The 57,671-nt window shown below is 70.1% G+C and carries 49 protein-coding genes (2 of these 49 only partly in view); 29 read left to right on the top strand and 20 right to left on the bottom strand.

The window, feature by feature from the left end; translation table 11 throughout:
* The 5 genes from AB0M01_RS16425 to AB0M01_RS16405 all read left to right on the top strand — a co-directional run.
* Positions 1-1,383: the 3' portion of a phage tail tip lysozyme gene (locus tag AB0M01_RS16425; protein ID WP_363670038.1), read on the top strand. 225 nt of this gene lie to the left of the window's left edge; the window shows 1,383 of its 1,608 coding nt (coding positions 226-1,608); its start codon lies off the left edge, out of view; the stop codon is at positions 1,381-1,383.
* A 24-nt stretch (positions 1,384-1,407) separates the two neighbouring features.
* Positions 1,408-2,007, top strand: a complete 600-nt coding sequence (locus tag AB0M01_RS16420; RefSeq protein WP_363670036.1) for a PEGA domain-containing protein — start codon at positions 1,408-1,410, stop codon at positions 2,005-2,007.
* A 398-nt stretch (positions 2,008-2,405) separates the two neighbouring features.
* The gene (locus AB0M01_RS16415; RefSeq protein WP_363670034.1) at positions 2,406-3,278 is read left to right on the top strand and encodes an arginine deiminase-related protein; all 873 of its coding nucleotides are present in this window, start codon (positions 2,406-2,408) and stop codon (positions 3,276-3,278) included.
* Between the two features lie 77 nt (positions 3,279-3,355).
* Positions 3,356-4,435, top strand: coding sequence for a histidinol-phosphate transaminase (hisC, locus tag AB0M01_RS16410; protein ID WP_363670032.1), 1,080 nt, complete (start codon positions 3,356-3,358; stop codon positions 4,433-4,435).
* Positions 4,436-4,453: 18 nt separating this feature from the next.
* A complete protein-coding gene (locus AB0M01_RS16405) occupies positions 4,454-5,164 on the top strand; it encodes an SDR family NAD(P)-dependent oxidoreductase (RefSeq protein WP_363670030.1) in 711 nt (236 codons plus the stop codon).
* A 126-nt stretch (positions 5,165-5,290) separates the two neighbouring features.
* On the opposite strand, the gene AB0M01_RS16400 is transcribed toward AB0M01_RS16405, so the two are convergent.
* Positions 5,291-5,887 carry a hypothetical protein gene (locus tag AB0M01_RS16400; protein ID WP_363670028.1) on the bottom strand — a complete coding sequence of 199 codons (597 nt, stop codon included), beginning with the start codon at positions 5,885-5,887 and terminating at the stop codon, positions 5,291-5,293.
* A 543-nt stretch (positions 5,888-6,430) separates the two neighbouring features.
* On the bottom strand, positions 6,431-7,417 hold the full coding sequence (locus AB0M01_RS16395; RefSeq protein ID WP_363670026.1) for an EamA family transporter: 987 nt from the start codon (positions 7,415-7,417) through the stop codon (positions 6,431-6,433).
* Between the two features lie 175 nt (positions 7,418-7,592).
* Between AB0M01_RS16395 and AB0M01_RS16390 the strand changes: the two genes are divergently transcribed.
* The 4 genes from AB0M01_RS16390 to AB0M01_RS16375 all read left to right on the top strand — a co-directional run bounded on the left by AB0M01_RS16390 (position 7,593) and on the right by AB0M01_RS16375 (position 12,809).
* Positions 7,593-8,849, top strand: coding sequence for a phytase (locus tag AB0M01_RS16390; protein ID WP_363670024.1), 1,257 nt, complete (start codon positions 7,593-7,595; stop codon positions 8,847-8,849).
* A gap of 452 nt (positions 8,850-9,301) precedes the next feature.
* Entirely contained in the window at positions 9,302-10,369 is a 1,068-nt protein-coding gene (gene pdhA, locus AB0M01_RS16385) for a pyruvate dehydrogenase (acetyl-transferring) E1 component subunit alpha (protein ID WP_363670574.1), read from the top strand.
* On the top strand, positions 10,369-11,346 hold the full coding sequence (locus tag AB0M01_RS16380) for an alpha-ketoacid dehydrogenase subunit beta (RefSeq protein ID WP_363670022.1): 978 nt from the start codon (positions 10,369-10,371) through the stop codon (positions 11,344-11,346). The genes pdhA and AB0M01_RS16380 overlap by 1 nt, the downstream gene beginning before the upstream one ends.
* Positions 11,346-12,809 (top strand): dihydrolipoamide acetyltransferase family protein, encoded by a 1,464-nt coding sequence (locus AB0M01_RS16375; RefSeq protein ID WP_363670021.1) that lies wholly within the window; start codon positions 11,346-11,348, stop codon positions 12,807-12,809. The genes AB0M01_RS16380 and AB0M01_RS16375 overlap by 1 nt, the downstream gene beginning before the upstream one ends.
* Positions 12,810-12,876: 67 nt before the next feature.
* Here the strand turns inward: AB0M01_RS16375 and AB0M01_RS16370 are convergent, their stop codons facing one another.
* Positions 12,877-14,334, bottom strand: coding sequence for a S8 family serine peptidase (locus AB0M01_RS16370; RefSeq protein WP_363670019.1), 1,458 nt, complete (start codon positions 14,332-14,334; stop codon positions 12,877-12,879).
* 213 nt (positions 14,335-14,547) lie between these two features.
* On the opposite strand from AB0M01_RS16370, the gene AB0M01_RS16365 reads away from it, so the two are divergent.
* The 5 genes from AB0M01_RS16365 to AB0M01_RS16345 all read left to right on the top strand — a co-directional run bounded on the left by AB0M01_RS16365 (position 14,548) and on the right by AB0M01_RS16345 (position 19,282).
* Entirely contained in the window at positions 14,548-15,267 is a 720-nt protein-coding gene (locus AB0M01_RS16365) for a GntR family transcriptional regulator (protein ID WP_363670017.1), read from the top strand.
* Complete coding sequence (locus tag AB0M01_RS16360) at positions 15,264-16,580, top strand: MFS transporter (RefSeq protein WP_363670015.1); 1,317 nt, start codon at positions 15,264-15,266, stop codon at positions 16,578-16,580. The genes AB0M01_RS16365 and AB0M01_RS16360 overlap by 4 nt, the downstream gene beginning before the upstream one ends.
* A gap of 101 nt (positions 16,581-16,681) precedes the next feature.
* A complete protein-coding gene (locus AB0M01_RS16355; RefSeq protein ID WP_363670013.1) occupies positions 16,682-17,668 on the top strand; it encodes an ATP-binding cassette domain-containing protein in 987 nt (328 codons plus the stop codon).
* Positions 17,665-18,495, top strand: a complete 831-nt coding sequence (locus AB0M01_RS16350) for an ABC transporter permease (protein WP_363670011.1) — start codon at positions 17,665-17,667, stop codon at positions 18,493-18,495. Before AB0M01_RS16355 ends, AB0M01_RS16350 begins: the two co-directional genes overlap by 4 nt.
* A 130-nt stretch (positions 18,496-18,625) precedes the next feature.
* Positions 18,626-19,282 carry a TetR/AcrR family transcriptional regulator gene (locus tag AB0M01_RS16345; protein WP_363670008.1) on the top strand — a complete coding sequence of 219 codons (657 nt, stop codon included), beginning with the start codon at positions 18,626-18,628 and terminating at the stop codon, positions 19,280-19,282.
* Here the strand turns inward: AB0M01_RS16345 and AB0M01_RS16340 are convergent.
* Positions 19,233-22,523 carry a BTAD domain-containing putative transcriptional regulator gene (locus AB0M01_RS16340; protein WP_363670006.1) on the bottom strand — a complete coding sequence of 1,097 codons (3,291 nt, stop codon included), beginning with the start codon at positions 22,521-22,523 and terminating at the stop codon, positions 19,233-19,235. The genes AB0M01_RS16345 and AB0M01_RS16340 overlap by 50 nt on opposite strands.
* A 73-nt stretch (positions 22,524-22,596) precedes the next feature.
* On the opposite strand from AB0M01_RS16340, the gene AB0M01_RS16335 reads away from it, so the two are divergent.
* The gene (locus AB0M01_RS16335; protein WP_363670004.1) at positions 22,597-23,943 is read left to right on the top strand and encodes a serine hydrolase domain-containing protein; all 1,347 of its coding nucleotides are present in this window, start codon (positions 22,597-22,599) and stop codon (positions 23,941-23,943) included.
* A 7-nt stretch (positions 23,944-23,950) separates the two neighbouring features.
* On the opposite strand, the gene AB0M01_RS16330 is transcribed toward AB0M01_RS16335, so the two are convergent.
* From AB0M01_RS16330 to AB0M01_RS16305, 6 genes are all read right to left on the bottom strand, one after another.
* A complete protein-coding gene (locus AB0M01_RS16330) occupies positions 23,951-24,388 on the bottom strand; it encodes a DUF5615 family PIN-like protein (RefSeq protein WP_363670002.1) in 438 nt (145 codons plus the stop codon).
* Positions 24,388-25,026 (bottom strand): DUF433 domain-containing protein, encoded by a 639-nt coding sequence (locus tag AB0M01_RS16325; RefSeq protein ID WP_363670000.1) that lies wholly within the window; start codon positions 25,024-25,026, stop codon positions 24,388-24,390. Before AB0M01_RS16325 ends, AB0M01_RS16330 begins: the two co-directional genes overlap by 1 nt.
* A gap of 114 nt (positions 25,027-25,140) precedes the next feature.
* Positions 25,141-25,668 carry a DinB family protein gene (locus tag AB0M01_RS16320; protein WP_363669998.1) on the bottom strand — a complete coding sequence of 176 codons (528 nt, stop codon included), beginning with the start codon at positions 25,666-25,668 and terminating at the stop codon, positions 25,141-25,143.
* Between the two features lie 116 nt (positions 25,669-25,784).
* On the bottom strand, positions 25,785-27,332 hold the full coding sequence (locus tag AB0M01_RS16315; RefSeq protein ID WP_363669996.1) for a long-chain fatty acid--CoA ligase: 1,548 nt from the start codon (positions 27,330-27,332) through the stop codon (positions 25,785-25,787).
* Between the two features lie 73 nt (positions 27,333-27,405).
* Positions 27,406-28,521, bottom strand: a complete 1,116-nt coding sequence (locus AB0M01_RS16310) for a DUF5938 domain-containing protein (RefSeq protein WP_363669994.1) — start codon at positions 28,519-28,521, stop codon at positions 27,406-27,408.
* A gap of 1 nt (position 28,522) precedes the next feature.
* Positions 28,523-29,320, bottom strand: a complete 798-nt coding sequence (locus tag AB0M01_RS16305; protein WP_363669992.1) for an SDR family oxidoreductase — start codon at positions 29,318-29,320, stop codon at positions 28,523-28,525.
* 169 nt (positions 29,321-29,489) lie between these two features.
* On the opposite strand from AB0M01_RS16305, the gene AB0M01_RS16300 reads away from it, so the two are divergent.
* Positions 29,490-30,110 (top strand): TetR/AcrR family transcriptional regulator, encoded by a 621-nt coding sequence (locus AB0M01_RS16300; protein ID WP_363669990.1) that lies wholly within the window; start codon positions 29,490-29,492, stop codon positions 30,108-30,110.
* Positions 30,111-30,164: 54 nt separating this feature from the next.
* Here AB0M01_RS16300 and paaK read toward each other — a convergent pair whose 3' ends face one another.
* The 3 genes from paaK to paaI are packed head-to-tail and all read right to left on the bottom strand — an operon-like array spanning position 30,165 to position 33,132.
* A complete protein-coding gene (gene paaK, locus AB0M01_RS16295) occupies positions 30,165-31,478 on the bottom strand; it encodes a phenylacetate--CoA ligase PaaK (protein ID WP_363669988.1) in 1,314 nt (437 codons plus the stop codon).
* A gap of 14 nt (positions 31,479-31,492) precedes the next feature.
* A complete protein-coding gene (gene pcaF, locus AB0M01_RS16290) occupies positions 31,493-32,698 on the bottom strand; it encodes a 3-oxoadipyl-CoA thiolase (RefSeq protein WP_363669986.1) in 1,206 nt (401 codons plus the stop codon).
* Complete coding sequence (paaI, locus tag AB0M01_RS16285; RefSeq protein ID WP_363669984.1) at positions 32,695-33,132, bottom strand: hydroxyphenylacetyl-CoA thioesterase PaaI; 438 nt, start codon at positions 33,130-33,132, stop codon at positions 32,695-32,697. The genes pcaF and paaI overlap by 4 nt, the downstream gene beginning before the upstream one ends.
* A gap of 78 nt (positions 33,133-33,210) precedes the next feature.
* On the opposite strand from paaI, the gene paaN reads away from it, so the two are divergent.
* From paaN to AB0M01_RS16230, 11 genes are all read left to right on the top strand, one after another.
* Positions 33,211-34,884, top strand: coding sequence for a phenylacetic acid degradation protein PaaN (paaN, locus tag AB0M01_RS16280; RefSeq protein ID WP_363669982.1), 1,674 nt, complete (start codon positions 33,211-33,213; stop codon positions 34,882-34,884).
* On the top strand, positions 34,877-36,262 hold the full coding sequence (locus AB0M01_RS16275; RefSeq protein WP_363669980.1) for a serine hydrolase domain-containing protein: 1,386 nt from the start codon (positions 34,877-34,879) through the stop codon (positions 36,260-36,262). Before paaN ends, AB0M01_RS16275 begins: the two co-directional genes overlap by 8 nt.
* 159 nt (positions 36,263-36,421) lie before the next feature.
* On the top strand, positions 36,422-36,940 hold the full coding sequence (locus tag AB0M01_RS16270) for a flavin reductase family protein (RefSeq protein ID WP_363669978.1): 519 nt from the start codon (positions 36,422-36,424) through the stop codon (positions 36,938-36,940).
* A 30-nt stretch (positions 36,941-36,970) separates the two neighbouring features.
* Positions 36,971-38,002 (top strand): zinc-dependent alcohol dehydrogenase family protein, encoded by a 1,032-nt coding sequence (locus tag AB0M01_RS16265; RefSeq protein ID WP_363669976.1) that lies wholly within the window; start codon positions 36,971-36,973, stop codon positions 38,000-38,002.
* Between the two features lie 169 nt (positions 38,003-38,171).
* Positions 38,172-39,407, top strand: coding sequence for an ABC transporter substrate-binding protein (locus AB0M01_RS16260; protein ID WP_363669974.1), 1,236 nt, complete (start codon positions 38,172-38,174; stop codon positions 39,405-39,407).
* A gap of 47 nt (positions 39,408-39,454) precedes the next feature.
* Positions 39,455-40,354: a sugar ABC transporter permease gene (locus tag AB0M01_RS16255; RefSeq protein ID WP_363669972.1), complete on the top strand. Its 900-nt coding sequence runs from the start codon at positions 39,455-39,457 to the stop codon at positions 40,352-40,354.
* Positions 40,351-41,256 carry a carbohydrate ABC transporter permease gene (locus AB0M01_RS16250; protein ID WP_363669970.1) on the top strand — a complete coding sequence of 302 codons (906 nt, stop codon included), beginning with the start codon at positions 40,351-40,353 and terminating at the stop codon, positions 41,254-41,256. The genes AB0M01_RS16255 and AB0M01_RS16250 overlap by 4 nt, the downstream gene beginning before the upstream one ends.
* Positions 41,257-41,363: 107 nt before the next feature.
* Positions 41,364-42,989, top strand: coding sequence for a hypothetical protein (locus AB0M01_RS16245; protein WP_363669968.1), 1,626 nt, complete (start codon positions 41,364-41,366; stop codon positions 42,987-42,989).
* Between the two features lie 40 nt (positions 42,990-43,029).
* Positions 43,030-43,437 carry a hypothetical protein gene (locus AB0M01_RS16240; protein WP_363669966.1) on the top strand — a complete coding sequence of 136 codons (408 nt, stop codon included), beginning with the start codon at positions 43,030-43,032 and terminating at the stop codon, positions 43,435-43,437.
* A 189-nt stretch (positions 43,438-43,626) separates the two neighbouring features.
* Entirely contained in the window at positions 43,627-44,526 is a 900-nt protein-coding gene (locus tag AB0M01_RS16235) for a TIGR03619 family F420-dependent LLM class oxidoreductase (protein WP_363669964.1), read from the top strand.
* 885 nt (positions 44,527-45,411) lie between these two features.
* Positions 45,412-47,193, top strand: a complete 1,782-nt coding sequence (locus tag AB0M01_RS16230) for an NHL domain-containing thioredoxin family protein (protein WP_363669962.1) — start codon at positions 45,412-45,414, stop codon at positions 47,191-47,193.
* 65 nt (positions 47,194-47,258) lie between these two features.
* On the opposite strand, the gene AB0M01_RS16225 is transcribed toward AB0M01_RS16230, so the two are convergent.
* From AB0M01_RS16225 to AB0M01_RS16195, 7 genes are all read right to left on the bottom strand, one after another.
* Complete coding sequence (locus tag AB0M01_RS16225) at positions 47,259-47,507, bottom strand: DUF6458 family protein (protein WP_363669960.1); 249 nt, start codon at positions 47,505-47,507, stop codon at positions 47,259-47,261.
* 165 nt (positions 47,508-47,672) lie between these two features.
* A complete protein-coding gene (locus tag AB0M01_RS16220) occupies positions 47,673-48,449 on the bottom strand; it encodes a DUF4097 family beta strand repeat-containing protein (protein ID WP_363669958.1) in 777 nt (258 codons plus the stop codon).
* 121 nt (positions 48,450-48,570) lie between these two features.
* Positions 48,571-49,824: a hypothetical protein gene (locus tag AB0M01_RS16215; protein WP_363669956.1), complete on the bottom strand. Its 1,254-nt coding sequence runs from the start codon at positions 49,822-49,824 to the stop codon at positions 48,571-48,573.
* Entirely contained in the window at positions 49,821-50,486 is a 666-nt protein-coding gene (locus tag AB0M01_RS16210; protein ID WP_363669954.1) for a hypothetical protein, read from the bottom strand. Before AB0M01_RS16210 ends, AB0M01_RS16215 begins: the two co-directional genes overlap by 4 nt.
* A complete protein-coding gene (locus AB0M01_RS16205) occupies positions 50,483-51,766 on the bottom strand; it encodes a hypothetical protein (RefSeq protein ID WP_363669952.1) in 1,284 nt (427 codons plus the stop codon). The genes AB0M01_RS16210 and AB0M01_RS16205 overlap by 4 nt, the downstream gene beginning before the upstream one ends.
* A gap of 356 nt (positions 51,767-52,122) precedes the next feature.
* Positions 52,123-53,982, bottom strand: a complete 1,860-nt coding sequence (locus AB0M01_RS16200; protein ID WP_363669950.1) for an acyl-CoA dehydrogenase — start codon at positions 53,980-53,982, stop codon at positions 52,123-52,125.
* 128 nt (positions 53,983-54,110) lie between these two features.
* Entirely contained in the window at positions 54,111-55,016 is a 906-nt protein-coding gene (locus tag AB0M01_RS16195; protein ID WP_363669948.1) for an endo-beta-N-acetylglucosaminidase H, read from the bottom strand.
* Positions 55,017-55,217: 201 nt separating this feature from the next.
* Here AB0M01_RS16195 and AB0M01_RS16190 point away from each other — a divergent pair, with 201 nt between their 5' ends.
* Positions 55,218-56,519: an MFS transporter gene (locus AB0M01_RS16190; RefSeq protein WP_363669946.1), complete on the top strand. Its 1,302-nt coding sequence runs from the start codon at positions 55,218-55,220 to the stop codon at positions 56,517-56,519.
* Between the two features lies 1 nt (position 56,520).
* Positions 56,521-57,671 carry the 5' portion of an anhydro-N-acetylmuramic acid kinase gene (locus AB0M01_RS16185; protein ID WP_363669944.1) on the top strand. It continues 13 nt past the right edge of the window, so 1,151 of the gene's 1,164 nt are visible here — the first part of the coding sequence; its start codon is at positions 56,521-56,523; its stop codon lies beyond the right edge, outside the window.

Below are 57,671 nucleotides of genomic sequence, written 5' to 3'. Positions count from 1 at the left end.
TTCGACGTCGACAAGGGCAGCAAGGTGATGGCCGCCGAGGACGGTGAGGTGGTCGACACCTCCGGCGACTGGATCAAGATCAAGCACAGCGACGACGCGGTGCAGACCTGGTACCAGTTCTTCGAGTCCAAGGCGGTCCGGGTCGGTGACAAGGTCACCCGCGGCCAGGAGATCGGCAAGTCCGGCGAGGGCGACGAGGACGACCCGGGCGAGGACGGCGAGCACCTGCACTTCGAGCTGCGGATCCGCGGCGGGGAGAACGGCGGCGGCGACCTGCAGCCGCAGGACCCGACCGACCAGCTCGGCGAGGACAGCACGTCGTCCGGAGGCTGCGGGTGCGGCGGTCCGCTGGTCGGGACGAACAACCAGCAGAAGGCCTTCAACTACTTCACCGCGAACGGGTACAGCAAGGAGCAGGCCGCCGGCATCGTCGGCAACATGATCCACGAGTCCAGCGTGGAGCCGGCCCGGCTGCAGAACACGCCGTCCGGTCAGGTCACCCACGCCAAGGCCGCGGTCGACAGCAGCCTCGGCTGGGGCATCGTGCAGTGGACCCCGGCCGGCAAGATGATCCGGCCGTCGCTGGCCGCCACCAACGGCGACGAGGCCAAGGTCGAGTCGCTGGAGTGGCAGCTGGAGTTCCTGAAGAAGCAGCTCGACGGCGACCCGCCGCTGGCCGAGGGCGAGGCCGGCCGGCAGCTGAAGGAGACCAAGTCGGTCGCCGACGCCGCGGTCGCCTTCGGCCGGTACTTCGAGCGCTTCGCCGGCTCCGACGACCTGAGCAACCCGCGCTACGCGCAGCGCAAGACCGCCGCCCAGCAGGTGTTCGACCACTTCAGCAACGCGCCCGGTGCCGCCGGCGGGACGGACGGTGCCAGCGGCGGCTGCGGCGCGGGGAACGGCAACATCGTGCAGACCGCGATGCTGCTGGCCTGGCCCGACCGCGACGAGTCCCGGGGTCCGAACAAGGAGGACGCCAAGCCGGAGTACCAGGACGCGATGCCGAAGTACAACGGCGCCACCGACTACTACCCGTACACCGACTGCGGCGTCTTCGTCGCGACCGTGATGCGGATGAGCGGGGTGGACCCGGACTACTTCAAGCGCGGGACCGGCAGCCAGCGCGACTACGTGAAGGGGTCGTCGAAGTTCCAGACGTTCGACGACTTCACCGACCTCGGCCAGCTGAAACCCGGGGACATCCTGGTCAACGACGGCCACACCTTCATCTACACCGGTCCGTTCAAGGACCCGGACGGCAAGACCTGGACCGCGATGTCCGCCTCGCTCGAGACCGGGTCCGGCGCCGGGCGGGTTCCGCAGCCGTCGCAGACCGTGCTGTCCGACAGCAACGGCAAGTACACGGTCGCCCGGATCAAGTAACTCGAGTAGGGAGTCGAAGCGCCGATGGAAGAGAAACCCCGGAGCCTGGTGGTGGGCGGCGCGGTGGTGCTGATCGTGCTCGTACTGATCGGAGGATTCCTCTTGTTCCGTGGTGCGCCCGAGCACACCGTCACCGTGCGCTCGGTCCCGAACGACCTGACCCTGACCGTCGACGGCTCGCCGGTCGCCGCGAACGGCGAGGTGAAACTGAAGGAAGGCAAGCACACCCTGGTCGGCGAGCGCAGCGGCTTCAAGTCCTACAGCCAGACCATCGACGTCCGCGACGACACCTCGGTCCGGGTCTACCTGTTCTCGAACAGCGCCGAGGGCCGGGCCTGGGAGAAGGACCACCCCGACCAGGCCCGCGAGGCCGAGGGCGACTCAGGCCGCCGCTACCAGGAGCTCACCGACCGCCTCGAAGCCAAGTACCCGCTGCTCCGGGAGCTCCCGTACGTCGGCCCCGGCTTCGACGTCAACCAGGGCATCTCGAAGCGCGAGCCCGACAACCCCGAGGTCCTCGCGTTCTACGTGAAACTGTCGGACGCCGAGGGCAAGACGAAGTTCCTCCAGTGGATCAAGGGCCTGGGCCTGGACATCAACACGCTGGAGATCGTCTACCGCTAGAACAAGGCGCTCACCACCGACGAACAACGCACTCCCCACCGCCGAACAACGCCTTCCGCGGCGACGAACAACGCACTCCCCACCGCCGAACAACGCCTTCCGCGGCGCCGAACAACGCACTCCCCACCGCCGAGCCAACAAGTGGTGCGCGAAATCCCCAGCACCTCACCCCCAGCACTCCCCACCCGACGAGCCTAAAACCCAAGACCCACCGCACTGAGCCGCCAACCTCACCCCCGCGGCGGCGCCCGCACAACCCTCCCCCCACCCACCAGGATCAACGCACCCACCCCAACCCCCACCACGAACCGGGATTGACGCGGCACCACTCGATCTGCACACTGACTGATTGTCGGACAATCAGAGGATCCGTCGATCGAGTGCGAAGAGGTGCGTCAATGGGTCAGCCGCTGGGGTGGGGTCGCCGGAACCTGATGGTCCGCCCGGACCACTACCGGATCGACTACGTGATCAACCCGTACATGTCGACCCAGGACCAGCCCGACCCGGAGCTGGCGAGCAAGCAGTGGGAGTCGCTGCGCCAGGCCGTCGTCGACGCGGGCGGCACCGTCGAGGTGCTCGAGCAGCGGCCGGACTCGCCGGACATGGTGTACGCGATGAACGTCGGGCTGGCCACCGCCGACGGCCGGGCGATGCTGTCCCACATGCGGTTCGAGCCGCGCCGCAAGGAGTCGCTGTCGGCCGCCGAGTGGTTCACCGGCAACGGGTTCGACCTCGGCCGGACCGGTGCCGACGGTGTCGGCCCGCACTTCGAGTCCGGTGACGCGTTCGTCTTCGGCGACGCTCTCGTCGTCGGCTACGGGCACCGCTCCGAGCCGCTCGCGCTCAAGCACCTGGCGACGGAGTGGAACGTCCGGGTCCGCGGCCTGCGGATCGCGCACGAGGGCATGTACCACCTCGACCTGCCGTTCTGCCCGGTCGACAGCACCCACGCGATGGTCTACCCGCCGGCCTTCGACGAGCCCAGCCGGGTCGCGCTGGCGGCGATCGTGCCGGACCCGATCGTGCTCACCGACGAGGAGGCGTTCGCGTTCAGCGGCAACTCCGTCGTGGTCGGCGAGACGATCCTGATGCCGGACTGCTCGCCGCGGCTGCGGGAGATCCTGACCGGTCTCGGGCTGCGCGTGGTGGTGCTCGACCTGTCCGAGTTCCACAAGGGCGGCGGCTCGGCGCGGTGCATGACGAACCCGCTCGATTTCGACCTTTCTGGTATTACGGTCGCCGGTGGAGAGGTCATCCTGCCGGAGTAGTCCTCGATCGCTGGACAGTTTGTACAGTCGGCAAATGAACTCTTCTACGCCGGAGAAGTTGGCTTTAACCTGCCGACATGACCGCACAGGATGAGGTCCGCTTCCGCCCCTGCCTGGACGACGTCGCGGCTTACAAGCCGGGCCGTCCGCCGGAGCGCACCGACGGCCGCCCGACGTACAAGCTGTCCAGCAACGAGAACCCGTACCCGCCGCTGCCGGGCGTGCTCGCCGCGGCGACGGCCGCGGCCGGCGACATGAACCGGTACCCGGACATGGGTGCGGTCGACCTGCTCGAGGCGCTGTCGGAGCGGTTCGGCGTACCGGTCGGTGATCTCGCGGTCGGGACCGGGTCGGTGGCGGTGCTCTACCACCTGCTGCAGGCGGCCTGCGCGGCCGGCGACGAGGTGATCTACGCGTGGCGGTCCTTCGAGGCGTACCCGATCGCGGTCCAGCTGACCGGCGCGACGTCGGTCCGGGTGCCGCTGACCGAGGACGCCCGGCACGACTTCAAGGCGATGGAAGCCGCCATCACCGACCGGACCCGGGTCGTCCTGGTCTGTACGCCGAACAACCCGACCGGTCCCGTCGTACGCCGTGACGAGCTGCTCGCGTTCCTGGACGTGGTGCCGCCGAACGTGCTGGTGGTGATCGACGAGGCGTACCGCGAGTTCGTCCGCGATCCCGAGGTCGTCGACGGCGCCGAGCTGTACCGCGAGCGCCCGAACGTGGTCGTCCTGCGCACGTTCTCCAAGGCGTACGGCTTGGCCGGCTTCCGCGTCGGCTACGCGATCGGCCACCCGCCGGTGGTCGCCGCGATCCGCAAGTGCGCGCTGCCCTTCGGCGTCAGCCAGGTCGCGCAGTCGGCCGCGATCGCCTCCCTGCGCGCCGAGCAGGAGCTCCTCGACCGCGTCGAGACCCTGTGCCACGAACGCCGCCGCGTCGTCGGCGAGCTCCAGTCGGCCGGCTGGGACGTCCCCGAGACCCACGCCAACTTCGTCTGGATGCCGCTCGGCGAGGACACCGTCCCCTTCGCCGAGGCCGTCCAGGCCGAAGGCGTCTCCGTCCGCCCCTTCCCCGGCGAAGGCGCCCGGGTCACCATCGGCGAACCCGAGGCCAACGACCTGTTCCTCCAGGTGGCCCGCGCCTGGAAGAAGTGAGGTCGGTACGTTGACGGCGTGAGCCGACAAACGCTGGTCTGGATCTCAGGAGCCTCCGCGGGGATCGGGGCTGCCCTCGCGGCGACCGTGCCGTGGGCTGGTGCGCGGGTGATCGATCTGTCGCGGCGGGGTGGGTCTGCCGAGCACTTCGCGGTGGATCTGGCGGAGCCGGGGGAGTGGGCGCGGGTCGAGCGGCACTTCGCCGAGGTGCTGGAGGGGTTCGACGGGGAGCGCGTGGTGTTCGTGCACAACGCGGGGACGGTGGTGCCGATCGGGACCGCTGGGGTGGTCGACGCGGAGGCGTACGCGCGGGCCGTCTTGTTGGACTCGGCGGCGCCTCAGGTGCTGGGGCAGGGGTTTCTGCGGGCTGTGGCGGGGCTCGAGTGCGAGAAGCACCTGGTGATGCTGACCTCGGGCGCGGCGACGAAGGCGTACGCCGGGTGGTCGGCGTACGGCGCTGGGAAGGCTGCGGTCGACCACTGGGTGCGGACCGTGGGGCTGGAGCCGAACGGGTGCCGGGTGGTGGCGGTGGCGCCGGGGGTGGTGGACACGGCGATGCAGGGGGAGATCCGGAAGGTGGACCAGGGCGCGTTCCCGGCGGTGGAGCGGTTCCGGGAGCTGGACCGGACCGGCGGGCTGGTCACGCCGGAGGATGCCGCGAAGGGGATCTGGGGGCTGTTCGACCGCGAGTTGCCGAGCGGGGCCGTGGTGGATCTGCGGACGCTCTGAGGACAACGAAGAACGGCCCTGAGAAGGAGTGAGGCTTTCTTCTCAGGGCCGTTCGTTGTGTTGCTACCGAGTCAGTCGCCCCACCGAGGCGACGGGTTCGGGTCCTGCATCACTGACCAGGGAGGGTCAGTTGTTCTGGCCGACTTCCTGCTCGCAGGTCTTCAGCGACTCGACGGCGTCCGCGTCGTTGCCGAGACCCAGCACACCGGCGAGGTCCGAAACCGGGACCTGAACGCCGACAGCGTTGACCGGGACGTCGTTGTGGCAGACCTGGAACGGGCCGACCTTGTTGTCGGAGACCGAGATCAGGCCGTCGTCGCCGGCGCGGTACCACTTGCCGTGGTGGTCGTTCTGGCCGACCTCCTGCTCGCAGGTCTTCACCGCGGTGGCCGAGCTGCCGTCGTTGCCGAGGCCGACGATGCCGACGATGTCCTTGACCGGAACCTGGACGCCCACGGCGTTGACCGGGACGAAGTTGTCGCAGGCCTGGAACGGGCCGACCTTGTTGTCGTCGATGGCGATCAGGCCGCCGTCGCGGTCAACGCCGTACCACTTGTGGGCACCCTTGGCGCCGTAGCCCTTGGAGGCCGCGGAGACGGTGTCAGCAAGGCCGCTGTTGGCCTTGGTGTCGTCGATCATGTTCGCGCTGACGACGGTGGCCAGGCCCAGCGTGGCGACGGTCGCCACGGCCGCAGCAGCGGCGATCTTGCGTGTTACCTGCATTATGCGAGGTTTCCTTTCGGGTTTGACGGATTCGTCTTAGTGGGTAACGACGCCTGGGTACGCCAGTTACAAACTTTTTCGTCGAGATTTGTTTCGGATGGATGACAGCCGGAACTTTCCAGGCGGCAGACCAGTAGATCCCTGACGCCGCAACAACCGGCCTCTGACCTGCGAACTTGCCGGTAACTGAGGCCGCAGCGGGTTTGCCTGCCGGGGCGGGAAAGTCGTTCCCGCGAGTTCCGGGCGATCGCGTAACCGATCCCCGATTTCCTCGTTGTGTCATCGCGGGAGACGGATCGCCCGGTGATTCATGGAGATTTCGGTGGGCTCGGTGGCCGTCGAATCGGCAATACCATGATGAATCGGTATGTCGTCGCACTATTACCGGAGTTCGCGCCGTGTTTTTTCGGGGCACAGCGCGCGGCCGGTGACTCTGGACCCGCTGCCGCGCGCATCGGCAGCGGTGGGAGACCCGGGCACCCCATGGGAGCCCGGGTCTTTCCTATTTCTCCCCCGCGCGCGTCCCCGCGCGCGCGAAGTGGTCTACTCCGCCGGGGGAGCCCCGGCGCCGCTCGCCGGCGCCTTCGCCGCGACCGAGGCCGTCGCCGGCCGCCGCTCGGCGGTCACCACCAGCGCGACCCCGAGCACCACCACCGCGCCGCCGATCAGGATCGTCGTGGTCACGTGCTCGCTCAGGATCAGCCAGCCGAGGAACACCGCCACCGCCGGGTTCACGTACGCGTAGGTGCCGATCAGCGAGATCGGCGCGTTGGCCAGCAGGTACGAGTACGCCGTGTACGCGAGCAGCGAGCCGAACACGACCAGGTACGCGAGCGCGAGCCACCCCTCGGTGTCGACCGCCCCGAGGTGCAGCCGGCCGGGCTCGCCGCGGAGGATCCCGATCAGGATCATCGCCGTACCGCCGATGGCCATCTCGTACGTCGTCGCGACCAGCGGGTCGCGCGGCAGCCCGAGCCGCGGGGAGAAGCGGGAGCCGACCGCCCAGCTGATCGTGCCGAGCACGAGGATCGCCACGGACAGCGGCTTCGCCGACGTGTCACCGCCGGACACCGACAGCAGCGCGGCGCCGCCGAAGCCGATCAGTACGCCGATCCAGGTCAGCAGTCGCGGCCGCTCCCCGCCGCCGACGCGCAGCAGCATCAGCCACAGCGGTACGGCGGCCACGAGCAGCGCCGCGAGCCCGGACGGGACGGTCTGCTCGGCGACGGCGACCGCGCCGTTGCCGAACGCGAGCAGCAACAGTCCGACGACGCCGGAGCCGAGCAGCTCGCGCCCGGTGACCTTCAGCCGGCGCGCGCCGGAGCGCAGCGTGAGGAAGGTGGCGAGCAGCAGCGCGGCGGCGAGGAAGCGGGAGGCCATCCCGAGCATCGGCGGGATCTCGGCCTCGACCACGATCCGGATCGCCAGGTACGTCGAGCCCCAGACCACGTACACGACGGCGAGCGCCGACCAGATCATCGCGGTGGACGCGGTGCGCGCGCCCGCGGGCGCGGTGACGGTGGCGGTCATCGGACTCCTTGTAACCAGTCAAACTGCAAGACAGTGCTGACGCTATGCCGCGTGGGCGCCGGCGGCAAGTGGTTTGACTGCCACCCGGCAGCGGTTTCCTGCCGGGTTCACGCACCGGACAACCGGCGGTCACCGGCTGCCGCGATCGTGACCGCCAACCGTGAGGAGACCGAACATGCGCTGCACCCGAGTACTGATGGCCGGGGTGGTGGCCGCCGCGGCAGTGACCGTGCCCGCGACCGCCGTACAGAACAACGGACTGACCGAGGTCCGCGCCGTCGCCGAGACCGCGCCGAACTGGGACGACGAGGCCGGTGGCGACGCCAACGCCGACGACCCCGCGATCTGGGTCAGCCCGACCCGGCCGGACAAGTCCGTCGTGCTCGGGACGCTCAAGAACGGCGGGCTGACCGCGGTCGACCTCACCGGGAAGCAACTCCAGCACATCGCGACGCCGTCGGCGCCGGTCGAGGGCCAGGAGCCCGGGCGCTTCAACAACGTCGACCTGGTCCAGAACGCCGTACTGGGCGGCCGCCTCCGCGACCTGGCCGTCGTCACCGACCGCGGCCGGGACCAGCTGCGGATCTACTCCGTGGACCGCCGCGGCGCCGACGCCAAGGACAAGCTGCTCACCGATGTGACCAGCGCCAAGGCGCCGCTCGTCTTCAGCAAGGACACCACCGAGGTCCAGGACCAGCGCACGGCGTACGGCGTCGCCGTGCTCGCGGACCCGCTCGGGCCGCTCGTCGCCGTCACCCGGCGCAGCGAGGCCCGCGTCGGGCTGTTCCGCCTGGTCGCGGACGGCGCGAAGGTCACCTACAAGCCGATCACGCACTGGGACTTCCCGACCAGCTTCAAGCTCCGCAACGGCAGCACCTGGTCGCCGTGCGAGGACCCGGGCGACCGCCCGCAGTTCGAGGGCATGGTCTTCGACCAGTCCACCCGCACCCTGTACGCCGCCCAGGAGGACGTCGGCATCTGGCGCGTCCCGCTGCACGGCAAGCCCGCGCTCCTGGAGAAGGTCCGCGAGTTCGGCCGGCCGGCGGCGTACGACGAGACGACGGAGGAGTGCGCCCCGACCGGACCGGTCACCGCTGACGATGGCAAGCACTTGAGCGCCGACGCCGAGGGCCTGACGATCGCCTACGAGCACGGCCGCAAGACGCTGTACGCGTCGAGCCAGGGCGACTCCACCTTCGCCGTCTACCGGCTCGACGCCCGGGGGATCACCTACCGGGCCGGTTTCCAGGTCGTCGACGGCAAGGCGAGCGACGGCGTCCAGCACAGCGACGGCGCGGCCGTGACGACCAAGTCGCTGGGCGCCCGCTTCCCGCACGGGCTGCTCGCGGTGCACGACGGCGAGAACACCCCCGGTGACGGCGACCGGGAGGGGACCAATTTCAAACTGGTCCGGCGCGAGCAGTTGCCCTGATCGGTACGAACCTGTGACACAAAACACTCGGGGTGGGCAACTGGCGTCACATCGCCCGCCCCGAGCGTGCGCAGGGCCCCGGACCTGACCACCTGATGGACTGGTGTCTCAACGCGGCACGCGTTTCGGTACCGGCGTACGAGTTGGCGTCCAGACAGTTAGCGGATCAACGATCCGCTGGGTACGGTGTCCGGCAAGATGGGCAGTGGTACCAGTGAGGAGGTTCACTGCCGGACGGTGCATCAACCCCTGGATCCACGTGGTCCGCCTGCGAGGCCTCACCCGGCTGGTCAGGCCGGGCAGCGTGCAAGTTGCGGTCGCGGCGATCCCGCGCTCGAACCCGAGGAGTGCATGTGAGTGAGTCGGTGCCGGGCCTTGCCCCGGAAGTGTTCGCGCCCGTCGAGGCGCCGGTCAGTCCCCCACAGGCCTCCGAGGAGGTCGAGTTCGTCCAGCTGCTGACGCCCGAAGGTGAGCGCGTCGAGCACCCGGACTACTCGTTCGACCTCGACGACGAGGCGATCAAGGGCTTCTACCGGGACATGACCCTGGTCCGCCGGATCGACACCGAGGCGACCGCGCTGCAGCGGCAGGGTGAGCTGGGCCTGTGGGCCTCGCTGCTCGGCCAGGAGGCGGCGCAGATCGGTTCCGGCCGCGCGCTGAACTCCAAGGACATGGTCTTCCCGACCTACCGGGAGCACGGCGTCGCGTTCTGCCAGGGTGTGAACCCGCTGAACCTGCTCGGCCTGTTCCGCGGTGTCGACCAGGGTGCCTGGGACCCGCGCGACAACAACTTCCACCTCTACACGATCGTGATCGGCGCCCAGACGCTGCACGCGACCGGGTACGCGATGGGCCAGCAGCGCGACCACGCGGTCGGCGACGCCGAGAACGGCGAGGCCACGATCGCGTACTTCGGCGACGGCGCCAGCAGCCAGGGCGACGTCAACGAGGCGTTCATCTACGCCTCGGTGTTCAACGCGCCGGTGGTCTTCTTCTGCCAGAACAACCAGTGGGCGATCTCGGAGCCGATCGACCGGCAGACCCGGATCCCGCTGTACCAGCGCGCGGCCGGTTTCGGCTTCCCCGGCGTCCGCGTCGACGGCAACGACGTGCTCGCGACGTACGCGGTCACCCAGCAGGCCCTGAAGCGGGCCCGCGAGGGCAGCGGCCCGACGCTCGTCGAGGCCTACACCTACCGGATGGGCGCGCACACCACCTCCGACGACCCGACCAAGTACCGCCTGTCGGAGGACCTGGAGTACTGGAAGCTCAAGGACCCGATCGAGCGCGTCAAGGCCTACCTGGCCCGCCAGGCCGGCGTCGAGCACGACTTCTTCGACCAGGTCGACGCCGAGGCCGACCAGGTCGCGGCCGAGCTGCGCCGCGGCTGCCTGGCGATGCCGGACCCGGAGCTGACCGAGTTCTTCCAGCACGTGTACGTCGAGATGCCGGACGAGCTGGCCGAGCAGCGTGACCAGTTCGCCGCGTACGCCGCTTCCTTCGAAGGCGAGGCCCGGTGATGACGAAGATCAGTCTCGGCAAGGGCATCAACGCGGGCCTGCGGGCCGCGATGGAGAACGACCCCAAGGTCGTCATCCTGGGTGAGGACATCGGCAAGCTCGGCGGGGTCTTCCGGGTCACCGAGGGCCTGCAGAAGGACTTCGGCGAGGACCGGGTGATCGACACCCCGCTGGCCGAGTCCGGGATCATCGGGACCGCGGTCGGCCTGGCGCTGCGCGGCTACCGGCCGGTCTGCGAGATCCAGTTCGACGGGTTCGTCTTCCCGGCGTACGACCAGATCATCAACCAGGTGGCCAAGATCCACTACCGGTCGATGGGCAAGCTGCGGATGCCGATCGTGATCCGGATCCCGTTCGGCGGCGGCATCGGCGCGGTCGAGCACCACTCGGAGTCGCCGGAGACGCTGTTCGCGCACATCGCCGGCCTCAAGGTCGTCGCCTGCGGCGACCCGGTGGACGCGTACTGGATGATCCAGCAGGCGATCACCTCCGACGACCCGGTCGTCTTCCTGGAGCCCAAGCGGCGCTACCACGAGAAGGCCGAGCTCGACGAGAGCGTGCCGCCGGCGCTGCCGCTGCACAAGGCGAAGGTGGTCCGCGAGGGCACCGACGCGACGCTGTTCTGCTACGGCCCGATGGTCAAGACCTGCCTGCAGGCCGCCGAGGCCGCGCTCGAGGACGGGCGCAACCTGGAGGTCGTCGACCTGCGGACGATCTCGCCGCTGGACCTGCGGACGATCTTCGACTCGGTGAAGAAGACCCGGCGCGCGGTGATCGTGCACGAGGCGCCGTTCTCGCTCGGCCCCGGGGCCGAGGTCGCGGCGCGGATCACCGAGGAGTGCTTCTACCACCTGGAGGCGCCGGTGCTCCGGGTCGCCGGGTACGACACTCCCTACCCGCCGTCGCGGATGGAGGAGGAGTACCTGCCCGACCTGGACCGGGTGCTCGATGGTGTCGACCGGGTGATGGGGTACTGATGGGCATCCAGCAGTTCCGCCTCCCCGACGTCGGCGAAGGTCTGGTCGAGGCCGAGATCGTCAGCTGGAAGGTCAAGCCCGGCGACACGGTCAAGCTCAACGACACCGTCGTCGAGATCGAGACCGCCAAGTCGCTGGTCGAGCTCCCGGTGCCGTACGCCGGTACCGTCACCGAGCTGCTCGTGCCGGAGGGCGAGACGGTCCCGGTCGGTACGCCGATCATCGCCGTCGAGACCGCCGACGCGACGCCGGGCGACCTGACGCCGCCGGTCGGTGGCGGTACGCCCAAGGAAGACCTGGTCCCCGACCTGGACAACGCGGGCACGGGCCGCACGGCGGTGCTCGTCGGCTACGGACCGCGCACGACGGAAGCCAAGCGCCGCCCGCGCAAGGGCGGAGCGCCCGCGGCCGCAGCGGCACCCGTAGCGGCGCCGGCATCCGTAGCCGCAGCGGCACCCGTAGCCGCGCCGGTGCCCGCACCCGCGCCGGTCGTCGCCGCCCCAGCTCAAGTACCGGCCCCCGCTCCGGCTCACGCAGCCGCAGCAGTTGCCTCCAGCAACCTTCATGTGCTGGCCAAGCCCCCGGTCCGCAAGCTCGCCAAGGACCTCGGCATCGACCTCGGCTCGGTCGTCCCGACCGGCCCGGGCGGGATCATCACCCGCGCGGACGTGGAGAACCACACCGTCGGCGCCGGGGTCGAAGAGGCGCCGGCCGCCGGGAGCGCCGGCTTCGCCGCGCCGGAGCACGTCGCCGTACGACCGGCAGCCGGCGACGTCCGGATCCCCGTCAAGGGTGTCGTCAAGGTGATGGCCCAAGCCATGGTGAACAGCGCGTTCACCGCCCCGCACGTCACCGAGTGGATCACCGTCGACGTCAGCGCCACCATGGAGCTCGTCGAGCGGCTGAAGACCGACAAGGCCTTCAAGGACCTCCGCGTCTCCCCGCTCCTGATCGTCGCCAAGGCGGTCACGCTGGCGGCCCGCCGTACGCCGATCGTCAACGCGGCGTGGGACGAAGCCAACCAGGAGATCGTCCTCAAGGGCGCCGTCAACCTCGGCATCGCCGCGGCCACTCCGCGCGGCCTGATCGTCCCGAACATCAAGGGCGCCGAGTCGCTCACGCTGCCCGAGCTGTGCGGCGCGCTGAACGGCCTGGTCGCGACCGCCCGCGAGGGCAAGACCTCCCCGGCCGACCAGGCCGGTGGGTCGTTCACGATCACCAACGTCGGCGTCTTCGGCGTCGACGCCGGGACGCCGATCATCAATCCCGGTGAAGCGGCGATCCTCGCCTTCGGCGCGGTCCGCAAGCAGCCGTGGGTGGTGGACGACGAGATCGTCCCGCGCTGGATCACCACGCTGGCGCTGTCGTTCGACCACCGCCTGATCGACGGCGAGAAGGGCTCGACCTTCCTCGCCGACGTCGCGAGCATCCTGGAAGACCCGGCCCGCGCGCTGATGTTCTGACAACAGAGACAAAAGGAAAGAGGGGGTCCCGGGCGGGGGACCCCCTCTTTCAGCTTTCAGCGGTGGTTCACCAGAAGCGCTTGACCGCGTCCAGCGCGTCCGCGATGCCCTCGCCGTAGAACGCGTTGCGAGCCGTCGTACCGGTGCAGCGCGCGTCCGGCGTGGTCGTCGGGCAGGCGGTGTCGTCGGCCTGACGCTGCAGCGCCTTCTCCAGGTCGCGCGGGCCCCACCACGGGTGCGTCGACTTCATCAGCGCGGCGACGCCGGCGACGTGCGGGGACGCCATCGACGTACCGCTCATCGTTCCGTAGCCACCACCGGGCAGCGTCGACAGGATGCTGCTGCCCGGAGCGGCGACGTCGATCGAGCGGAGCCCGAAGTTCGAGAAGCTGCTCTTGACGCCGGCCTGGGTGGTGCTGGCGACGGTGATGACGCCGGGCAGCTCGGTCGGGATGTCCAGGCAGTCGTTGTTGATGTCCCGGGTCACCGCCGTGCTGTCGTTCGGGCTGGACGTGTCGGTGGTCTTGTTCGACAGGTCGTAGTTCGAGTTGCCCGCCGCGGCGACCGACAGGACGCCCTTCTTGGTCTGGTAGTTCATCGCCCGCCGGACGGCTTCCTGGACCGCGCCCTGGTCACCGTCGTCGTCGCACCAGAACTGCCACGGGTCGATGAAGTAGCTGTGGTTGGTGACGTCCATGTGGTGCTCGGCGGCCCAGACGAAGCCGCAGATCGCGTACTCGGGGTAGATGTAGCCGTCGTCGTTGACGACCTTGACCGAGGCGATCTTGACGCCCGGTGCGACGCCGACGATGCCGACGCCGTTGCGGGCGGCGGCGATGGTGCCGGCCACGTGGGTGCCGTGCGCGCTGGTGGTCGGGCGCCAGCCGCCCGGCGTACGGTCCGGTACGCCGTTACCGGTGCAGTTGACCGAGTTCTTGGCGTCGAAGTTCGGCGCCAGGTCCGGGTGGGTGTCGTCGACGCCGCTGTCGGTGACGCCGACCAGCACGCGCTTGGAGCCGTCGGTGAGCTGGTGGGCCTGGTCCGCCTTGATCTGGACCATGTCCCACTGCTTGGTCTCGTCCGGGTCCGGTACGACGGTCGCCTCGCCGGCGTTCAGCCCCTTGGCGGCGGCCTTCTTCGCGGCGCCGACAGGTCCTTCGGACACGGCGGCGGTCCGGGTCGCGCCGACCGACTGGACCTCACGGCCGTCGCGGCCCTTGCGGACGTCGGTCCGGAAGTCCGGGTTGGTCGACTGCGCGATCACCACGCCGAGCTGGTCGTACGACGTGACGACCGTGCCGCCGGCCGCCTTGACCGCCTTCTCGGCCTTCTTGACGTGCCCCTTCGAGGCCTTGGTGTTGACCACGTAGTTCATCAGCACGCCGGGCTCTGCCGCGGCGGCGGTGCTGCTCGAGGGTGCGAACGGGGTCGCCTGGGCGGCGGTCGCGGCACCGGCGGTGGTGAAGGCCAGGGCCGCCACCGCCAGGCCGGCGCTCAGCCGGCGGGTACGGGAGCTTCGGGGCACACTCTCTCCTCAGGACACAGAGCGAAACGGGACGGCAACGCTCCGGTGAGCCTAGATCGGATTGCCCGCCACGGACACCGACCCGGCCAGGACAGGGGAATACCCGCACCTTGTCCACAGCTTTATCCACAGAATGTGGATCAAACGGTCGACTGGTAAGATAGATACAACAGAGATACCAGTCGTATGTTTCCGAGGAAGAGGAGTGTTGTGGTGAGCGGGGTGCCCGGCGAGCTGCCGGTGCTGGGGGACGAGACGGCCGAGATCGCCCGGGTGGTGGTCGAGCAGGCGCCGGGGGTGGAGAAGATCCCGGCCGCGGAGCGGGTCTACGCGTACGTGAAGGCAGCGATCCTGGACCGGGTCTACCCGGGCGGCGAGCTGCTCACCGAGGGGGAGCTGGCAACTGCCGTCGGCGTCTCCCGTACGCCGGTCCGCGAGGCGCTGCTGCGGCTCGAGGAGTCCGGCCTGGTCAAGCTGTACCCGAAGAAGGGCGCGCTGGTCCTGCCGGTGCTGCCGCAGGAGATCAACGACGTGCTCGAGGCCCGCGAGCTGATCGAGACGCACGCGGCGGCGAAGGTCTGGCCGCGCCGCAAGCAGCTGATCGAGACGCTGACCGCGAAGGTCGACGAGATGCGCGCGCACCGGCGTACCGGGGACGCGAAGAGCTTCCTGGAGGCCGACCGGGCCTTCCACGAGGCGATCGTCGGCGCCGCCGGGAACGAGATCCTGGCCAAGCTCTACAACAGCCTGCGCGACCGCCAGGTCCGGATGGGCGTGCCCGGGATCGAGGTCCAGCCGGCCCGGATGGACAAGTCGATCGCCGCCCACGCCGAGATGATCGAGGCGCTCGGCGGGAACAGCGTGAAGCGGTTCCGCGAGCTGGTCGTGTCCCACATCGAGGTCGCCGCGGCGGATCTGCGAGGGGTGCGGTGACCGAGCTCCTCTTCCCCCTGGGCGGCCGGCGCGCCTGGGCGGTCTGGACGGCTGCCGTCGTCACGTACATGGTCACCGTCCTGCACCGCGGCTCGATGAGCGTCGCCGGTCTGCAGGCGGCCGAACGCTTCCACATCTCCGCCTCGGCGCTGGCCAGCTTCACCGTCGTCCAGCTCACCGTGTACGCCGCGATGCAGGTCCCGGTCGGCGTCCTGCTCGACCGGTACGGCTCGAAGCGGCTGCTGATCGCCGCCTCCGGTCTGCTCTTCGTCGCCCAGTCGGCGTTCAGCCTGGTCGACTCGTACCCGGCGGCGCTCGCCGCGCGAGCGGTCCTCGGCGTCGGCGACGCGCTGGTCTTCATCAGCGTGCTCCGCGTGGTGATGTCCTGGTTCCCCGCGCTCCGCCAGCCGGTGATGTCGCAGGCGACCGGCATGCTCGGCGGCATCGGCGCGATCGTCTCGACGGTCCCGATGGCCGCCGCCTTCCACGCCTTCGGCTGGACCGGCACGTTCGCCGGCGCCAGCGTGCTCAGCCTGGTCACCGGCGTCGCCGTCCTGTTCCTGATCAAGGACACCCCGTACGACGAACCGCTGCACCGCACCAAGCAGTCGCTCACCGAGGTCCGCCACAACCTGCGCCGCGCCTGGCGCGAGCCCGGCACCCGCCTCGGCCTGTGGACGCACTTCACGACCAGCTTCTCCGGCTCGACCTTCGGCCTGCTCTGGGGTTACCCGTTCCTCGTCCGCGGTCAGGGGCTCGCCCCGACGACGGCCGCGGCGCTGCTGATCCTGCCGGTCCTGGCCGGCCTGTTCTACGGCCCGCTGGTCGGCCGGTACGCCGCGCGCTTCCCGTTCTACCGGTCCTGGATCGTGCTGGCCGTGATCAGCGGTTCGGTGCTGATGTGGACGGTCGTGCTGCTCTGGCCGGGGCAGGCGCCGATGCCGGTGCTGCTGCTTCTGATCGTCGTACAGGCTGCTGGTGGTCCCGGGTCGATGCTCGGCCTGGACTACGCCCGGACGTTCAACCCGTCGACGCGCTTCGGCGCGGCGAACGGGATGGTGAACACCGGCGGCTTCATCGCGACGCTGATCTGCATCGGGATGGTCGGGATCCTGCTCGACGTCTCCTCCGGTGGTGCTCCGCAGGAGATCGGCGACTTCAAGTTCGCGCTGGCCTTCCAGTACGTGCTGTGGGCGGTCGGGACGCGGCAGATCCTGAAGTACCGGCGGAAGGCCCGCGGCCACCTGGCCCGGTACAACCCGGACGCGTACCAAGCGCTGCTGGCCAACAAGATCATGCCGCTGAAGGGCTGAGCCAGCGCCCTGGCACCGGCTGTCAGCCGAGTGCCAGGGCGGTGCCAGCGCCCGGGTGGACGGTGGTTCCCAGAGACACGAAGTCATCTGGAGGAACCGAAATGCCCACACCGAACCAGCCCGCCATCGTGGCCGAAGGCCTGGTCAAGCGATATGGCAGCACCACGGCGCTGGACGGCGTCGACCTGACCGTGCCGACCGGCACCGTGCTCGGGGTGCTCGGACCGAACGGCGCCGGCAAGACCACCGCCGTCCGGATCCTCGGCACCCTGCTGCAGCCCGACGCCGGGCACGCCACCGTCGGCGGCTTCGACGTGGTTCGCGAGGCCGGCAAGGTCCGCGAGATCATCGGCCTGACCGGGCAGTACGCCTCGGTCGACGAGGACATGTCCGGCCGCCGCAACCTGGTCATGATCGGCCGCCTGATCGGCCTGTCCCGCCCGCACGCCAAGAGCCGGGCCGACGAGCTGCTCGAGCGCTTCGAGCTGACCGACGCCGGCGACCGGATCGCCAAGACCTACTCCGGCGGGATGCGCCGCCGGCTCGACCTGGCCGCGAGCCTGGTCGGCAACCCGAGCATCCTCTACCTGGACGAGCCGACCACCGGCCTCGACCCGCACGCCCGCAACGGCGTCTGGGACACCGTCCGCAACCTGGTCCTGGACGGTACGACGGTCCTGCTGACCACGCAGTACCTGGAGGAGGCCGACGCGCTGGCCGACTCGATCATGGTCTTCGACAAGGGCAGCGTGGTCGCCGCCGGCCGTCCGGCCGAGCTGAAGGCGCAGGCCGGCAAGCAGTCGCTCGACGTCCGCCCGGCCGAGCCCGGTCACCTGGAGCGGGTCGCCGCGATCGTCGCGGAGTCGACCGGCACCCGGCCCACCGTCGACGTCGTCAACGCCCTGGTCAGCGTGCCGGTCAGCGACGGCACCTCGATGCCGGTCGTCGTACGGCGCCTCGACGAGGAGGGCATCGCCGTCACCGAGCTGTCACTGCGGTTGCCCAGCCTGGACGAGGTCTTCCTCGCCCTGACCGGTCACACCGCCGAGAAAGAGTCCACCGCAGTCCTGGAAGGAGCGGGCCGATGAGCACCGCCACCCTCACCCCGAGCACCACCCCGCAGCACGCCGTACGCCGGAACCGCCCGTTCGCCTGGGTCGAGCAGAGCCTCACCCTTGCCTGGCGCAACATCGTCCGGATCCGGCAGAACCCCGAGGCGCTGGCCGACGTCACGTTCCAGCCGATCATCTTCCTGCTGCTGTTCCTGTTCGTCTTCGGCGGCGCGATCAGCGGCCAGGCCGGCGGCACCTGGCACGACTACCTGCCGTTCCTGCTGCCCGGTGTCCTGGTGCAGTCGGTGGTGTTCTCCACGCTGGGCACCGGTGTCGCGCTGAACGACGACTTCGCCAAGGGCGTCTTCGACCGCTTCCGCAGCCTGCCGATCGCCCGGGTCTCGCCGCTGGTCGGCGCGGTGCTCGGTGACACCGTGCGCTACCTGACCTCGATCGTGATCCTGATGGTGACCGGTTTCGCGCTCGGCTTCCGGTTCGAGAACGGCGTCGGCTACGGCCTGCTGGCCTGCCTGCTGGTGCTGGCCTTCGCGCTGTCGCTGTGCTGGGTCTGGGTCTGGCTCGGCCTGAAGCTGAAGACCGCGCAGGGCGTCCAGGGCGTCGCGTTCCTGGTGATGTTCCCGCTCACCTTCGGCAGCAACATCTTCGTCCAGACCAGCACGCTGCCGGGCTTCCTGCAGGCCTGGACCAAGATCAACCCGATCACCTACCTGGCCGACGCGATGCGCGGCCTGATGATCGGCGGCGACCTGCAGAAGCCGCTGCTGGTCACGCTGGCCTGGATGGTCGGCCTGGTCGCGGTCTTCGCTCCGCTGGCGATCCGCGCCTACCGCAAGCGCACCTGACCGATACGAAAAACAAGCCTTTCACTTTCCGTCATCGAGAACTCGCCATCGCTGCCCCGGGTGCTGACAACAGCTCGCACAGAGTGACTAAGATGAGCTGGTCACGCACGGGGTAGCGACAAGAGGTGTTATGAGCGATCCCTCCGTGCGCCGGTACTCCGGACGCTCGGTCGACGAGTGGAAGGCCGCCAGGCGGGAGCGCCTGCTGGACGCCGCTCTGGAGCTGTTCGGGACCGAAGGGTATCCCGCGACCTCGGTGGAACGCCTGTGTGCACAGGCGAAAGTGTCGACCCGGCACTTCTACCACGAGTTCCAGAACAAGGAAGCCGTACTGCTCGCGGTGCACGCCCAGGTGATCGAGCTGGGGGTGCGCAGTACGGGGGACGCGCTGGCCGCGACCAGGGACGCGCCGGTCCGGGAGCGGATCACGGCGGCCGTCGACGGCTACCTGCGGACCATCATGACCGATCTGCGCCGGGCCCGGATCTCGTTCGTCGAGGTGGTCGGCGCCAGCCCGGCGGTGGAGGAGCAGCGGATCGCGTTCCGCGAGCTGCTGATCTCCAGCGTGGTGTCGGTCGGCGAGGACGCGGTGGCCCGGGGCGAGATCAGCCGGAAGAACTTCCGGTTCATCGGGCTGTCGTTCATGGGCGCGGTCAACACCGTCGTCTACGACTGGATGCTGGCCGACCCGCGACCGCCCGAGGAGGAGGTCGTGGTGGCGCTGCGCGACCTGGCGGTCAGTCTGATGACAGCAGACCCCCGCGACGGCGACCCGTCGGCAGGGTGAACCGCTTGCGCAGCTCGTCGATCGCGTCGTCGTGGCCCAGTCCCGCCCCGGACCGGAACGCGGTCTCGTAGCGTTCCTCGCCCAGCGCCGCGACGGTGTCCTCGACCGTACGCCGAACCCAGCTGTCCGGGATCGCCCGTACGCCGCGCAGCGCCGTCGCCAGACCAAGAGTCCGCGCGGCCAGCTCGGCGTCGCCGCCCATCAGCTCCACCGACGCGGCCACCTCGACGACCGCCGACGCGATCGGCATGTCCTCGGTGGTCAGCGCCAGCGCGACGGCCGGCTCGACGTTCCGGCGCGCGCCGGAAAGGTCGCCCTGGGCAACCAATACCCGGGCCAGCTCGGCGCGCACCATCGCCTCGCCGTGCGGTGCCATCCGCTCGGCCTGCGGGTCGAGCGTCGCCAGTGCCTGCTCGGCCAGCTCCCGTGCCTCGTCGAGCTTCCCGGACAGCCGGTTCAGCGCGGCCATCCCCATCAGCGCGATGCCCTGGCCGCCGCGGCCACCGGTCGTGGTGGCGAGCTGCTGCGCCTCGCGGATGTCGGCCCACGCGCCGTCGAGGTCGCCCAGCTCGGCGCGGCTCAGCGCCGCCTGGCCGAGCAGCTGCGGCATCCCCTCGCTGGTCCCCAGCTCGCCCGTCAGCCGCATCGCCTCGGTCAGCGCGTCGAGCGCGGTCTGGTGGTCGCCGTGCGTCCCCGCGTGCGCGGCGAGCCCGCGCAGCGCCAGCGACGTACCCCAGCGGTCACCGAGGGCGCGGAACCCGTCGAGCGCGCTCTGCAGGTCGGCCGCCATCTGCTCGACGTCGCCCTCGTTCTCGCGGAACATCGCCGCCATCATCCCGGCCATGTTCCGGGTCCAGGCGTCGCTGCTCTCGCGGGCCTCCTCCAGCTGCCGGAAGGAGGTCGCCTTGTCGCGGCGGAACGCGGCCCACGCGGCGTTGGTGAACCAGCCGACCGCCGAGTGCCGCACCTCCTGGTGCCGCCGGCTGAGCATCCGGACCTCCGCGAGACCGCGGATCGCCCGGGTGACGGAGTCCGACGGGTCGGCGCCGTTGGACAGCGTGCCGATCGAGTAGAGCATCACGGTCAGCGCCCGGGCCATCGGCTTGGTCGGCCCCGGTACGGCGAGCGCCGCCTCGAACCAGGTCACCGCCTCCGACGGCCGGCCGCGCATGTTCCAGTACTGGCCGAGGATCGCCACCAGCTCCAGCGATTCGTTGGCCCGGCCGGAGTCGATCTCGGTGCGCAGCGCGTCCAGCAGGTTCTCGTTGTCGGCGTCCATCCGCGCCATCCACTGCAGCTGGTCACCGGTCCGCAGCTTCGGCTCCGCCTTGCGCAGCAGGTCACCGAAGTACGCCGCGTGCGCCTGCCGCACCTGGTCGACCTCACCGGCGGCAGCGAGCTGCTCAGCGCCGTACGCCTTGACTGTCTCGAGCATGCGGTACCGGACCGACCTGTCATCGGCGGCTGCCTCGACGAGCGACTTGTCCACCAGCGAAGCCAGTACGCCGAGCACAGCCTCCGGCGGCAGGTCCGGCCCGCTGCAGACCTGCTCAGCGGCCTCCAGCGTGGCTCCGCCGGAGAAGCGCGACAGGCGACGAGCGACTGCCTGCTCGTCCGGCTCCAGCAGGTCCCAGCTCCACTCCACGACGGCCCGCAGCGTCTGGTGCCGCGGCAACGCCGTACGGCTGCCACTGGTCAGCAGGCGGAACCTGTCGTTCAGCCGGTCAACGATCGCCAGTGGCGTCAGCGCCCGCAGCCGGGCAGCGGCCAGCTCGATCGCCAGCGGCATCCCGTCGAGCCGGCGGCAGATCTCGGCGATCGCCTGCCGGTTCGCGTCGGTGACGGCGAAGTCGGGCCGGACCGCGCGAGCCCGGTCGACGAACAGCCGGACGGCCGGGTAGTCGTCGTCGGTCGCGTCGACCGGCGGCAGCTCCAGCGGGCCGACCTGGTGCAGGTGCTCGCCGGGGATGCCCAGCGGCTCGCGGCTGGTGGTCAGCACCCGCAGCCGCGCGCACTGCGCGAGCAGCGAGTCGACCAGCCCGGCGACCTCCTGGATCAGGTGCTCGCAGTTGTCGAGCACGAGCAGGATCTGGCGGTCCGCGATGACCTCGACCAGCCGGTCCGTGGCCGCCCGGCTGGTGGGGAGCCGCTTCGGCGTCAGCGTGGTCTGGATGGTGTCGACGTACTCGCTCGCGCCCAGCGCCGACAGCAGCGTCGGGGCCACGTCGGCCGCTTCGGCCAGTGGCGCGAGCTCGACGAAGTAGATGCCGTCACCGGCCTGGTTCACCAGCGTCCGGCCGGTCTCGGTGGCCAGCCGGGTCTTGCCGGCGCCACCTGGCCCGACCATCGTCACCAGCCGGGTCCCGTCGCTCAGCTGCCGCGACAGCTCGGCCACGTCCTCGGTCCGCCCGACGAAGCTGGTCAGCGGTGCCCGCAGGTTGCTCTTCGGGGCCGCCGGCGCAGGAGCAACAGCCGGTACGCCGGCCGACGCCGGCGGCGGGTCCAGCTCGTCTCCCCGCAGCACCGCCACGTGCACGTCGCGCAGCCGCGACCCCGGGTCCGCCCCGAGTTCCTCGGCGAGCGTCGTACGGACTCGCTCGTACGCCGCGAGCGCCTCGGCCTGCCGCCCGTCGGCAGCGAGCGCACGGATCAGCAGCTCGTGCGGCCGCTCCCGCAACGGGTGCGCGAGGGTGAGCCGCTCCAGGTCGGCCACCACGTCGCGGGCGTGCCCGGTGGCGATCCCTGCCTCGGCCAGGTCCTCCGCGGTGCCCAGACGCAGCTCGGTCAGCCGGTCCGCCTCGACCTGCGCGAACGGCAGGTCCCGCAGGTCCGCCAGCGCTTCACCCCGCCAGAGCCGGTCGGCCTGCGACAGCACCGACCGCGCCTCGGCCGGGTCGCTCGTGAGCAGCTGCCGCCCACGCCGAGCCAGCTCCTCGAACTGGACCGCGTCGACGCAGTCCGGCCCGATCGTCAGCGTGTACCCGGCCGGACCGGACTGGACGGAGATGCTCGACTCGGTCGCGGGCAGCCCGGCCCGCAGCCGGGAGACCAGCGACTGCAGAGCGTTGGCGCTGGGCGCCTCGCTGCCCCACAACCCGTCGACCAGCGTGTCCACACCTACAGGCTTCCCGGCGCCGAGAGCGAGCCTGGCCAGCAATCCACGCAGCCGGACACCGCGGACGTCCAGCGGAGTACCGTCGGCCGCCCACATCGCGAGTGGACCGAGCACCGCTATGCGCACCCACCCAGCCTCCCACAGCACCCGCTCAAACCCCCTGCCGTTTGTCACCTGACCCGGGCTAAGGTCGGCTCCTGTGACCGACATCGCCGCCGCAACGCAGACAGCCCTCACCCGGATCATCACCGAGCGTCAGACCAAGGGCCGGGTGCCCGGTCTCGTCGGGGCCGTCGCCCGGGGCGGCAAGCTCGCCTGGTCGGACGGGGTCGGGTCGGCCTCGCTGGACGCTCCGGGCGTCGCGCCGACCGCCGACACGCAGTACCTGATCGCCTCGCACAGCAAGACGTTCACCGCGGTCACGGTCATGGCGCTGCGCGACGAGGGCAAGCTCAGCCTCGACGACACGGTCGAGAAGTTCGTCCCGGAGAGCAAGCACGCGGGCGTCACCGTGCGGCAGATGCTCAGCCACGTCAGCGGCATGCAGCGCGAACCGGTCGGCGACGTCTGGGACGTGATGGCCTTCCCGGACCGCGCCGAGCTGATCTCCGGCTGGAACGAGGCCGAGCGGATCGGCAAGCCGCACCACCGCTTCCACTACTCCAACCTGGTCTACTCCGTGCTCGGCGAGATCATCGCGCGCCTCGACGGCAAGTCCTGGTACGAGTCGATCAGCGCCCGCATCCTGCGGCCGCTGGAGATGAACCGGACCACGGTCGGCTTGGACGGCGGCCCGGCCGCCTCCGGGTACTACGTGCCGCCGTTCAGCGACGTCCCGGTGCCGGAGCCGCTGCTCTCGCTCGGCGCGATGGACGCCTGCGGCGGCCTCGCCAGCACCGCCGCGGACCTGGCGAAGTGGACGGCGTTCCTGGCCGACCCGACCGACGAGATCCTGTCCAAGGACACCGTCGAGGAGATGTGCCAGCCGCAGATCATGGCCGACCTGGACCGCTGGCAGCTCGGCTTCGGCCTCGGCTTCATGCTGCTCCGGATCGGCGAGCGCGTGTTCATCGGCCACACCGGCGGCATGCCCGGCCACATCACCGGCACCTTCCTGCACCGCCCGTCCGGTACGGCGGGGATCGCGCTGATGAACACCACCGCGGCCCCGTCCCCGGCCGCCCTGGCCGCCGACCTGGCGATCAAGGTCCTCGACGACGACCCGGTCCTCCCCGAGCCCTGGACCCCCGGTACGACGGTCCCGCCGGAGCTGGCCGGCGTCCTCGGCACCTGGTTCACCGAGGGCCAGCCGTTCGTCTTCTCGGTCCGCGAAGGCCACCTGGAAGCCAAGTCCCCGGCCGCCGCGGACTACACCGCCCCGGCCGTCTTCGAGCAGATCTCGACCGACGTCTACCGAACGGTCTCCGGCCGCGAAACCGGCGAACTGCTCCGGATCACCCGCGACGCCGACGGCGTACCGACGAAGTTGAACTGGGCAACGTACCTGTGCACCCGCGAGCCACTGGCCTTCGGCCAGCACCTGTAGAGGGCAGTCAGCGAGGCCAGTACTTGGGAGGGTCAGTCGCTGGGTCGACGGTCGAGTGGCGTCCATCAGGACCGATGCTGCTGATCCGCACCAGCCGCTGACCCTCCGCCATCGCAAGCTCCGCTACCACGAACGGCATCGCGGACACGACAGCGCCGAACGCGAGCGCCAGTCCCCTGACGCCGAGGTCGTACTTCTGACGGTAGCGAACGTGATGGAGGCCGCTCCTCTTGATCGCCGCTGTCTCAGTTGGATCGTCCAGCTGGCGCGCATCGTTGGTGACCAGGACCTCGAAGTTCTGTGCCGCGGCATCCCGCAGGACGAAGAGGTCTTTCTTGCCGCTCCAACCCAACTTCTGGACATGGTCGACCCGGTGGCCGCGCAGCACGTGTCTCAGCGGCTCGAGGACCTGAACGGCGACGTCCTCGTCGAGCAGGATCCGCATCAGGCCGCAGATGTCCGGCCGAAACGGTCGACGTACTCAGCGAAATCGAGTGCGTCCGTCGCGGCCGCGGCGCCGACGGACGGGTAGAAGTCGGCGATCGCCTCGGCGGCGACGCCGTCGCGGAGTAGGCCGGCGACCACTTCGAACGGCACCCGGGTGCCAAGAATCACGGGATGGCCGCCACGGATCTCAGGATCGACCTGAAGGGCATCACGCGGGTGGAGCAGGTCAGGCACCGGCACCTGATCAGCCGTGACGAATGCCTGCAGTACGTCGGACATCACGACCGTCACCTGATGTCCCGGATGGTCGACCAGGTCGACGGCCGGCGAATCGTCAGGGGCGATGAGCACGACGCTGTTGCCTTGAGCGACGAGACGGTACGTCGAAAGGTGCTCTCCCTCGCCCAGGTCGTACAGGCTCTGGATCGCCCGGCGAACCCGTTGCAGCGAGATCCGCTTGCGGAGGTAGACGGTGGTCCGGAGCGCGATGACGTCGCGGAACGAGTACAGCAGCGGTTGCTGTGAGACCTCCGGGACGAGAAGAGGACCCTCGGAGGCGGTCGACTTTCTCCAGTACGCGAGCTGGTGGACGGACGCGCCCGACAACGCCGCAGCCAGCTGTGGCCGATAGGCCATCGAACACCTCCATCCGTTGGAGATTCGATCGTAACCTCAACCGAGGCGTTGTTTTCGGGGATTGTGGACGACGTGCTGATCTGCCCCGGGAATCCCCTGGGCAGATCAGTCCCGCTATTCCGTGTACCCCGTGCGCCCGTCGAGGAGCTCGCGGATGATGTCGAGGTGGCCGACGTGCCGGGCGGTCTCCTCGATCATGTGGCAGAGCACGTAGCGCAGCGAGGCGGCGCCGCCGCCCGCGCGCATCTCCGGCGGGCCCTGTTCCAGCGCGTCGAGCGGCAGGTCCGCGATCGTCGCGTTCGAGCGTGCGCACTCCTCGTCGTACTCGTCGAGCAGCTGGGCCAGCGGGACGTCGTCGACGAACATCTCGGCGTCGACGTGCCCGTCGTCGGTCCACGGCGTCTGCCCGGTGTCGGGCACGCCGGCCATGTTGAGCTGGAACCAGGAGTACTCGTTCCAGCGCAGGTGGGCGACGAGGCCCGCCACCGTCATCAGCGGGGACGTCGGCAACAGCTTGCGGTGCGCGTCGGCCGGGCTGAGGTCCTTGCACTTCATCCGCACGAACGACCGCTGCAGATCGAGCCAGCCGGTCAGTTGGGTGCGTTCGTCCGCGGTCAGCGGCGGACGGGTCACTTCGGTCATGCACGACTCCCAAACAGAGAATTGCGGAGCCGCCGCTCAGTCGCGGGAAGGACGAGTCGGCAGCACGAGGGTGTTACCAGACATCGCGCTCACCTCCTCTCGTCGTTGCCTGAACCCTAGCGGCCGGCGGACCCGGAGTTCAACAGAATTGCCTTCACCTCGGCCTTGAGCACCTTGCCGACCTTCGAGCGCGGCAGCTCGGTCCAGACCACCACCTGCTTGGGGGTCTTCACGCTGCCGAGCCGGCTCTTCACGTAGTTGCGGACCTCGGACTCGGTCACGGTCAGCCCCGGGTGCAGCTGCAGCACGGCGGTCACCCGCTCGCCCCACTTCTCGTCCGGGAGCCCGACCACCGCGCAGTCCTGGATCGCCGGGTACGTCATCAGCGCCTGCTCGACCTCGGCCGAGTACACGTTGAACCCACCGGTGATGATCATGTCTTTCGCCCTGTCCACGATGTAGAGGTAGTTGTCGTCGTCCAGGAACCCGATGTCCCCGGTGTGGTGCCATCCGTACTTCGAAGCCGCGGCGGTCGCGGCCGGGTCGCGGTAGTAGCCGGCCATCACGAGCGACCCCCGGACCACGATCTCCCCGCGTGCACCGTGATCCAGGAGCCGCCCGTCGTCCGCCATGATCGCGACCTGCGTCAGCGGACTCGGCCGCCCGGCGGAGGTGAAACGCTCCACCGCGGGCGACCCGTCGGGATGGAAGTGGTCGGCCGGCGCCATCGTCGCGATCATCATCGGCGCCTCGCTCTGGCCGAACAGCTGGGCCAGCACCGGCCCGATCCGCTCCAGCGCCTCCTCCAGGCGGGCGGCCGACATCGGCGCCGCGCCGTACCAGAAGCACTGCAGGGAGCTCAGATCCGTGCTGGGCAAGGACTCCTCGGCCAGCAGCATGTAGATCAGCGTCGGCGGCAGGAACGTGTGCGTGACCCGGTGCCGCTCGACCAGCCGCAGGAACGCGGGGAGATCGGGCTTCGGCATCACGACGATCTCGCCGCCGAGCGTCAGGACCGGGAAGCACAGGACACCGGCCGCGTGCGTCAGCGGCGCGAGCGCGAGGTAGACCGGGCGGCCCTCGAAGGGATACGCCATCAGCGTGATCGCCGACATCGTCTCCAGGTTCCGCCCGATCAGCATCACGCCCTTCGGCCGCCCGGTGGTGCCGCCGGTGCCGACCAGCAGCGCGACGTCGTCGACCGGATCGGCCTGCCACGGCTCCGCCGGTACGCCGTCCAGCCACTCGGTCAAGCTGCTTGCCTCAGGCAAGGAATCGTCGAGGCAGACGACCAGCCGCAGCTTCGGCAGGTCGGGCAGGATCCGTTGCACCAAAGGAAGAAAGGCGCGCTGGAACACCAGCACCGAGCAGTCGAAGGCGTCCAGCAGGTCCCGGTTCTCGGCCGCCTCGTTACGTGGGTTGACCGGGCACCAGACCGCGCCGGCCCGCGCGATCCCGAACACGCAAGCGAACGCGATCGGGTTGTTCGCCGACAGAATCGCGACCTTGTCGCCCGGACCGATCCCGCTCTTGGCCAGCGCCCGCGCGACCTGGTACGACAGCTCCTGCACCTCGCCGTAGCTCAGGCTGGTCCCGTCCATCGTCAGACAGGGCGCCGCCGGACCGAGCGACGCCCCTTTGTCCAGATAGTCGTACAACCGCACGCGCAACTCCTCGACCGGGTGGAACAGGCGCGGGAGCGATCCGGGGGGTTTGAGGGACGCCCCCGCGCCTGGCTCAGTGGTGGACGGTCACAACCGGTTCGAGGACCAGCCCGAAGCTCCGCAGCACACCCAGCAGCTCGCGGTGCCCGAAGGCCTGGCAGGCCGAGGCGAGCCCGGCCCGGCGTGGCGGCTGCTGCAGCAGCGCGTACGCGGCGTACGCCTGCAGCGCGCCGGTCTGCTTGTAGTTGCTGTTGCCGTAGATCACGCAGTGCGCGCGGCCGAGCGGTCCGGTCGCGTAGACCGAGTCCAGCGAGGTGTTGATCCGTGGGTTCTCCCGCGGCGGCATGCTGGCCTGGACCGACGCGGCGACCTCGGCCAGCGCGGCCTCCTGCTGGTCGGCGGGCAGCGTCTTGATCTGCGACTCGACCATCTTCACCGCCTCGACCACGCCCTGCATGACGGTCCGGTCGAAGACGCCGCCGGCGACCTTGACGTTCGCCACCCGCGGGTCGTTGCGGAACCAGACCGGGTGGCTGGTGCCGCCCCACGGCAGCGCCAGCGCGGACTCGTGCTGACCCGGTACGTTCACCTCGAACGTGGTCAGCGGGTCCCACTTCACCAGCTGGTTCTGCTCCAGGTAGTGCCAGTCCGCCTTCAGGATCGTGAAGATCGTCTGCGTCGACGCGTACGTCGGGAAGCCCTTCCAGAGCACCAGGATGTCGAGGGTGTCCAGCCCGGGCGTCTCCAGGCAGATGTTCGCCGCGATCTCGCCGGTGGTGTACATCTGCGCGATCCCGGGCCCGAGCAGCAGGCCCTGGTCGGCGAACTTGTCACCCCAGTTGGTCTGCGCGGCCAGCATCCAGTCCTGCTCGCCGGTGGTGTCCAGGTAGTGGCAGCCGGCGGCGAGCGACGCCTCGACCACCTCCGGCCCGTACTTCACGAACGGGCCGACCATGTTGCTGACCACCTTCGCGCCGCTGAACAGCTCGGTCAGCGCGCCGACCTCGTGGTCGACCTCGACCACCTCGTGCTCGACGGTCTCGATCCCGGGGACCCTGTCGAGCACCTCCTGGATCCGGGCCTTGTCGCGGCCGGCGGCGATGAACGGCACGTGGTACTCGCGCAGGTACTCGCAGACGAGCCGGCCGGTGTAGCCGGAGGCGCCGTACACGACGACTGGTTTGGTCATCTCACATCCCCATTCCGCCGTCGACCGGCAGGCCCGCGCCGGTGATGAACTTCGCCGCGTCGCTGGCCAGGAAGACCACCGCGTCGGCCATGTCGCCGACCTCGCCGAGCCGGCCCAGCGGCGTCAGCCCGATCACGTCGCCGACCGCCGCTTCAGCCGACGGCCAGAGGCCGAGCGTCACCATGTCGGCGGCGAGCTTCATGCCCATCTCGGTCGGGACCAGGCCGGGGTAGACGCAGTTCACCCGGACGCCGTACCCGAGCTTGCCGGACTCCATCGCGGCCACGCGGGTCAGCCGGTCGACCGCGGACTTGGTCGCGGAGTACCCGGCGATGCCGGGGAAGGGGATCGTCGCCGCGACGCTGGAGATGTTGACCACCGAGCCGCCGGAGCCCGCCGGACCGCCCGGGCGCATCGCCCGGAACGCGTGCTTCACACCGAGGGCGGTGCCCAGCACGTTGATGTCCAGCATCTTCCGGACGTCGTCCGGGTCGAGGTCCGCGACCAGGCCGGACAGCTCGACGCCGGCGTTGTTGACCAGGATGTCCAGTCCGCCGAGCTCGCCGACGGTCGCGGTGATCGCGGACTCCCAGGCGGCGTCGTCGGTCACGTCCAGCGGGACGTACGCCGCGGTGGCGCCGGTCTGCTTCAGCTCGTCGGCGGTCTGCCGGCCGAGCTCGTCGGAGATGTCGGCGATCACGACGGCGGCACCGGCGGCGGCGAGCGCCGCGGCCATCCCGGCCCCGAGGCCACGGGCGCCCCCGGTCACCAGTGCCCTGCGTCCGGTCAGGTCGTACATGGCATCTCCCCTCGCACGGTGCGGATGCTTTGACGCCACGGCCACCGGTGAGGCGGTGACCGGGCGATGCCCTCAGCGTCACGGATCTCTGGACAGTCGTCAAGACTTCCTTGGACAACTGTCAAGAAAATCGGGGTGAGCGGGTAAGCTTTTCGCAGGAGGGTTGCCGATGACCGAGGTGACGGACCGGATCTCCCGCCGGCAGGTGGACAAGTTCGCGGAGCGCCGCAGCCAGCTGGCCACGTCCGCGCTGCGCACACTGTCCGAGCTCGGCTACGCCCGGACCAGCCTGCGCGAGATCGCCCAGAACTCCGAGTTCTCGCACGGCGTGCTGCACTACTACTTCCGCGACAAGGTGGAGCTGATCACCCACTGCGTCCGCCAGTACAAGGCCGAGTGCGTCACCCGGTACGACGAGATCGTCGTCACCGCGACGACCGCCGAGGGCCTGCGCGCCGACTTCGCTGAGGCGCTGGCGACCACCTGCCGCGAGGACGCCTCGATGCACCGCCTCTGGTACGACCTGCGCAACCAGGCCCTGTTCGAGGAGTCGTTCCGCAAGGACGTCCTGGAGATCGACCAGACCCTCGAGCTGATGATCTGGCGCGTCGTCACGACGTACGCCGACCTCGCCGGCAAACCCCTCGCGGTCACCCCGTCGACCGCCTACGGACTCCTCGACGGCCTCTTCACCCAGGCGCTACTCCGCCACCTCGCAGGAGTCCCCGGCGCCACCGAGGAACTCAGCGCCGCCGCCCACCAAACCCTGCCCAAACTCCTGCAGCCCTGACCTACAAGTCGGCACGCCCGATCACCGAGCCGCTCTCCTCCAGGGAGCCGGCCCTCAGAGCTTCCGCCGGTCGTTGATCCGTTTCGCCTTCCCCAGCGAGCGTTCCAGCGCGTGCGGCTCGACGACCTCGACCGCGGCCGTGACGCCGATGTGGGTCTTGATCCGGTGCGCGAGCTCGCGGCCCGCCGCCGTCTGATCCAGCAGTCCGGGCGCCGCCTCGACCTGCACCGTCAGCTCGTCCAGCCGGTTCGGGCGGGTCAGGACGCACAGGTAGTGCGGGGTGAGGCCCTCGACGAGCAGCAGCTGTTCCTCGATCTGGGTCGGGAAGACGTTCACGCCGCGGACGATCATCATGTCGTCGGTGCGGCCGGTGATCTTCTCCATCCGGCGCATCCCGGGGCGCGCGGTGCCGGGGAGCAGGCGGGTCAGGTCGCGGGTGCGGTAGCGGAGGACCGGGAACGCCTCCTTGGTGAGGGTCGTGAAGACGAGCTCACCCTCGGAGCCGTCGGGCAGCACCTCGCCGGTGACCGGGTCGATCACCTCCGGGTAGAAGTGGTCCTCCCAGATGTGCAGCCCGTCCTTGGTCTCCACGCACTCCTGCGCGACGCCCGGGCCCATCACCTCCGAGAGACCGTAGATGTCGACCGCGTGCATCCCGGTCCGCTGCTCGACCTCGAGCCGCATCTGCTCGGTCCACGGCTCGGCGCCGAAGATCCCGATCCGGAGCGCGGTGTCCCGCGGGTCGAGCCCGCGGGCGTCCATCTCGTCCAGGATCGACAGGAAGTACGACGGCGTCACCATCACGATCTCGGCGCCGAAGTCGCGGATCAGGTCGACCTGCCGCTCGGTCATCCCGCCGGAGACCGGGACGACCGTGCAGCCGAGCCGCTCGGCGCCGTAGTGCGCGCCCAGTCCTCCGGTGAAAAGACCGTAGCCGTAGGCCACATGGCACACGTCGCCCGCGCGACCGCCCGCGGCACGGATCGACCGCGCGATCAGGTCGGCCCACCGGTCGATGTCGCCACGGGTGTAGCCGACGACGGTCGGGCGGCCCGTCGTACCGGAGGAAGCGTGCACCCGCACGACCTCGGATCGCGGCACGGCGAACATCCCGAACGGGTAGTTGTCCCGCAGATCCTTCTTCGACGTGAACGGCAGCCGCGACAGGTCGCTGAGCGACTGCAGGTCGTCGGGCTGGAACCCGACCCCGTCCAGCGCGGCGCGGTAGTGCGGCACGTTCTGGTACGCCGAACGCACCGTCGCCTGCAACTGCGCAAGCTGCCGCGCCCGCAGCTCGTCGACGGACATCCGCTCGCCCGCGTCCTGCAGCTCGGGCGGGCACGCTTCACCGAGAAATCGCTCGGTCATCTGGCGGGACCTCTCTACGGTCGGGCGAGCAAGGTGGCGATCCCCTGCCCGACGCCGATGCACATGGTGGTCAGCGCGTACCCGGCGTCGCGGTGGCGAAGCTCCAGGGCGGCGGTCAGGGCGAGACGGGCACCGGACATCCCCAGGGGGTGACCCAGGGCGATGGCGCCGCCGTTCGGGTTGACGTGCTCGGCGTCGTCGGGCAGCCCGAGCTCACGCAGTACGGCGAGCGACTGCGCCGCGAACGCCTCGTTCAGCTCGATCACGCCGACGTCGGCGAGCGCGACGCCGGTCCGGTCGAGCAGCTTGCGGGTCGCGGGCGCGGGCCCGATCCCCATGACCCGCGGCGGGACGCCGGCCGCCGCCGTACCGACGACACGGGCCAGCGGGGTGACGCCGAGCCGCTCGACGGCCTCACCGCTCATCACTAGCAGCGCGGCCGCGCCGTCGTTCACGCCGGACGCGTTGCCGGCGGTAACCGTGCCCGGGTCGCGGAACGGAGTCTTCAGCCCGGCCAGGGCTTCCAGCGAGGTCTCGCGCGGGTGCTCGTCGGTGTCGACGACGGTCACCGCGCCGCGCTTGCCGGGGACCTCGACGGGGACGATCTCCTCGGCCAGCCGGCCGTTCGCGATCGCCTTGGCCGCACGCTGCTGGCTGCGCAGCGCGAACAGGTCCTGGTCCTCGCGGCCGATCCCGAAGTCGGCCGCGACGTTCTCCGCGGTCTCCGGCATCGAGTCGATCCCGTACTGCCGCTGCAGCACCGGGTTGACGAACCGCCAGCCGATCGTGGTGTCGAAGATCTCCGCCGACCGCGAGTACGCCGAGGTCGCCTTGGGCATCACGAACGGCGCCCGCGACATCGACTCCACGCCACCGGCGATCACCACGTCGTTGTCACCGGCAACGATCGACCGGGCTGCCGACGCGACCGCGTCCAGACCGGAGCCGCAGAGCCGGTTGATGGTCGAGCCCGGCACGCTGTCGGGCAGCCCGGCCAGCAGCACGGCCATCCGGGCGACGTTCCGGTTGTCCTCACCGGCCTGGTTCGCGCAGCCGAGCACGACGTCGTCGATCGCCGCCGGGTCGAGCGACGGGTGCCGGGCGAGCAGCGCCCGGATGACGCCCGCCGCGAGGTCGTCGGGGCGCACCGCGGCCAGCGCGCCGCCGTACCGGCCGATCGGGGTGCGGACGCCGTCGACAAGGTAGGCGGTGCGGGTCATTCGGACTCCTCGATGACGGTTCCGGACAGTTGGCGGCTGCGGCCGCGGAACTCGGCGACTACCTCGTCGCCGCGGGTGACGGTGACGTCGTAGATCCCGTTGCGGCCGAAGCTGGTCCGCTCGCGCGCGTCCGCGACGAGCACGTCGCCCCGCCGTGCGGCGGCGACGAAGACGATGTCGCAGGCCTGCGCGACGGTGACCAGGTTGCGCGAGTTGCAGGCGAACGCGAACGCCGAGTCGGCGAGCGTGAAGACGAACCCGCCGTGGGCGATACCGTGGCCGTTCACCATGTCGTCGCGCACTGTCATCTCCAGCCGCGCCGTGCCGGTGCCGACCTCGATCAGGCGCATCCCGAGCATCGCACTCGCGGTGTCCTCGGCCCACAGCGCCGCGGCCACCCGGGACGGCGGGATCTCGCCGGTGCTCTCGTCCACGCTGTTACACCCTATCGCCGATTCTTCTGCCGACTGTAACATCAGCCTCGTCGACCACCTCAGCTTGGAGCGCACCCGATGACATCGACCGACTGGCTCGCCACCCACCGCGACCGCCTCGACGGGGCGCTGGCCGCGATCCGCAGCCGTGGCTACTTCTCCGCCTTCCCCGAGTCGCCGAGCCCGCGGGTGTACGGCGAGACCGCCGCCGCCGACGGCAAGGCCGCCTTCGAGCAGCATCTCGGCAAGGAGTACGCCCTGGCCACCCCGGGCGCGAACGGATCGGTGGTCACCGAGCAGTCGCCGTTCGGGATCGAGCTGAACGTCGAGTACCCGCGGACCACCGAGAGCGGCCTCGACGAGCTGCTCGCCGCGGCCCAGGCCGGGCTGACCGACTGGCGCAAGGCCGGCATCGACGGCCGGACCGGCGTCGCGCTGGAGATCCTCGACCGCCTGCACAAGCGCGTCTTCGAGCTCGCCAACGCCGTCCAGCACACCAGCGGCCAGGCGTTCGTGATGGCGTTCCAGGCCGGCGGTGCGCACGCGCTGGACCGGGCCCTCGAGGCCGTCGCCTACGCGTACGAGGAGATGAACCGGTACCCGGCCGAGGCGGTCTGGGAGAAGCCGGCCAAGGGCGACCCGATCCGGATGACCAAGAACTTCACCGTCACCGGCCGCGGCGTCGCGCTGGTGATCGGCTGCAACACGTTCCCGACCTGGAACTCCTGGCCGGGCCTGTTCGCCTCCCTCGTCACCGGCAACGCCGTCGTGGTCAAGCCGCACCCGCTCGCGGTCCTGCCGCTGGCGATCACCGTCGACGTCTGCCGCGAGGTGCTCACCGAGGCCGGCCTCGACCCCAACCTGGTCACCCTGGTCGCCGAGCGTCCCGGCGACGGCCTGGCCAAGCCGCTCGCGCAGCGCCCCGAGGTGAAGCTGATCGACTTCACCGGCGGCAGCGAGTTCGGCGAGTGGCTGGAGCAGAACGCGACCCAGGCCACGGTGTTCACCGAGAAGGCCGGCGTGAACGCGGTGATCATCGACTCCACCGACTCGTTCAAGGCGCTCTGCAACAACCTGGCCTTCACGCTCTCCCTGTACTCCGGCCAGATGTGCACCACCACGCAGAACCTGTTCGTCCCGGCCGGCGGCATCGAGACCGACGAGGGGCACAAGTCGTTCGACGAGGTCGGTGCCGGGATCGCGACCGCGATCGGCAAGCTGCTCGGCGACGACGCCCGCGCGGTCGAGATCCTCGGCGGGATCGTGAACCAGGCCGTGATCAGCCGGCTCGAGCTGGCCGACGAGTACGGCGACGTGGTGCTGCAGTCGCGGGCGATCAAGCACCCGGCGTACGAGGACGCGGTGGTCCGGACCCCGCTGCTGGTCGCGGTCGACGCGAAGGACGAGGGTGTCTTCGCCAAGGAGTGCTTCGGGCCGGTCTCGTTCCTGGTCCGGACCGCGGACACCAAGGAGTCGATCGCGCTGTTCGGCCGTACGGTCGCCGAAGGCGGTGCGATGACGGCCGGGATCTACTCGACCGACGCCGGTGTGCTGGAGCTGGCCCGCGACACCGCGCTGGACGTCGGCGTCGCGCTGTCGGAGAACCTGACCGGCCAGGTCTTCGTGAACCAGTCGGCCGCGTTCAGCGACTTCCACGGCACCGGAGCGAATCCGGCCGCCAACGCCACGTACACCGACGGCGCCTACGTTGCGAGTCGCTTCCGCGTCATTCAATCTAGGCGGCATGCCTAACCCTGTGGATGACCGCTCCCTGACCGAAGTCCTGGCGTACTACGACACCTGGCTGGCGTTCAACCAGCGCTACCAGCGGGTCCCGGGGGTCCAGGCCGCCGTGTACGCCGGGGAGCGCGTCGCGTTCTCCTCGGCGTACGGCTCGGCCGACGTCGAGGGCGGCGTCGCGCTCACCACCGACCACCTGTTCCGGATCGCGTCGCACTCGAAGACGTTCACCGCGACGGCCGTGCTGCAGCTGGTCGAGCAGGGCCGGCTGCGGCTCGACGACAAGGCGTCGGCGCACGTCACCGAGATCGTTGGGACGCCGCTCGGCGATCGCACGCTGCGCGACCTGCTCAGCCACGCCGGCGGCGTCACCCGGGACAGCCTGGAGGCCGACTTCTGGCAGCTCGCGACGCCATTCCCGGACCGTGAGCACCTGCTCGCCGTCCTGCGGGCGGACACGTCGGCGGTGCTCGAGGACAACGACCGGTTCAAGTACAGCAACATCGGCTTCGGGCTGCTCGGGCTGGTGATCGAGGCGGTCACCGGTACGTCGTACAACGAGCACGTGCAGACCGCCGTGGTGAACAAGCTCGGCCTGGCCGGTCTCGGGCCGGAGCTCGACCCGGCGCGCAGCACCGAGTACGCCGTCGGCTACAGCGCCTACGCGTACGCCGACCAGCGGGTGCCGATCGAGCACGTCGACACCCGGGCGCTCGCCGCCGCGACCGGCTTCTACGGCACCGCGCACGACCTGGTCAGCTACTGGTCGGCGCACCTCATGGGCGACGAGCGGCTGCTCAGCGACGCGTCGAAGCGGCAGATGCAGCACGGGCTGTGGCGGACGATGGAGGAGGACGGGCCGAAGTACGGGCTCGGCCTGATGATCAACCAGGTCGCCAAGCGGGACGTCTTCGGGCACGGCGGCGGCTACCCCGGGCACATCACCCGCTCGATGGTCGACGCCGAGCGGCGGATCGCGGTGGCAGTGCTGACCAACGCGATCGACGGCCCGGCGGCGCAGCTGGCCGAGGGTGTGCTGAAGCTGATCGACCTGGCGGTGTCGAAGGAGCGTGGTGAGGGCGACCTGGCCCGGTTCACCGGCCGGTTCGCGAACCTGTGGGGCGTGATGGACATCGCGCTGCTCGGTGGGCGGCTCTACCAGATCGACCCGACCGGGGCCGACCCGACGGCCGAGCCGACCGAGCTCTCGCCGTCCGGCGACAGCGCCGTGCGGGTGACGAGCGGCTCCGGCTACGGTGGCTTCGGCGAGGACCTGCGGTTCGAGTTCGATGCCGACGGCAAGGTCGCCGAGGTGCGCGGGGCGAGCGGCCTGGTCAGCCGCCCGATCGAGCAGTACTCGCTGCCCGAAAAGGTCACCGCCGTACGCTGACTGGATGACTGTGCTTTTGGCGTCGACTTCGTCGCCGCGGGTTTTGGGGCTTTTTCGCCCGCTCTTCCCTCGTCGGTCGGTCGCTTCGCTCCCTCCCTCCTCAGTCCAGAGCGGGCGGCCCCAAAACCTTGGGGGACTCCGAGTTTTCGAGGAGTCCCGGTGACCATCCATGGGGACCACCCGTTCCTGCCTGCCGAGAGCGACCGGAGCCCGGTCCGGCGCTTTCGCGGGCGGCTGGCGTCACCGGTCGGGCTCTGGACCTCGGCGTACGCCGGGAAGCGGGCCGGGCTGACCGTGTCCTCGATGGTCGTCGGCGACGGCGATCCCGGGGTCGTGGTCGGGCTGATCGACCCGGACTCCGACCTCTGGGAAACGTTGCGGCAGGCAAAGACCGCCGTGGTCGGGCTGCTCGGCGGGCCGCACCAGCAGCTCGCCGACGCCTTCGGGTACGTCGCGCCCGCACCCGGCGGCCCGTTCCGGATGCTGGAGTGGACCGACACCGACTGGGGTCCGGCGCCGGTCGGCGTCAGCGCCTGGGCCGGCTGCCGCCTGGTCACCGAGGACCCGCCCGAAGCCGGCTGGTCGCTGCAGGTCCAGCTGGCCATCGAGCACGTCGAGCTGCTCGCGGACGACGTACCACCGCTGGTCCACCGGCGTGGCCGCTACACCGTCCTCTGACCCGTCAGGGTCCGGGCCTATGCTGCGGACATGCGAGCCACCACGATCCACGCCCCCTTCGACGTCCGGCTCAGCGAGGTCCCGGACCCGGTGATCGTCGACCCGACCGACGCGGTGGTCAGGATCGTCGCCGGCTGCATCTGCGGGTCGGACCTGTGGTCGTACCGGGGCGAGAACAAGATCCGCCCGGGCAGCCGGATCGGGCACGAGTACGTCGGCATCATCGAGGAGGTCGGCCCCGAGGTCCGGACCGTGAAACCCGGCGACTTCGTGATCACCCCGTTCGTGGCCAGCGACGGCACCTGCCCGAACTGCCGGGCCGGGTACCAGTCGGTCTGCCAGAACCTGGTCGGGATCAGCAGCGACCGCGCCGACGGCGGCCAGGGCGAGTACGCCAAGGTCCCGTACGCCGACGGCACGCTGGTCGCGACGCCCGGCGTACCGGACGAGGCGCTGATCCCGTCGCTGCTGACACTGTCCGACGTGATGGGCACCGGCTGGCACGCGGCCCGCGCGGCCCAGGTGAAGGCCGGCGACACCGTCGTGGTGGTCGGCGACGGCGCGGTCGGGCTGTGCGGCGTACTGGCCGCGGCCCGGATGGGCGCGGAGAAAGTCGTTGCCTTGTCGCGGCATCAGAGTCGGCAAAAACTTGCCACCACGTTCGGCGCGACGCACATCGTCGCCGAGCGCGGCGACGGCGCGCGGGACGCCGTGCTGGAGCTGACCGACGGGGTCGGGGCGGACGCCGTCCTGGAGTGTGTGGGCACCGACCAGTCGTTCACGACCGCGTTCGAGATCGCGCGGGCCGGGGCGACGGTCGGGTTCGTCGGCGTACCGCACGGGGTCGAGGTGCCGATCCGGAAGATGTTCAGCAAGAACGTCGGGCTGGCCGGTGGGGTGGCGCCGGTGCGCGCGTACCTGCCGGACCTGATGGCTGACGTCCTCGCTGGTGAGATCAACCCGGGACTCGTGTTCGACCAGCAGCTCCCGCTCGAACAGGTGGCCGAGGGCTACCTTTCGATGCACGAACGGCGAGCGGTCAAGACCCTTCTGTGGCCCTGACCTACACATTCGGACAAAAGGTGTCACATGTGCACAACTTGCTGGGGTGGAACGTTGACACCCCAGGACGGCGGTGCCCAGAGTTGGCCCGTCAAGGACCGCTCCACGAACTGATCGGAGAAAGAAAATGCGTGGTGGTTGGAGCAAGACCGTAGCGGCGCTGGGTGCCGTGGGTCTTCTCGCGGTCAGTGCCTGCGGGAACAGCGACGACGGTGGCGGCAGCGGCGACTCGGCGAGCAAGGACGTCACCGTCTTCACCTGGTGGGCCGACGGCGGCGAGAAGGCCGGGCTGGACGGACTCGTCTCGACGTTCGGCACCGAGTGCAAGGACTACAAGTTCGTCAACTCCGCCGTCGCCGGTGGCGCCGGCTCGAACGCCAAGCAGGTGCTGGCCAACGACCTGGCCGCGGGCAAGCCGCCGTCGACGTTCCAGGCGCACGCCGGTGCCGAGCTGGGCGACTACATCAAGAACGGCCAGGTCGACGACGTCAGCGACCTCTACAAGGAGTTCGGCCTGGACAAGGCCTTCCCGCAGAGCCTGATCGACAACCTGACCGTCGACGGCAAGATCTACTCGGTGCCGGCCAACGTGCACCGGGCCAACGTCGTCTGGACCAGCCCCGCGGTGCTGAAGAAGGCGAACCTGGACGCCACCAAGGCCCCGGCCTCGGTCGACGCCTGGATCGCCGACATGGACAAGCTCAAGGCGGCCGGGGTGAAGGCCCCGCTGGCCACCTCGAAGGGCTTCGCCGAGGAGATGGTGATGGAGGTCGTGCTGCTCGCCGAGCTCGGCCCGGACAAGTTCACCGGCCTGTGGAACGGTCAGACCGACATGGCCGGCGCCGACGTCACCGCCGCGCTGGAGAAGTTCAAGAAGGTGCTGTCGTACAGCAACGCCGACCGCGAGGCGATCGACTGGCCGGACGCGCTGCAGTACGTGAACAAGGGCCAGGCGGCGTACACCGTGATGGGTGACTGGGTCGCGGCCCAGCAGCTCGCCGACAAGGTGCCGGACTCGGCGTACACCTACTGGCCGGCGCCGGGCACCGCGGGCAACTTCCAGTACCTGGCCGACTCGTTCACGCTGCCGACCAACGGGCAGACGCCCGAGGGCGCCAAGTGCTGGCTGAAGGTCGTCGGTTCGGCCGAGGGCCAGAAGGCGTTCAACACCAAGAAGGGCTCGATCCCGGCGCGTTCCGACGCCGTCGTGACCGACTACCCGAAGTACCAGCAGGCCGCGATGGCCGACTGGAAGGCGAACAAGATCGTCCCGTCCTGCGCCCACGGTGCCGCGTGCACGCTCGGCCAGAACGACTCGATCCTGTCCGCGATGGGCCAGTTCAGCAGCGGCATGGACGTCGGCGTGCTGCAGAAGGCACTCGTCGCGGCCGCCAAGCCGAACTGATCCACCTCTCGTAACCGGCCGACCAACGATTCGGAGTCCTGAGTCTCATGCACGGAAGGATCCGTACCTGGGGACCGGGGGCACTGGTACTGCTGCCCACGGTCCTGCTGCTCGGGTACTTCGTCTACGGGCTGATCGCCTGGACGTTCAACACGTCACTGACGGACAAGCACAACGCCCGGCCGGTGCCGACGAACCACGTCGGCTTCGAGAACTACGTCAACCTGTTCGGTGAGGAACGGTTCCTCAACTCGCTGAAGAACCTCGGCGTGCTCACGGTGGCGTTCATCGTGGGCACGCTGATCTTCGGCCTGCTGTGGGCACTGCTGCTGGAGAAGGGGGTCCCGGGCGAGAGCGTCTTCCGCTCGGTCTTCCTGTTCCCGATGGCGGTGTCGATGATCGCGTCCGGTGTCGTCTGGGGCTGGTTGCTGAACCCGTCCCAGGGCGACGACGCGCGCGGCCTGAACCGGCTGTTCTCGATCCTGCACCTGAACTTCCTGGAGAACCCCTGGTGGACCGCGGGATCCCGGTGGACGACGATGGCGTCCATCGCGCTGCCCGCGGTCTGGCAGCTGTCCGGCTACATCATGGCGCTGTTCCTGGCCGGCTTCCGCGGCATCCCGCCGGAGCTGCGCGAGGCCGCGCGGGTCGACGGCGCCTCGGAGTTCAAGCTCTACCGGCACGTGCTGTTCCCGCAGCTGTCCCCGATCGCGCTGTCCGCGCTGATCATCCTCGGCCACATGTCGCTGAAGCTGTTCGACCTGATCTACGCGATCACCGGGCCGAACCAGTTCCGCACCGAGGTGCCGTCGGTCTACATGTGGAACACCTTGCTGCGCAGTGACATGGCCAAGGCGGCCGCGATCGCGATCGTGCTGCTGGCCGTCGTCGCTGTCCTCGTCATCCCGTACGTCGCGTACACCGTCCGGCAGGAGAGCGAAGAATGAGCGTCGTCGAGGCCGGTCAGGCGACCGGCAAGGCTGCCGCCGCGGTCCGCAACAAGCCGCGGCGCAACGCGGTCAGCGACGGCTCCACCCGGACCAGCCGGACCGTGCGCTACGTGCTCCTGGTGCTCTTCCTGCTGTTCGTGCTGACACCGGTGTACGTCGTACTGATCACCAGCTTCAAGACCTCGCAGGACACCACCGCCGCCGCGCAGTGGTCGCTGCCGGAGACCTGGACGCTCGAGCCCTGGCGCAAGGCCTGGGACGTGCTGCAGCCGTACATGGTCCGCTCGCTGTCGCTCGCCGTACCGGCCGCGATCCTGGCGTCGCTGATCGGTTCGGCCAACGGGTTCGTGCTGGCCCGCTGGCGCTTCCCCGGTGCCAACCTGGTCTTCGCGTTCATCCTGTTCGGGATGTTCATCCCGTACCAGGCCGTGATGCTGCCGCTGCGCCAGACCTACCAGGACCTGGACGTCACCCGCGGCATCCCGACGCTGCTGATCACCCACGTCATCTACGGCATCCCGATCTGCACGCTGATCTTCCGCAACTACTACGCGACCGTGGTCCCGAACGAGATCATCGAGTCGGCCCGCGTCGACGGCGCCGGGCTGGTCCAGACCTATCTGCGGATCATCCTGCCGATCTCGATCTCCGGCTTCGTGGTGACGCTGATCTGGCAGTTCACCTCGGTCTGGAACGACTTCCTGTTCGCGCTGTTCCTGACCCAGCAGAACAACGGGCCGGTCACGCTCGGCCTGGCCGCGCTGGCCGGTGGGCAGAAGGTCGACTACGCCGCCTCGATGGCGGGCGCGCTGATCACGTCGTTCCCGACGCTGCTGGTCTACATCGTGCTCGGGCGCTGGTTCATCGGCGGGCTGATGGCGGGAGCGCTGAAGGGCTGAGTGTTTCCGGGGGTGCCGAGTATCTTTTGAAGAGCAAGTAATAAGTTTGTCCACAGGACTCGCGGACCATCTGCGGTGGGTCGATCTCACGCGGTAATCTCGCCAGGGTGACCAAGTCACGAGACCGGGACGGACGCGGCAGCCACCTGCGGCTGGTCGGCTCCACCCCCGGGCCGAACCCTCCGCCCACCGCGGGTGTCGACGACGCCGACACCACGCCGAGCGTCGCCGTGCTGGACACCCTGCAGGAGACCCTGCTGCTCGACCTGGCCGCGGCGCCGCCGGCCCTGCACCCGGTGATCGCCGAGGCGTCGGTGGCGCGCTCGGCCGCCCTGCTCGCCGACCAGCTCTGGCCCGCCGGCCGCCCCGACGAGATCGGTGAGGTCGAGCGCTTCTTCTGGGCCGACGCCGCCCGCGTCCTCGGCGAACGCCGCGACGTGGATTCCTTTGTCCTGCTGACGAGTCTGGCCCGTACGGTCGGCCCGGCGGGCCGGCTGCCGCTGCAGCGCGCGCACCTGTCGCGGGGCCGGACGCAGTACGACGTACCGGAGTGGGTGTCGCGGATCGCCGGTTTCCGGCTGACCAGCGCGATCGTCTCCGAGGACGTGACGGGCGACGGGTTGAGCGTCGTACTGGACTACGACGACGAGCACCACCCGCACACGCTGGTGGTCTTCGTCGACAACAACCTGGGCGCGATCGCCAAGGACGTCTTCGTCGGCCCGCCCGTCGACCGCGTGGTCGAGGCGTACCAGCGCGGCGGCCGGGTCACCGTCCGCACGGTCCGCCCGGCGACCGCCGCGGGCATCATCCTGCAGGCGCTCGGCTACACCCACGACCACGACGAGCCGCCGGTCACCGAGGACTTCGAGTTCTTCTCGGGTTTGCTGGTCAACCGCCTCACCCAGCTGCCGGAGCGTCCGGTCCGCCCGCCGATCCGCCCGCTGCTGTCACCGCGCCAGCGCGAGCAGCTCGTCGAGGAGTTCCTCGCGTCGCCGTACGCCGAAGACCTGCCCGACGACACCGGCGACATCGCCCACCTGTGGATCGACCATGCCGTCGACCGCACCGTCGGTGGTCCCCTGCGGGTCAGCGCCGTCCTCGTCGAGCTCTTCCTGGCCAACTGGCTCCCTCGCAAAGTCCTTGCCAACAGCACCTACTTCGGCCACGTCCCGCCGGTCGTCAAGGCCTGGCTCCGGTTCGCCGGCGACCGCACCCAGCTGGACCTGGACGCCATCGAGGAAGCGGTCGACGCCGTCGACGTCTGGACCCCGGCCCTGGAGGCCGCGGCGCTGGACGACCCCATCGCCGGCGAACGAGTCTTCCTCGACGAAACCAGCACCGACCTCGACGAGGCCTACCGCTCCCTCTCCGGCCTGGGCACCCCACCCCGCCCCGACCTCGAAGGCCTCGACAAGACCCAGGCCGCGACGCTGTCGGTCCTGGCCCCCCACGCCTGGCTCCTGGCCGGCGAGACCCTGGGCATCCCGTACGCCCCCGACGCCTTCGCCATCGCCGAACGCCTGGTCCGAGAAGCCCCCGACCTCCTCACCAAGGCTCGCCTCTCCACCTGGCCCCGAGCCATCGTCTGGCACCTGGCCCACCACCACCGCCTGGTCGGCCCTGGCGAACCGATGACCCCCCACACGCTGGCCGCCGACCTGGCGTCCTCACCTCCCACCCTCCGCAAAACCACGAAGCTCCTCACCGACACCCTGGTCCTCCCGCGGTAGGGAACGCCACGGCTGGGCGCCGGTGTGGAACGCTGCAGGTATGGAAGCAGTCAGCACGTTGGCCATCGGTGTTGAGCTTCACCTCGTACCGACAGCCGAAGGCGGCCGCGACACCGCGCTCTCCGGCGGCCACGCTCTTGCCGATCGCTTCGCCTATCGGCCGAACTGGGGGCTGCCACGGTGGGGCCCCGGTGAACAGACCGCGGGCCCGGTCCTCGGCTTCTCCACCACCGACATCCAGCCCGGCGAATCCACCCGAGCAGTCCTCGTCCCTACGATTCCCGATCACTTCCCCACCTGGCGCATGGTCCAGCGCGGCGACGTCCTCCGCATGTACGAAGGCCCGCGGGTCTGCGGCCTGGGAACAGTCGTCTGGGTCGAGACGGCAAGCTGGCCGATGCCGGCGTACGAGCAGGAGAAGCTCACTCGCTGGCTGAGCGAGGCCTAGCCCGTACCGCCCCCACTGGGGCATCCCACCCTGGTCCCCGGCGAACAAACCGACGGTCCCGTCCTTGGCCACCTCCTCGTGTCCGTGCAGCCGCAACTTCTCCTCTGGCACAAGTACGCCGTGTTCGTGGGGTGAGCGCAATACGGCGCTAGGCTCCAATTGAAGATTCAACTGGAGTGGAGGTCCGGGATGAAGATCGGGTTTGCTGTGCCGGCGCTCGGGGACGTGGCGCCCGCGGTCGGGCGGGTGGCGGAGTTCGCCCGGGAGGCGGAGCGGGCCGGAGCGGCGAGCCTGTGGGTGGGGGACCGGAACTTCGCGGCCGTGAATCCGAAGGTGGGGGCCGGTGGGCGCGGGAACACGATCCCGGTCGAGTACTGGACGGCCGCGGACCCGTTCGTCGCGCTCGCTGTGGCCGCGGCGGCGACCGAGCGGGTGCGGCTCGGGACGCATGTGCTGATCGCGCCGCTCTATCCGCCGGTGCAGCTGGCGCGGAGTCTGACGACGCTCGACCTGGTCAGCGGCGGGCGGCTGATCCCGGGCTTCGGCGTCGGGTGGTCGCCCGAGGAGTACGAGGCGGCAGGTCTCGACTTCCACCAGCGCGGCGCCCGCCTCGACGAACTGCTGGACGTGCTCGACCTGCTCTGGACCGAGAACCCGGTCGAGTACCACGGCAAGCACCTCGAGCTCCCGCTCCAGCACGCCCCGCTGAAGCCGGCCCAGCAGCCGCACCCGCCGATCCACCTCGGCGGATCCGCGCCCGCGTCGCTGGAGCGGATCGGGCGGCGGGCCAGTGGATGGTTGCCGCTGGCCATGGTCCCGGTGTTCGTCAACGTCGACCTGCTGCTCGCCGAGCGCGCCGCCATCGACACCGCCGCCCGCGCCGCCGGCCGCGACCCCGCGGAGATCGACACCGTCCTCCGGGTCAACGTCGTCGCCGGCACCCCGACCACCCAGGTCGTCGACACCATCCACACAGTCGCCGACCGCACCGGCATCGACCACTTCCTGATCGACTCGATGTCCCTCCCAACCGTCGACGCCACCCTCGACCTGGTCACCGAGGTGATGAAACTCGTCAACCAGGGCTGACGGCGGACGCCCACCACCTTCCAACGAACCCGACGAGAGCCACTCCCCGCCTGACCAACCCGACGAAGCCGTGAAACCACCGGGTTAGTGGGTGATGGGCGTCGCACCGAGACCCTCCCCACCCAGGCGGGATGCTGACGGATGGACGGCCGGCCGATCGCCAAAGCCGTCCGCCCGACCGCCACGCCCGAGCAGAGCACGCCCCGCTCATGCGCCTCCGCTCACGTACCCACCCGGTCTGCCCCCACCTCGCCCGCTCCGCCCGCCCCGCGTCACCCGCCCGCCCCGCTCGGTGTCGCGTCGACATCCACCACTGATCAACGGTCACAAGCGGAGCGACTCCCCGCCTCGCGGTTGCGGCGGAGGTGCGTCGGCGGCGGGTTGGTCAGTGGTGGGTGTCGGCGCGAGCCGCTCGCCCGCCTGCCGGCGTAGCTCGCCTCGCCTGCTTCGCCCGCTCCGCACGCCGCGCCTCGCCTCGCCCGCCTGACCGGGCTGGCCCTGCCTCGCCCGCCCGCTCCGCTCGCCTTGCCTCGCCCCTCCTCGCCCCGCCCGTCTGGCTCGCCCGGTCGCTCCGCTCGGCGTCGCGTCGACATCCACCACTGATCAACGGTCACAAGCGGAGCGACTCCACGCCTGGCCGTCGCGTTTGAGGTGCGTCGGCGGCGGGTTGGTCAGTGGTGGGTGTCGGCGCGACCCGCCCGCCCGCGTGCCGGCGCTGCCCGCCCCGCCCCGCCCACTCCGCACGCCGCGACCCGCCCGCCTGCACCCCCCGCCCGTCCGGCCCGCTCTCGCCGAGCGTCGCCGGTTGGTTACCGGCGGGCGATGACCAACCCTCCAGGGTGGACCAGCCACCGTGGAAGTTGAGGCGAGGCGGACAATGGAGGCATGCATGTGCGCGCGCCGGAGCTCAAGGGTCGGGGTTGGCTGAACACCGGGGGCAGTGAGCTGAAGCTCGCTGACTTTCGTGGGCGGTTTCTGCTGCTCGACTTCTGGACGTTCTGCTGTATCAACTGCCTGCACGTGCTCGACGAGTTGCGGCCGCTGGAGGAGAAGTACGGCGACGCGCTGGTGATCGTCGGCGTGCACTCGCCGAAGTTCGCGCACGAAGGTGAGGAGGCGGCGGTGAAGTCGGCCGTCGAGCGGTACGAGGTCGGGCACCCGGTGCTCGACGACCCCGAGCTCGTCACCTGGCAGAACTACACCGCTCGCGCCTGGCCGACCCTCGTGCTGGTCGACCCGAACGGCTACATCGTCGCCCAGTACTCCGGCGAGGGCCACGCGCACGCGCTCGACGCGCTGCTCGAAGAGCTGATCGCCGAGCACGAGCAGGCGGGCACGCTGACCCGCGGCCGGTCGCCGTACGTCGCCCCGGTAGCGGAGCCGACCGAGCTGCGCTTCCCCGCCAAGGTGATTGCCTCAGGCAAGGGATTCTTGGTCGCCGACGCCGGGAACCACAGCGTCGTCGAGCTCGCCGAGGACGCCCAGACCGTCGTACGCCGCTTCGGCAGCAAGACCCGGGGCTTCGCCGACGGCGCGCCCGCCGACGCGTCGTACTCGGAGCCGAACGGGCTGACCCTGCTCCCGGACGACGTTGCGAAGACGGTCGGGTACGACGTGGTCGTGGCCGACACCGTGAACCACGCGCTGCGCGGCATCACGCTCAGCACGGGCGAGACCCGGACGCTGGTCGGTACCGGCAAGCAGTGGATGGACGGCGACGGGACCGACGTCCTCAGCTCGCCGTGGGACGTGGCGTGGTGGGACGGCAAGGTGTGGATCGCGATGGCCGGCGTGCACCAGCTGTGGACGTTCGACCCGCTGACCGGGGTCACCGAGGTCGCAGCCGGTACGACGAACGAAGGGCTGCGCGACGGCGCCCTGAAGGAGGCGTGGTTCGCGCAGACCAGCGGGCTCGCGGCCGACGGCGACCGGCTGTGGCTTGCGGACTCGGAGATCTCCGCGCTGCGCTGGGTCGACGACGAGGTGCACACCGCGGTCGGGACGGGGCTGTTCGATTTCGGGCTGCGCGACGGGAAGGCCGAGGAGGCGCTGCTGCAGCACCCGCTCGGTGTCACGGCGCTGCCCGACGGGTCGGTCGCGGTGCTCGACACGTACAACGGCGCCGTGCGGCGGTACGACGTACGGCAGAACCTGGTCGAGACGATGGCCACGGGGCTCGCGGAGCCGAGCGGGGCTGTTGTCGTGGGCAACGAACTGCTGGTCGTCGAGTCGGCGGCGCATCGGCTGACCCGGGTGCCGCTCGGCGCTTCCGCGCAGGTCGACGAGTTCAGCACGCGCTCGCAGCGGCCGCCGATGGAGATCGCCGGGGGAGAGGTCACCCTGGAGGTGGTGTTCACGCCGCCGCCGGGGCAGAAACTCGACACCCGCTACGGGCCGTCGACGCGGCTCCTGGTCTCGTCCACGCCCGAGAACCTCCTGCGCGAAGGTGCCGGCGACACTACGGATCTGACGCGGCGCTTGGTGATCGACGAGCGAGTAGGTGACGGCGTCCTCCACGTCGCCGTCCAGGCCGCCTCGTGCGACGACTCCGACGCGGTCGAGTTCCCGGCGTGCCACATGCACCGCCAGGACTGGGGCGTCCCGGTGGTCGTCACCGCCGGCGGGCCGGCGCGCCTGGAGCTGGTCCTCTCCGGCGCCACCAACTGAGCAGACGGCCGGCCCCGTGGTGCCCACCTGAGCACCCCGAGGCCGGCCGTTGCCGGTAGGAGTTGTTACTCCTTGATGTCGCGGTGGTGTTCCTCGACGACGCGGTACTCCTCCTCGACCGCCGGGTCGAGGGACTCGTTCGGGACTCGGCGCCGGCGGTTGGTGATGTAGAAGGAGAGCACGATGCCGAGTGCTCCGGCGAGCAGGAAGATGTAGCCGACGACGGTCAGGTCGACCGCGTCCCAGGAGTCGCGGACGGCGAACGCGAGGATCGCGCCCACCACCATCAGGAAGATCCCCACACCGATGCTCATCAGAGCCTCCTCGTGAAGTCGTTCGACACTGTCGACGCTACTCCCGCCCGCGGGCGGAATCCATCAACGACGGGTGTCGATCACGCCACTTGCGAAGGCCAGGTACCCGGGGGCAAACCTGGGCGGCCCGGCGAGTGACCCGCCGGGCCCCGGGAGGCCGCCGGCTCACGAGCCGCGGGCCGTCAGCTCCACGTCGCCCGACACCGTCGTGGCCTTGATGGTGTGGTCGGCCTGCAGCGCATCCCCGAGGCCGTTTTCGACCTCACCGCTGCGGGTGTCGGTCTCGACGCGATAGGCGCCGCTCGGCGCGCTGACCTCGACGTCGCCGCTCGTCACGTCGGCCGTGACGTCGTTGGCCTCGGCGAGATCCAGCGTCAGATCGCCGGACGTCGTCCGGACGTTCACCGGCCCGCCCTTCAGCCCGTTCGCCTCGATGTCGCCCGAGGTGGAGACCACGTCGAGCCGTCCGTTCAGCCGGTCGACCTGCACATCCCCCGAGGTCAGGTCGAGCTTCACGTCGCCCGCGACGTCGGCGAGCTCGATCTCCCCCGAGCGCGACTTCAGGTCGACCGCGCCGGTCCCCGTCAGCTGCAGGTCGCCGCTGCCGTTGTCGCCGCTGATCTTCGTCCCGCGCGGCACGGTCACGATGTAGTCGGCGCGGCAGTGCCAGCCGCAGTCGCCGTTCAGTTTCAGCGTGTCCCCGTCGACCGAGAAGCCGTCGTCGCGCTTGAGCAGCCAGTAGTTCCGCTTCACCTGCACGGTCGTCTCCGAGCTGTCCGAGACCTTCACGGTCACGTCCGAGTTCGGTGAGTCGAGCTGCACGGTGGCGATCCGGTCGCTCACCTCGTGGGTGTCGTCGGACTGCTTGTCGCCCCACGTCCACACGGCCAGGCCGATCCCGGTCACCAGCAGCAGCGCTCCGACCTGCTTGACGTCAGCCATCGTCCGTCCCATCCCTCGTCCCGCCCGATCCCGTCGTCACGACCCTAGGTCGGTACGGCGTACCGCTGGATCCGGCGCGAACCCCCAGCCACCCCTGACCACCACCTAGGGGCACCCGGGGTCAGGACCGGTGCTGACCCCGCAGCACCGCGGCCGGCAGGTCGTCGGTCAGGTTGCCGAAGAACGTCCGCGCCCACAGGTCGGTCCCGTGCCAGTACGGCCCGTCCTCACCGGGCAGCGACTTCGGCGCCGTCCCGGACTTCAGCGCCCGCCGGCACTCCGCGCACAGCGGCAGCGGCACCGTCGTCCCGCCGCTCTCGACCTGCGTCGGCCGCCCGGAAGCCCTTCCGTGCAAGGGATTGAAAGCGCACAGCGGCGGTACGTCGGCCACCTTGCGGTCCGCGGCGATCGCGACCGCGGCGTCGTACTCGCGCCGGGCCTGGTCGAGCAGCACCATCGCGCCGACCAGGTCCACCAGGTCGCGCGACGAGTCGAGCACCTTGCCCGCGGCGGCGTGCGCGTCGAGCGCGGCCTGCTGGTGCTCCAGCCCCTGACCGGCCGCCGACGGCAGCGCCGCCAGCTCCGACCCGAGCGTGGTCAGCTCGGCGGTCGTCTCCTGCGTCAGCCGGCGCCGCCGCTCGGCCGCGACGGTCTGCGCGACGTGCGGCGGGATGCTGAACGCCTTCTCCCGACGCGGCCGACTGCCGGACGAACGCTGCCGCAGCCCGATCACCAGCGCCAGCAGCACGAGCACCACCACGACACCGGTGACCACGATCCCGGTCACCGACCCGACCCCCTCGGAGTCGGAGGAGCCCGACGAGGACTTGGGCGACCCCGGCACCTCCTTGCGATCCACCGGCCCCAGCGCGGGCCCGGCGAGCAGCTCGTAGAAGCGAGCGACAGCTTCAGCCGGCCCGGAGTCGTACCCCGTGTCCTCCAGCGCGTGCGACCGCGCGTTCTGCAGCCGGTCGTCGTCCTCGTCGAGCGCCGCGACGTCGTGCGCCTTGTAGTACGGGAACCGCGAGCCGCCGTCGACCACGACGTACAGGCCGGGCTTGCGCAGCGCGTCGATGACCAGGGTCAGGACGTTCGACTCCTTGCCCTGGAAGGCGTCGCTCGGCGTCAGCGGCAGGATGATCGTGTACACGTCGTACGAGAGCGCCTCGCCCTTGCTCCGCACCGAGGTCCGCAGGTTCTCCGGCAGCCCGGTCCTGTACGCCGCGTCGACGTACAGCGGGTCCTTCGCGAGCGCGGTCGCGATCTCGCGGGCCCGCTCGGCCGGCGTCTCGGCAGCCTCGGCCGGTACGGCGACCAGCGTCAGCAGGCCCAGCAGCATCGCGACGAGCCCGGTCCTAGCGATCAGCGCCTTCACTGCCGTCCTCCTCGTCGGGCGACCAGTGCCGCCAGTCCCAGCACCAGGGCAGCGACCAGCGCGCCGCCCATCAGTCCGATCAGGCCGCCGCCGACGCCGTTCCCGATCGCCTTGCCGACCGTGAACCGCTCCGGCGGGGAGTCCGGCCCGTCCTCGCGCGGCGGCAGCGGTTCGGTCCGGGCCGGGTCGGCGTCGTACCGGTCGTTGACCTTCACCTCGTCGAGGTACTCGCCGAGCAGCTGCGCCGGGGTCTGCTTGGAGTCGCCGTAGGTCCGGCTGGGGCCCCAGGCGTGCACCTGGTGCTCGATACCGGTGGCGATCCAGTCCTCCATCACCAGGTAGAGCCCCGGCTTGCCGTTCGCGGTCGCGAGCCAGCCAGCGAGCAGCTCGGTGTCGCCCTTCTCCAGGTACCAGGTCCCGGTCGGCACCACCGCGACGTACACGGGCACCGGCGAGGTCGCGATCCGCGCCTGCATGGCCTCGACCTGATCGGCGTACGCCGACGTGTACTGCGGGTCGACGTAGACCGGCTGGTCCTTCCACGCGGCGACGGCCGCGGTGATCCGCGGATCGGTCGGCACGGCGCTCCACGCTGTGGCGGGCAACCCGATGACCAGTACGACGGCCGCAAGAGCCAGCGCGCAGGCGCGGCGCAGCATCATCGAACCCCTCCGTACGCCCGCTCGACGCGCTCGGCCAGGTCGTCCGACAGCGCGCCGAAGCCGGTCGCGACCATCGGGCTGTCCTCGGGGTCGAGCTCCCAGTACGGGATCAGGTCGCGGCCGAACAGCCCGGAGGCGCCGGGGACCTGCAGGCCGCGCGGCGTCTCGCCGCGGCTGACGGTCTGCGCGCAGGTCGCGCAGGCCGGGACGTCGGTCTCGTCGGACCAGGCGGCCGTCGCGGTCCCCGAGGGATGCGTCGGATCGAAGAAGCAGGGCGGCTGAACGTCGTTGCCAGAGGCCACGTGATGAGCCTGCCGCGCGAGCACGAACGCCCCGGTCAGCGCGAGCAGCGCCTCCGCGGACGTCCGGCCCGCGTCGGCACCTGATCCCGTCTCGGCCCTGCGCAGGATCTTCGCGGCGTCGAGCCGGGCTCGCGCGTCGTCGCGCCGGTCGAGCTGAGTGCGCGTCGGCTTCTTCAGCCTCTCCAAGGAACTGACCGCACGGCCTGCCTTGGGAATCCATCGATCAGCCTGCGACCGAACAGCGGACAACCTGGTCGCACCTGATGACGACTGCTTCTTGGACGTCACCGGCTTGCGCTTCGACCGCCCCCGCAGCACCGGGACCAGCACCAGCAGGAACCCGATCACCCCACCGACACCCATCCCGGTGAACGCGGTCAGGTCCTCCTTGTCGGTCACCGACCGCCCGGTCCGCGGCGTCCGCGGGGGCGTCAGATCACTCGCCGGGATCACCGGCAACGCACGCCCGTCGAGCGCGGTCGCGGCCTGCTGGATGGTCCGGACGATCTTCGGCGCCGGCCGGTCGACGACCATCCCCCGGTCCGCCTCGTCCTCGGACTGCACGCTGCTCAGGCTCCGCCCTCGCAGCCCACCCGCCCGGAACAGCTCCGCAGTAGTCGCCCAGTAGTCGTCCGACACCGTCGCCACGAGATACAGCCCCGGCTGCCCGGTCCGTGCCTGGAGCAACGTCGGCAGGTCGTACGTGATGTCCTTCAGGTACGGCGTCCGCGGCACGATCGCGACGTACACCGAGAGCCCCGGCGTGGCCACGGCGGCCCGGATCCGGTCCAGCTCGGGCTTCGGGAACGCGACCCGCAGCGCCGGGTCCAGGTAGACGCGGTCCTTGATCCAGGCGGTCGCGATCTGGTCCGGGAGCTCGGGCGGGGCAGCGGCGGGCGCGGTGGCGTGTGCGGGGCCGGCCGGCAGGAACGCCAGTACGGCGAGCAGCACGGCCAGGACACGGAGACGGGCGGACATCGCGCTCACCTTACGTCGACCGGTCGCCTTCACGCCTGCACAGACGTCCGGCGGACGCCCGCGGTTCCGGGTTGGACGCGGCCCTGGCCCGGACAGGGGAGACCAGGCCAGGGACGCGGTGTTTCAGGACGGAAACGTTGCTACAGGTGAGCGCCCCTGGGGAGGCCAGATTGCAATCTGCCCCGACCTGCCCCGAAGAACCCGCCCGACCGTGCCGCCGCACGCAGCGCGGTCGAGCGCCGTACGCGCTCCGGTCGAGCCGCCGCGCGCGGCACCGCGGGCGGGAAGAACGACGTCCTCCGCGGGGAGGGGCTCCCGCGGAGGACGTCGGCCGGGGGCGACTCAGGGGATCGGCGTCAGAACGCCGACTCGGGCAGGTCCATCACGTCGAGGTCGGTCAGCTCGGCCTTGACCCGCTCGGCGCGCACCGTCGGCATCGTCGACCGGACGAACCACTGCGCCGCCGCGATCTTGCCGGTGTAGAAGTCCTGGTCGGCGGCCGACAGCTCGCCGCCCAGCTTCTCCAGCGCGACCTCCGCCTGCCGCAGCATCAGCCACGAGCAGACCACGTCACCGAGCACGTAGAGCAGTCGCGAGGTGTTCAGCCCGACCTTGTAGATGTTGCGCGGGTCACCGTTCTCGGCCTGCGGGTTGCTGGCCATCAGCGCCTGGCCCATCACGCCGAGGATCTTCTGCGCGTCCTCGAGGCCCTTGGCCAGCAGCCCGCGCTCCTCCTTGAGCCGCCCGTTGCCGGCCTCGGAGGTGACGAAGCCCTGGATCTGCTCGGCGAGATGGCCGAGCGCCTGGCCCTGGTCCTTGATGATCTTGCGGAAGAACAGGTCCTGGCCCTGGATCGCGGTGGTGCCCTCGTACAGGGTGTCGATCTTGGCGTCGCGGACGTACTGCTCGATCGGGTAGTCCTGCAGGAAGCCGGACCCGCCGAAGGTCTGCAGCGACTCGGTGCCGAGCAGCGTCCAGGACTTCTCCGAGCCGTAGCCCTTGACCAGCGGCAGCAGCAGGTCGTTGACCCGCTCGGCCAGCTCGTCGTGCTCCCCGGCGTACCGGGCCTGCTCGGCCCGGTCCTGGTACGTCGCGGTGAACAGCACCAGCGCGCGCAGCGCCTCGGCGTACGACTTCTGCGTCATCAGCGAGCGCCGTACGTCGGGGTGGTGGGTGATCGTGACCCGCGGCGCGGTCTTGGCGGCGTTGGTCAGGTCGGCGCCCTGGACCCGCTCCTTGGCGTACTCGAGCGCGTTCAGGTAGCCGGTCGACAGCGTCGCGATGGCCTTGGTGCCGACCATCATCCGGGCGTACTCGATCACCTGGAACATCTGGGCGATGCCGTCGTGCACCTCGCCGAGCAGGTAGCCCTTGGCCGGCGTGGTCTCGCCGAAGGTGATCTCGCAGGTGGTGGAGACCTTGATGCCCATCTTCTTCTCGACGTTGGTGACGAAGGCGCCGTTGCGCTCCCCGGTCAGCTCGCCGGTCTCCAGGTCGAAGTCGTACTTCGGGACGACGAAGAGGCTCAGCCCCTTGGTGCCCGGGCCGCCGACGCCGTCGATGCCCTGCGGGCGGGCCAGCACCAGGTGGACGATGTTCTCCGACATGTCGTGGTCGCCGGAGGTGATGAACCGCTTGACGCCCTCGATGTGCCAGCTGCCGTCGTCCTGCAGCGTGGCCTTGGTCCGCCCGGCGCCGACGTCGGAGCCGGCGTCCGGCTCGGTCAGCACCATCGTGGCGCCCCAGCCGCGGTCGATCATGATCTGCGCGATCTTCTTGTCCCGGTCGGTGCCGTTGCGCCAGAGCACGTGCGCGAAGTTCGGGCCGGCGGCGTAGATGTGCACGGCCGGGTTGGCGCCGAGCACCATCTCGGCCGCGGCCCAGCGCAGCGACGGCGGTGTCGGCTGGCCGCCCAGCTCCGGCGGCAGCTCGAGCTTGAACCACTCGGCGTCCATGTAGGCGTGGTAGCTCTTCGCGAACGACGCGGGCATCGTCACCGCGGAGGTGGCCGGGTCGAAGACCGGCGGGTTGCGGTCGGCGTCCTCGAACGACTCGGCCAGCTCGTTCTTGGCCAGCCGGTCGATCTCGCCCAGCACCTCGCGGGCGGTGTCGACGTCCATGTCGGCGTACGGGCCCTGCCCGAGCACCTCGCCGCGGCCGAGCACCTCGAGCAGGTTGAACTCGATGTCGCGCAGATTCGACTTGTAGTGGCCCACAGTGATCCCTTCGCTGTACCCGCCAGTAACTTGAGTATATACCGGCCGGTAACGAAGGCAAAGCGCAATCGGCCACCAGGCGGAATCCCTGGTGGCCGATTGTCTGTACTGCGGCGTACTGCGGAGCGTTACGGCGTGTAGACCGTGCCGCTGCCGTACAGCGGGTTGGTGAAGCCGGAGATGTAGCTCGCCGCGTTGGATGCGCCGAGGTCGTAGGTCAAGAAGACGCCGTAGCCCTCGTTCTTGGTCCGGGTCGCCAGGCTGGCCGCGTTCGACGAGACGTTGATCTGGACCGCCGCCGGCGACAGCTTGGACTTCGCGGCCGGGCCGCGCGGGACCGACCAGGTGCCGTAGTACGGGTTCCAGGCGTAGTTGAACTTCTCCGCGACGCTCTGGCCGTTGTAGCTGAGCCGGGCCGCGGCCGGGCCGATGTCGTACAGGGTGATGATCTTGTTGGGCAGCTTCTGGCGCAGCGCCGTCACCAGGTAGAAGAAGGAGCTGGCGTTCGGCTGCGGGGTGCCGTTGACGCCGTAGTCGGCGTACTCGTCGTCGAAGTCGATGCCGTCCAGACCGTAACGGTTGACCGCGTCGGCCAGTAGCTGGGCGAACGCGGCGGCGCTGGCCTGGGACTGGAAGTTGGCGAAACCGGCTCCCTGGTGGTTGCCGAGGATCGACAGCAGGACCTTGATCCCCTTGCGCTGCAGGGGCCGGACCTCGGTCTCGACGTTGTCGAGCACCCGCTGGACGTTCTCGTTGAAGTGCAGGTACGCCTTCGAGCCGTCGTAGTTGATGTTCGCCGCGAAGATCACCGCGATGTCGAAGACCTGGGCACCACCGTTGGCCAGCGTGTACTTGCCGACGTTCAGCATGCTGTTGTTGTTGACCTCGACGTAGGCGACCGAGATCGGGCCGTTCTTCGCGCGCGGCCGGCACTCGGCGGCCGCGGCGGTCAGCGGGACGCCGACCGTGGCGGCGACACCGCCGGCGGCCATCAGGGTCAGCAGACTCCGGCGGCCTAGGAGCTCGTCTTTCATCTCTACCTCTTTCAGGGCGGGAAACGGGCGGAGATAAACCGGTATAGCTCCCCGATCATCGGCGGCCGTGCGGGCTGTGTCAAGGTTCGGACACAGGCGGTGATCAGCCCCTGGGCCGGACTCGCGGTTTGGGAAATGATGGACGAAGATGGTGATGTCAGTGGGAGGAAAGTTACCGGGGGCGAGCGGGGAGAGGACCCGATGAGCAGCTCTGCAGGGACACCGACCGTGGACGTCCGGCGGCACCGCCGGTCGCTGGTCGCCGGCACCGTCGGCAACTTCGTCGAGTGGTACGAGTTCGGCGCCTACGGCTTCTTCGCGACCGTGATCGCGGCCAACTTCTTCAGCGCTACGTCGACCAGTGACGCCGAGAGCCTGATCAAGACCTACGCGTCGTTCGCGCTGGCCTTCTTCTTCCGGCCGGTCGGCGCGGCGATCTTCGGCCGCGTCGGCGACCGGATCGGCCGGCGGCCGACGCTGATCCTGGTGCTGCTGCTGATGACGCTGTCGACCACCCTGATCGGCCTGCTGCCGACGTACGCGACGGTCGGGGCGGCCGCGCCCTGGCTGCTCACGCTGGTGCGGGCGCTGCAGGGGTTGTCGGCGGGCGGCGAGTTCGGCGGCGCGGTCGCGATCATGACCGAGTTCGCGCCGCGCAACAAACGCGGTCTGTACGGCGCGTGGCAGTCGCTGACCGTCGCGCTCGGGCTGCTGGTCGGCGCCGGGCTGGCGGCGATCCTGGCGACCGCGCTGAGCACCGAGGCGCTGCACGACTGGGGCTGGCGGGTGCCGTTCCTGCTCGCGCTGCCGCTGGGTCTGGTGGCGCTGTTCCTGCGGCTGCGGCTCGAGGAGACGCCGAACTTCGCGCGCGTCCAGGCCGTCGAGGAGCGCGAACCGGCCGGCAAGGTGGAGGTCGCGAAGGCGATCGCCCTGGGCATCGGCCGTCTGATGGGCTGGTCCGCGGCGGGGTACACGTTCCTGGTCGTGATGCCGTCGTACCTGCAGTCAACGCTGAACGCGACCTTCCAGCAGGCGCTGGTCGCGACCGTGCTGGCCAACCTCGGGTTCGCGGTGTCGATCATGCCGGCGGGCTGGATCAGCGATCGCGTTGGTCGCCGGCCGGTGATGGTGACGGGTGCGGCACTGGTCGTCGTACTGGCGTTCCCACTGATGAACCTCCTGCAGGACAAGGACTCGTCGAACGCGGCCAAGGGGATCGCGGTCTTCGTCGCCGGCCTTGTGGTCGGCTTGATGGCCGGGCCCGGACCGGCCATGCTGGCCGAGATGTTCACCACGCGGGCGCGCTACACCGGGCTCGGCCTGGCCTACTCGCTGTCGAACGCGGTGTTCTCCGGCTCCGCCGGCCTGATCATCACCGAGCTGATCAAGCGGACCAAGAACATCGACATCCCGGCCTGGTACGTGATGATCACCTGTGCGATCAGCGTCGTCGCGCTGCTGACCCTGCGCGGCGACGACCACCAGCGGGAGCTCAAGGACTGAGATGCGTGTCATCGGACTGATGTCAGGGACCTCGTACGACGCGATCGACGCGGCCGCCGCCGAGCTGTCGTTCGAGGGCGACCAACTGCTGCTGCAGCCGCTCGGGATGCTCAGCCGGCCGTACTCCTCGGAGCTGCGTGACGCGCTGGCCGCGGCGTTGCCTCCGGCAAGTACTTCGCTGGAGGCGGTGACCCGGCTGGACACCGGCATCGGGCAGGCGTTCGCCGAGGTCGCCGTCCAGGCCGTCGAGCAGCTCTGCGGCGGGCACGCCGACCTGATCGTGTCGCACGGGCAGACGGTGTTCCACTGGGTCGACGAGGGCGTCGTCCGCGGAACGCTGCAGATCGGGCAGCCCGCGTGGATCGCGGAGGCGACCGGGACCGCGGTGGTGTCCGACCTGCGGTCGCGCGACGTCGCGGCGGGCGGGCAGGGCGCGCCGTTGGTGAGCCTGTTCGACACGCTGTGGCTGCGCGGCCGCGGCGGTACGCCGGTCGCGCTCAACCTGGGCGGGATCGCCAACATCACCGTCGTACCGGCTGTGGACGAACCCGTTGCCTTCGACACCGGTCCGGCCAACGCGTTGATCGACGCGGTGGTCGGCGAGTTGACGGCTGGGCGGCTCGCGTTCGACGCCGACGGGTTGATGGCCGGGCGTGGCACGATCCACCCCGAGCTGTTCGCGCGGTTGATGGCCGAGCCGTACTACGCGCGGCCGGCGCCGAAGAGCACGGGCAAGGAGCTGTTCCACCTGTCGTACCTGGCCGAGCGGATGCAGGGGTTGCCGGAGATCGCGCCGGACGACGTCGTCGCGACCGTCACCGCGCTGACCGCCCGGACCGTCGCCGACGCCGTCAAGGCGTACGGCGGGACGGAGGTGATCGCCGCGGGCGGCGGCATCCGGAACCCGGCGCTGATGCACCGCCTCGGCTGGGAGCTCGGCGACCTGCCGCTGCTGAGCACCGACGAGCTCGGGCTGCCGTCGGCGGCGAAGGAGGCGTACGCGTTCGCCGTACTGGGCTTCCTGACCGTGCACGGGCTGGCCGGGACGGTCCCGAGCTGCACGGGCGCGCGGCACGCGTCGGTGCTCGGGTCGATCACTCCCGGGCGCGGGCCGTTGCCGCTGACCGCTGCCGCGACGTTCCCGGCGAGCCT

This window comes from Kribbella sp. NPDC051770, assembly GCF_040681455.1.
GTDB lineage: Bacteria > Actinomycetota > Actinomycetes > Propionibacteriales > Kribbellaceae > Kribbella.
Note: the sequence above shows the minus strand (reverse complement) of the source record. Positions and strands in the feature narration are given on the sequence as shown.

Coding starts and splice junctions, on each gene's coding strand:
- AB0M01_RS16195 (WP_363669948.1), bottom strand. CDS start 55,016: ATGAAAGACGAGCTCCTAGGCCGCCGGAGTCTGCTGACCCTGATGGCC.
- AB0M01_RS16415 (WP_363670034.1), top strand. CDS start 2,406: ATGGGTCAGCCGCTGGGGTGGGGTCGCCGGAACCTGATGGTCCGCCCG.
- AB0M01_RS16250 (WP_363669970.1), top strand. CDS start 40,351: ATGAGCGTCGTCGAGGCCGGTCAGGCGACCGGCAAGGCTGCCGCCGCG.
- AB0M01_RS16190 (WP_363669946.1), top strand. CDS start 55,218: ATGAGCAGCTCTGCAGGGACACCGACCGTGGACGTCCGGCGGCACCGC.
- AB0M01_RS16210 (WP_363669954.1), bottom strand. CDS start 50,486: ATGATGCTGCGCCGCGCCTGCGCGCTGGCTCTTGCGGCCGTCGTACTG.
- pcaF (WP_363669986.1), bottom strand. CDS start 32,698: ATGACCCGCACCGCCTACCTTGTCGACGGCGTCCGCACCCCGATCGGC.
- AB0M01_RS16400 (WP_363670028.1), bottom strand. CDS start 5,887: ATGCAGGTAACACGCAAGATCGCCGCTGCTGCGGCCGTGGCGACCGTC.
- AB0M01_RS16205 (WP_363669952.1), bottom strand. CDS start 51,766: ATGTCCGCCCGTCTCCGTGTCCTGGCCGTGCTGCTCGCCGTACTGGCG.
- AB0M01_RS16240 (WP_363669966.1), top strand. CDS start 43,030: ATGGAAGCAGTCAGCACGTTGGCCATCGGTGTTGAGCTTCACCTCGTA.
- AB0M01_RS16330 (WP_363670002.1), bottom strand. CDS start 24,388: ATGCGGATCCTGCTCGACGAGGACGTCGCCGTTCAGGTCCTCGAGCCG.
- AB0M01_RS16420 (WP_363670036.1), top strand. CDS start 1,408: ATGGAAGAGAAACCCCGGAGCCTGGTGGTGGGCGGCGCGGTGGTGCTG.
- AB0M01_RS16310 (WP_363669994.1), bottom strand. CDS start 28,521: ATGACCAAACCAGTCGTCGTGTACGGCGCCTCCGGCTACACCGGCCGG.
- AB0M01_RS16255 (WP_363669972.1), top strand. CDS start 39,455: ATGCACGGAAGGATCCGTACCTGGGGACCGGGGGCACTGGTACTGCTG.
- AB0M01_RS16220 (WP_363669958.1), bottom strand. CDS start 48,449: ATGGCTGACGTCAAGCAGGTCGGAGCGCTGCTGCTGGTGACCGGGATC.
- AB0M01_RS16235 (WP_363669964.1), top strand. CDS start 43,627: ATGAAGATCGGGTTTGCTGTGCCGGCGCTCGGGGACGTGGCGCCCGCG.
- AB0M01_RS16225 (WP_363669960.1), bottom strand. CDS start 47,507: ATGAGCATCGGTGTGGGGATCTTCCTGATGGTGGTGGGCGCGATCCTC.
- paaK (WP_363669988.1), bottom strand. CDS start 31,478: ATGACCGAGCGATTTCTCGGTGAAGCGTGCCCGCCCGAGCTGCAGGAC.
- AB0M01_RS16275 (WP_363669980.1), top strand. CDS start 34,877: ATGCCTAACCCTGTGGATGACCGCTCCCTGACCGAAGTCCTGGCGTAC.
- paaN (WP_363669982.1), top strand. CDS start 33,211: ATGACATCGACCGACTGGCTCGCCACCCACCGCGACCGCCTCGACGGG.
- hisC (WP_363670032.1), top strand. CDS start 3,356: ATGACCGCACAGGATGAGGTCCGCTTCCGCCCCTGCCTGGACGACGTC.
- AB0M01_RS16380 (WP_363670022.1), top strand. CDS start 10,369: ATGACGAAGATCAGTCTCGGCAAGGGCATCAACGCGGGCCTGCGGGCC.
- AB0M01_RS16390 (WP_363670024.1), top strand. CDS start 7,593: ATGCGCTGCACCCGAGTACTGATGGCCGGGGTGGTGGCCGCCGCGGCA.
- AB0M01_RS16325 (WP_363670000.1), bottom strand. CDS start 25,026: ATGGCCTATCGGCCACAGCTGGCTGCGGCGTTGTCGGGCGCGTCCGTC.
- AB0M01_RS16350 (WP_363670011.1), top strand. CDS start 17,665: ATGAGCACCGCCACCCTCACCCCGAGCACCACCCCGCAGCACGCCGTA.
- AB0M01_RS16305 (WP_363669992.1), bottom strand. CDS start 29,320: ATGTACGACCTGACCGGACGCAGGGCACTGGTGACCGGGGGCGCCCGT.
- AB0M01_RS16375 (WP_363670021.1), top strand. CDS start 11,346: ATGGGCATCCAGCAGTTCCGCCTCCCCGACGTCGGCGAAGGTCTGGTC.
- AB0M01_RS16345 (WP_363670008.1), top strand. CDS start 18,626: ATGAGCGATCCCTCCGTGCGCCGGTACTCCGGACGCTCGGTCGACGAG.
- AB0M01_RS16230 (WP_363669962.1), top strand. CDS start 45,412: ATGCATGTGCGCGCGCCGGAGCTCAAGGGTCGGGGTTGGCTGAACACC.
- AB0M01_RS16395 (WP_363670026.1), bottom strand. CDS start 7,417: ATGACCGCCACCGTCACCGCGCCCGCGGGCGCGCGCACCGCGTCCACC.
- AB0M01_RS16320 (WP_363669998.1), bottom strand. CDS start 25,668: ATGACCGAAGTGACCCGTCCGCCGCTGACCGCGGACGAACGCACCCAA.
- AB0M01_RS16265 (WP_363669976.1), top strand. CDS start 36,971: ATGCGAGCCACCACGATCCACGCCCCCTTCGACGTCCGGCTCAGCGAG.
- AB0M01_RS16300 (WP_363669990.1), top strand. CDS start 29,490: ATGACCGAGGTGACGGACCGGATCTCCCGCCGGCAGGTGGACAAGTTC.
- AB0M01_RS16355 (WP_363670013.1), top strand. CDS start 16,682: ATGCCCACACCGAACCAGCCCGCCATCGTGGCCGAAGGCCTGGTCAAG.